Below are 57,671 nucleotides of genomic sequence, written 5' to 3' on the forward strand. Positions count from 1 at the left end.
GCTGATGGGCTACTCGCAGGGCGCGAACGTGGTCGGCGACGCCCTCGCCGGGCGCTCGGTGCGCGGCCGGGCGGCGGGGCAGCCCGCCATCCCGGCGAACCTCGCCGGCCGGATCGCGGCGGTGCTGCTCTTCGGTGACCCCACCTTCACGGCCGGGGAGGACTTCAACGTCACCGACGGCGCCCGCTCCGGCATCCTCAGCCGCGGCGCCGGCCGGCTCGACGCGTTCGCGGCCCGGACGCGGTCGTTCTGCAACCGCAACGACCGGTTCTGTCAGGGCGGGACCAGCCTCGCGGCGCACCTCGACTACGCGAAGTTCCGCGGCGACGCCACGGACTTCGTCGCCCGGCGAGTCGGGTAGGACGAGGGCCCGGGCGGGCCGAGGTGCCGGGCCGCCCGGGCGTGCGCCCGCCGACGTGCCGAAACTCTCACAACCGGCGTGCACCCGCCGATGGACAGCGCGTGCAACCCGCCGAGATCGACGACCACACCGCGGAATACTGGGCGCGCCAGCTCCGTATCGGCAGCGCCATCGCCGCCGGTGTGACGATGCTGGGCACCTTCCGCGTGGCAGTCGACTGGCCGGGCGACCGGCGCTGGTGGATCCTGCCGCTGCTGATCGCCGCCGCCGTGCAGCTGGTCGCGTTCCGGCTGCCCTGGAACCGGCTCGTGCGCAGCGCGCGCGTCCGGCGCTGGCTGGTCCTCTGGTGGGTCGCCGAGCTGCCCGTGGTGTTCCTCTTCGGCATCGCCGACGCCGACGGGAACATGGCCTATCTGCCGTGTGTCTCGCTGATCCTGGTGCTCGCCGGGGCCCTCTACGGGCCGGCGGTCGTGCTCGGCCTCGGGGTCGCTTCGCTCGCGGGCTACGCGGTGCTGCTGCCCCAGCAGACCAGCGCCAGCCCGCTGTCGATCGTCACCCTCATCGCGATCATGGCGAGCGTGGTGGCGGTGTGCGCGGTCAACGCGCAGAGCCGGCGCACCCTGGACGAGCGGCGGCGCTCCACGGACCGCCGGACGGCACTGCTGCTCGAGGCCTCCTCCGACGCGGTGTTCGCGATCGACGTGCACAACAAGGTCCGGTACGCCAGCAGCTCCGTGCGGACCATCCTCGGGCGCCGCCCCGAGGAGCTCACCGGCCCGCTGCTCGGCCAGATCATCCACCCCGACGAGATGTCCGGCGCCCGGGACTGGCTGCACGCGCTGTTCGCCGCCCCGGCGGGGCACACCTCGCGCACCGAGATCAGGATGCTCGCCGCCGACGGCACCTGGGTCTACGTCGACGTCATCGGCACCAACCGGGTCGAGGACCCGGACCTGCGCTCGGCGGTCATCAGCCTGCGCGACATGGGTACGCGGCGCGCCCTCGAGGAGCAGCTGCGCCACCAGGCCTTCACGGACCGCCTCACCGGCCTGCCCAACCGTACGCTCTTCCGCGACCGGCTGGAGAAGGCCGTCGCCGCGCTGCAGGGCACCGAGGTCGCCGTGCTGCTCATCGACCTCGACGACTTCAAGCTCGTCAACGACGACCTGGGGCACAGCCTCGGCGACGAGCTGCTCACCACCGTCGCCGACCGGCTGCGCCACGAGATGCGCCCCGGCGACACCCTCGCCCGCCTCGGCGGCGACGAGTTCGCCGTGCTGGTGGAGGACATCGACGAGCCGTCCGCGGTGGCGCTGGCCGAGCGGCTGCTGCGCGCCGTACGCGAACCGATCCGGCTGGCCAGCCGCGAGCTCACCTGCTCGCTGAGCATCGGCATCGCCGGCGGCACCCGCCCCGCCGAGCACCTGCTGCGCGACGCCGACCTCGCCATGTACGCGGCCAAGCGCGCCGGGCGCAACGCGTACGCGGTCTTCGACCCGTCCATGTCCCGGTCGGTGCTGGAGGAAGCGCAGCAGCGCGTCGACATGGAACGCGGCCTGGCCGAGGAGCAGTTCGTCGTCCACTACCAGCCCGTCGTCGACATGAACACCCAGCGGCTGACCGGCGTTGAGGCGCTGGTCCGCTGGCAGCACCCGCGGGAAGGGCTGCTCGGGCCGTACCGTTTCATCGCGAGCGCCGAGGCGAACGGCCTGATCGTGCCGCTCGGCCGGTGGGTCCTGCAGCAGGCGTGCCGGCAGCTGGCCGCCTGGCGCCGCGAGACGCCGGAGGCGGCGAACCTGCGGATGAACGTCAACCTGTCGGCCCGGCAGTTCCAGGACGACGGCCTGGTCGCCGACGTCGCCGCGGCCATCGCCGACGCCGGCATCCCGGCGGGATCGCTCACCCTCGAGATCACCGAGTCGATGCTGATGGAGGACGTCAGCACGGCGATCGAGACCCTCGGCGCGCTGCGCGGCCTCGGCGTCCGCCTCGCCATCGACGACTTCGGCACCGGCTACAGCTCGCTCAACTACCTCAAGCAGCTGCCCGTCGACATCATCAAGATCGACCGTACGTTCGTCGAGCAGGTCGACACCGACGCCGACGACGTGGCGCTGGTCGACGCGGTGGTGGGCCTCGGCCAGGCGCTGCGGCTGCAGACGGTCGCCGAGGGCATCGAGACCGACGAGCAGTGGCTGCGGCTCCGGCAGATCGGCTGCGACCAGGGCCAGGGCTACCTCTTCGGCCGCCCCGGCGCCCCGTCCGCGGTGACCGAGATGCTGGCGCGCCAAGCCGTCGCCGACGCCGCCGTACGGTAAGCCGGCCCGGCCGGTCGGTCGGTCGGGCCGCGCCAAGGCCGCCGCCGGCCGGCCCGTCGGCCTCGCTGTCGGCCGGCCTTGCTGTCGGCCGGCCTCGCTGTCGGCCGGCCTCGCTGTCGGCCGACCTTGCCGTCGGCCGGTCGCGTGGCCGGCATCTCAGGAAGGCAGCTTGGCCAGGGCGAAGATCTGGCTCTCCGGCGGGCCGCCCGCCGGGAGGAAGTCGACGGTCTCGATGCTCTCCACCTCGAAGCCGGCGCCGGCCAGCTTCTCCGCCAGCACGTCCTGCGGATAGCCGGAGACCGTGACCGGTACGCCGAGGAACTCGACCGGCAGACTGTCGGCGTCCAGGTCGACCATGCCGAGCCCGAACCGGCCGCCCGGCTCCAGCCAGCCCGGGATCCGGCCCAGCGTCGTCTCGATGTCGGCGCGGCTGAGCATGAGCAGCGAGAAGAACGCGGTCACCGCCCCGAACCGGCCCAGGTCGTCGGGGAGCTCGCGCACGTCGGCGTGGAGGAACTCGGCCGCCGGCACCTGCTCGCGGGCCAGCCGCAGCATGCCCTCCGAGACGTCCACGCCCACGACCCGGCGCCCGGACTCGGTGAAGACCCGGGCGGTGGGTACGCCGGTGCCGCACCCGAGGTCGAGGACCGGCGCCCCGCCCGGCACGAGTGAGTCGATCCTGGCGATGAGCGCGGCCTGGTGCGGGTTATGGCTGTGCTCGCCCTGGTAGAGCTCGGCGAGCTGATCGAATGCCTCCATGCGGCGCAACCTACCGGGTGGTGAGCGGGGCGGCCATTGTCCCTATGTCCTCATCGGACGCCCGTACGGCCGGTTGCGCGGGTGTCACGGCAAGACGCCGGCCCGGATCGATGACGACCCGGGCCGGCGTGTGGCGCGCGTACGTGTCAGTCCTGCTCCGCCTCGGCCCGCCGGCGCCGGGTCGCGCTGAGGACCAGCAGGCCCGCCAGCACCAGCACCGCGCCGCCGAGACCGATCGTCATGACGTTCGCACCGGTCAGCGCGAGGCGGTTGCCGCCGGTGGCCTGGACGTCGGCGACCTCGGTGTCCTGCGCCGCGGCCGGCTCGTCGGGGGCGCCGTCGTCGGTGTCCGCCGCCGCTGCCGCCTTCGTGGACTTGGCCGGCTTGGGCGTGGCCGTACGGCCGGTCACGTTCTGCGGCTCCTCGTCCGAGCCGGCGTCCGCCTTCTCGTCCTCGCGGTCGGGAGCGGCCGTGGTGCGTACCGGCTTCGCGGTGGCGGGGGTGTCGTCGTCCTGGCCGTTGCCGGCGCCCGCGCGGGGCGGGAGGGACACGGTCGGGGCCTTCGGCGGGGTGGTGCCGGTCTCGGTCTTCGGCGTCGCGGTGGCGCCGGGGTTCGCGCCGCCGTTGTCGCCGCCGCCGTTGTCGCCCTGGTCGCCGCCGCCGGCCTGGTCGCCGCCGTTGTCGCCCTGGTCGCCGTCGCCCTGGCCGCCGCCGGCCTGGTCGCCGTTGCCGCCCTGGTTGCCGCCGTTGTCGGCCGGGGGAGTGGTCGGCTGGTCCTGGTCGCCGCCGTTGTCGCCGCCCTGGTTCCCGCCGTTGTTGCCGTTGTCGCCCTGGTTCCCGCCGCCGTTGTCGCCGCCGCCGTTGTTCCCGCCGCCGTTGTCGCCGCCGCCGTCGCCGCCGCGGACGGTGACGCGCACGGCGTCGATCGCGGGGGTCTGGTTGGCGCGCTGCATCATCGGGACGCGGTGCGAGCCGTCGCCCGCCCACGACGCGCACTGGGCGGTGCCCGCCTGCGGCAGACCCGGCACCTGGATCGTCACCGTGTCGGGCTGGGCGCCGCCCTTGCGGTCCTCGGTGGCCACGAAGAACGCCGGGACCGGGGACGGGTCGACCGCCTCGTCGGTGCTCTCCAGCATCCGGCAGGCCGTGTGGAAGTGGCCGCGGACGAGGCCCTCGGCGGTGAGCACCGAGCTCTCCACGTAGTACCCGCCCTGTCCGGCCGCGAGGAACCGGTCGCGCACCAGGTTGCGGGTGCTGACCTTCAGCGTGAACGGCTGGCCGACCGTCACCTCGCGCGGGAAGTCCGTGATGAGCAGCGTCGGGTTCTTCGCCGCCTCGCCCACCTCACCGAACGCGGTGGAGACGCAGCGGTCGCCGTTCTGGAAGCCGTCGTGCGGCGTGAGCCTGCTGTCCTCGCACGTATCGGTGGTGATCTCCAGGCCGTTGACGGTCTTCTTGATCGTGTTGCCGTCCTTGCACTCGCCGGCCGGCTCGGGCTGCGCCGGCCGCTGGCCCTTCGCGAGCTGGCCGTCGCCCTTGTGCTGGACGTCGCCGTCCTTGTCGGTGTACGTGCCGACCCGCGGATCGGTGGCCGCCTTCGCGTTCGCCGGCGCCGAGGACGGGGCAGCCGGCGCGCAGGCCGCGACCTTGGTCTCGTCGGCGTTGGAGATCTGCGTGATGCCGACGACTGCGCCGCCCACGACCAGGGCCGCGACGACGGCGATGACACGACGGTCGGGACCCCGGCGGGTAGCGGCCCGGCGGTAAGACGACCTTCGCATGGGTGATACCTCTTCTGTAGTCTCGCGCTCATCGTCAGCAACCATTCGCAGGTCTGCCGACGCCGTTTCCGGCCCCCTTCTGAGCTGGCCTCCAGACGGTAAGAGCCAGGGGCGGGGAAAGCCATTTGACGCCAGATTCTTGAGGCATTCTTAGGCGCGAATTAAAGAAGAAATATGGGAGCGTCCCAGAACCGCGGGCATCATCCGAACGGATGATGCCGGAGGGTTCACCGTGGAGCCGGATTTCTTCCCGGGAGCAGACCGCGGTGGCGCGGGGAGATCAGCCGTAGCTGGCGTTCGGCGTACGCGCGGGGCAGGTCCGCGAGCTCCGGACGGAACCGGGCCGACTGCTCGACGAGGCCGTCGATCGTCCGCAGGGTCGCGGCGATGCCCGGGCCGCGGCGCAGCAGATCGGTGGCGGCGTCGCGCTCGTCCGGGGTCAGGCCGGGCCGCAGGAGCTCGCGCAGGCGGGGCTCGGCGGCGAGCGCGTGCACGGCGGGCAGGGTCACCGTTCCGGCGGCGAAATCGGCGGCCGTGGGTTTGCCGTACGTCTCGTCGTCGGTGAGCAGATCCAGCAGGTCGTCCAGCAATTGCAGGACCAGCCCGAAGGCCAGGCCGTACGCGCGCAGCCCGTCGCGGGAACCGCCGCCGGCCACGGCGCCCAGTTCGCACGCCGTGGCGATGAGCGTGCCGGTCTTCAACTCGGCGATGCGCAGCGCGGTGGTGACCGTGACGCCGGGATCGTGGCGGTGGGCGGCTTCGAGGGCCTGACCGGCGCACAGGTCGACCAGGGCGTCGCCCATGAGCTCCGATGCCTCGCTGCCCGCGCGGGCGGCGTACCGGCCGGCCAGTCCGATGAGGACGTCACCGGCGAGGATCGCGGTCGCCGGGCCCTCGGCGGCGTGCACCGTCGGCACCCCGCGGCGTTCCGGGGCGTCGTCGAGCAGGTCGTCGTGGACGAGGGTGGCCAGGTGCAGCAGCTCGACCGCGGCCGCCGCCGGGACCGCGGCCGCCGCGCCGCCGGCGACGGTCAGCACCAGCGAGGCCCGCAGCCGCTTGCCGCCGGCCAGCGCCAGCCGCCGGCACGGGCCGGCCAGCGGGCCCGGGAGGTCGTCGAACGCGCCGGCCAGCGTGCGTTCGACCGCCGCCATGCGGTTCCCGGTGGCGGCCACCGCATGCTCGGCGAGCGCGTGCCCGGCCGGGCCGGTCCCGGCACCGCTCATCCGGTCACCGCCGGGACCCGGTCCGGCTCCGCGGCGGTGCCGCGCGGGCGCAGCCGGGCCGGCCACCAGAAACGGTCGCCCAGCAGGGTGGCCAGGGCGGGCACGAGAACGGTACGCACGAGCAGCGTGTCCAGCAGCACCCCGAGCCCGACGATCACGCCGATCTGGGTGAGCGTGATGATCGGCAGCACGCCCAGCACGGCGAACACCGCCGCGAGCAGCACTCCGGCGCTGGTGATGACCGCGCCGGTGGCCGCCAGGGCGTGGATCATGCCGTCCCGCGTGCCGCGCTGCGCCGCCTCCTCGCGGGCCCGCGTGACCAGGAAGATGTTGTAGTCGACGCCGAGCGCGACGAGGAACAGGAACGAGAACAGCGGCACCTGGTTGTCCAGGCCGGGATAGCCGAGGACCTCGCGGAACAGGAAGGATCCGGCGCCGAGGGCGGCCGCGAAGCTGGCGATGACCGTCGCGATCAGCAGCAGCCCGGCGACGACCGCGCGCAGCAGCACGCCGAGCACGAGCAGCACGACGAGCAGGATGACGGGCACGATCACGCGCAGGTCGTCGCGGGAGGCGTCCCGGTTGTCCAGCGCGGTGGCGACGCTGCCGCCGACCAGGGCGTCGCCGCCCGGTACGGCGTGGACGGCGCTGCGCAGCGTACGGATGCTCTGATAGCTCTCCGGGGTGTCCGGCGCCGCCGTGAGCACCGCGTCGATCCGGACCACCGCCGGGGTCTGCTCGGCGATGCGGGCCTGGGCGACGCCCGGGGTCGCGGTGACCGCGGCCAGCACCTCCTGCGCCTTGGCCGGGGCGGCGATGACCACCGCGGGGTCCGCCGCGCCGGCCGGGAACGACCTGCTCAGCGTCTCGAGCCCGTCGACGGACTCGGCCTGCACCCGGAACTGCTCGGTCTGCGAAAGCCCCAGCCGCGTGCCCGGCAGGCCGGCCGCGCACACCGCGAGCACCACGATGGACAGCGCCGTGACCAGGCCCGGCCGGCGCGCCACACCGGTGCCGACCCGCGACCAGAAGCGGTACGTGAGCTCGTCGCCGACCCGTGGGACGAACGGCCAGAACAGACCGCGACCGCAGACCACCAGGGCCGGCGGGAGCACCACGAGCGCGAAGAGCGCGGCGATGCCGATGCCGAGCGCGGCGGTCACCCCGAGCGCGACCGTGTCGCCCAGGTTGGCGAGCAGAAGTGTGAGCAGGCTCAGCACGACGGTCGCCGCGCTGGCGACGACGGCCGGTCCGGCGCCGCGCAGCGCCCTGCGCATGGCCTCCCGCCGGTCCTCGTACCGGTGCAGCTCCTCCCGGTAGCGGGAGATGAGCAGCAGCGCGTAGTCGGTCCCGGCGCCGAACACCAGCACCGTGACGATGCCGACGGTGGAGTCTCCGATGGTCAGGTCGGTGTGCCGCGACAGCACCGCGACGAGCGAGCTCGCGACGCGGTCGGCCACGCCGACGACCGCCAGCGGTACGAGCCACAGCAGCGGGCTCCGGTACGTGATGAGCAGGAGCAACGCCACCACGACGACGGTCACGAGCAGCAGGTTGGTGTTGGCGCCGGTGAAGCTGTCCGCGATGTCGGCGGAGAACCCGGCGCCACCGGTGACCTGTGCGGTGAGCCCGTCCGGGAGGCCGGCCCGCGCCTGTTCGCGCAGCTCCTTCACCCGCGAGATCAGCTCGTCGGCGGGCAGGTTGGCACTCAGCGGCACCACCACGATCGCGGCGTCGCGCCGATCCGAGAACACCGGCGGCCCCGCGGCCTTCAGCGCCGACGCGTCCGCTGTGATCTTCGTCGTGTCCGCCGGCGTCAGCGGCTGCCCGCCACGGCTGTAGACGACGAGCGCCGGGTTGTCCTGCCCGGACGGCAGCTGCCGTTGCACGGCGGCGACCCGGGTGGACTCGGCGCCGTCGGGCAGGGTCGCCGTCGGGTCGTTCGAGGTGCGTACGGCCCCCGCGGTGCCGATCACCGCCCCGGCCGCGAGCAGGGCGGCCAGGAGCACGAGCCAGGCCGAGAGCCGTCCGGTGAGCGTACGCATCATTCCTCCGCCATAAAGTATCTCGACCATCAAGAGTCTTACCGACGGCGGCGCGATCTGCAAGACTGAGCACGTGTACCGGGCGCGTGAGTCGGAGCGGGATCGGCTCCGCGAGGAGATCGTCAACCTGCTGCGGTCGTACAGCGTCGAGGCGCAGCACGTCGGGCAGGCCTTCGCCCAGCGCCACGGGCTGCACACGACAGACCTGCAGGCGCTCATGGCGGTGATGCACGCCGAGGGGCGCGGCGACCCGCTCACCCCGGGCCGGCTGGGCGAGCAGCTCGGGCTCTCCTCCGGCGCCACCACGGCGGCCATCGACCGGCTCGAACGTGCCGGGCACCTGCGGCGGACCCGGGAGAGCGCCGACCGCCGGGTCGTGCACCTGCGCTACGGCGAGCCGGGCATGGCGCTGGCACTGCAGTTCTTCGGACCGCTCGGGGCGCGTTCGGACGCGGTCATGGCGGAGTTCGACGACGCGGAGCTCAGGACCGTGCACCGGTTCCTGGCGGGGATGACGCAGGCCCTGAGCGACCACCACCGCGAGGTGCGGTCGGCGGCCGAGTAGGGCCTCAGTCCAGGACGTCCTCCAGCGGGCGGCGCAGGGTCGGGCGGCCCGGCTGGCCGAAGCCGAGGCGCAGCGCGATCTGCGGCACCCCCGAGCGCCGCAGCGACCGCCGCAGGTGTTCCCGCGCGGCGGGAACCTCGATCGGCTGGGACATCATCGAGCTCGCCAGCCCGGCGTCGGTCGCCGTCAGCAGCACCCGCTGCAGCGCCTGCCCGGCCGCCAGCTGATCCACCGGCCGGTCCGCGGGCGTGCCGAGGACGGCCACGAGCGGCTCCGGCTCGAAGTCGCGGCCGGCCGCCCGGGAATGGTCGGTGAAGGAACGCTGGGGAAGCAGATCCTGCGGTTCCTCGACCGGGCCGCCCGCGGTCACCGGCACGCCGTCGCGCGCCGCGTCCGCGTGCGTCCAGCCGATCATCTCGGCCTGGTAGCCGGGGTTGCGGCGCAACACCCGGTCGGCGCTACGGGCGATCTCGGCGAACCCGGTCAGCGCGGTCATGCCCACCAGCAGGTCCAGCCAGCCACCCTCGGCCTGGGCCGCCTCGATCAGCCGTACCCGGGTCTGCGACGGCACCGGGTCCGGCCAGAACGGCTTCCGGTTGCTGAACCGGTGCGGGATCGCGGCCGCGAGGCTTGCCTCGGTGTAGGTCGCCGGGCGCGGCGGGCCGGGCGTGAGCCGCGCGACGAGGTCGCCGTACGGGCGCAGCTCCACCTCGGCCGGCCTGCCCAGCGCGGCCAGCGCCAGCCGCGCGTTGAGCGTCGCCGCGCCGCACGCGATGCGCACCGCCCAGCCGCTCGAGTCCGCGATGGGCAGCTGCCGCTCCCGGTCGGCCAGGATCTCGACGGCGCCGCCGCGGAGCCGGAACCGCCACGGTTGCGAGTTGTGCAGCGACGGCGCACGGATGCCCGCCGCGGCAGCGCTGCGCAGATCGTCCTCGGTGTAGCCGGCCATGCTCAGTCGCCGAACTCGATGATGTCGGCCGGGTCGCGGCGCGGCGCGGGTGGCAGCTCGGTGCTGTCGTCGGCGTACCCGACGCGCACCGCCACGTACGGCTCGCCGACGTCGGAGAGCAGCTGGCGCAGCAGGTGCCGGGGCCAGTCGACCTCCACGCTGTCGCTGAGCGGGGCGGTGGCCAGGCCGTCGGCGGTCGCGGCGAGCAGCAGCGCCGACAGCGCCTCGCCGCCGCGCAGCACGTCCGCCGGGCGGTCGCTGAGGCCGAACACGATCACGTACGCCGCGCCGGCGTCGTGCCCCGGTCCCGCGGTCAGGCCGGCGTCACCCTCGGGGGCGAAGTCACGCACCGGCACCCGCCGCAGCGCCGGCTCGACGGCCGTCGTCGCGGGCACGCCGTCGCCCGATCCGGCCGGCCGGCTGGTCCACTGCCGCAGCTCCTCGCGGTACGCCGGGTCGGTCCGCTCGGTCTCGCCGGCGACGTCCGTGGCCGCCGCGAACGCCGACACCTGGTCGGGGCGGACCACGTGCAGGTACGCGCCCTGCGCCTCGACGACCCGGCGCAGCGTGGTGAGCTGGGCGTCGGTCACCGGGCGCTCGCCGTACGCCCGCCGGTCGGTGCGCCGCCGCCCGGCCGCCTCGGCCATCCGCCGGGCCTCCGCGTCGGCGGGACGCTCACCGGTGAACGTGATGCGGGCGAGCAGGTCGGGCTCGCCGGGCTCGGGGAAGCGCTCCACGGCGGCGTGCGCCCCGGCGCCCGCCAGCGCGGCGCGCGCGTGGTGCAGGGCCCCGCCGCAGCTCAGCAGCAGGAGACGGCCGCCGGGGTCGGTGGCGGTCAGGGCGCGGGAACGGTCGGCGTACAGGCTCATCGTGTCGCCGGCGATCCGCCAGCGCCACGGCTGGGTGTTGAACACCGAGGGGGCGTGCAGCGACGTGCGGGCGGCTGCGGCCAGGATCTCGGTCGAACGGGTCATGCGGGGAACCTCCAGGTCGGTCACCCCTCAAAGGTGCCGTCGGAGGAGGCCGGTTGATCAGGGCCGAAGGTCCCGACATCAGCCGCCCAGTGGCGCCCGCCAGGTGACCACGGTGCCGCCGCCGGCCGCGGGCGTCACCTCGAAGACCCCGCCGAGGTCGCGGGCGCGCTCGCCCATGTTGACCAGGCCGCCCCGGGCCGCCGCCGGATCGGTGCCGACCCCGTCGTCCTCGACGCGGATGAGGACCTCGCCGCCGTCGGCGCGAACGGACACGCGGACGTTCTGCGCCTGGGCGTGCCGGGCGGCGTTGGACAGCGCTTCCCGGACGACCGCCAGCAGTTCGGGCACGACGTCGTCGGGCACCGCGCTGTCGACCGGGCCGCTCACGTCCAGGACGGGCCGGAAGCCGAGCGTCTCCTCGCCGGCCTCGACCACCGCGCGCAGCTCCTTGCGCAGCGACGAGCCGGCCGGCGCGGTCAGCTCGAAGATCGACCGGCGGATGTCGCGGATGGTGGCGTCCAGGTCGTCGACCGCCGCGTTGATCCGCTTGACCGCCTCCGGCCGCAGCGCGTGCGGCGCCGCGCCCTGCAGCTGCATGCCGGTCGCGAACAGCCGCTGGATCACCACGTCGTGCAGGTCCCGGGCGATCCGCTCGCGGTCCTCCAGGACGACGAGCTGCTCGCGCTCCTCCTGCGCCCGGGCCCGTTCGAGAGCCAGCGCCGCCTGCCCGGCGAAGCTCGACAGCAGCGTCGAGTCGTCCTCGTCGCCCATGGCGGCCCCGGCGACGATCAGCACGCCCTGGGGGAGGTCGGCGCCGGCCAGCGGGGCGGCCAGCGCGGGGCCGTCCGGAACGGGCACCGGCCAGTCGGCGACGTCGCGCAGGTCGGTGCCCTCGGTGCTCAGCGCGTCCACGTCCACGGAGAGCACCCGGCCGACCATCGTGTCCGCGCCGTCGGCGACCTCGATCGTGTACCGGGCGCCGGTCTCGTCGGCGAGCAGCACCAGCACCAGCTCCGCCTCGGAGATCTCGCGGGCGCGGCGGGCGATCAGCCGCAGCGCCTCCTGGCGGTTGACCGTGCCGAGCAGCACCGAGGTGATCTCCGCGGCCGCGGACAGCCACCGCTCGCGCCGGCGGGCCAGTGCGAACAGCCGGGCGTTGTCGATGGCGACGCCGGCCGCGGCGGCCAGCGCCACCACGATCTCCTCGTCGTCGTCGGTGAACTCGCCGCCGCCGTTCTTCTCGGCGAGGTAGAGGTTGCCGAAGATCTGGTCCCGGGTGCGCACCGGCACGCCCAGGAAGCTGTGCATCGGCGGGTGGTGCGGCGGGAAGCCGTACGAGCGGGGGTGCTGGGTGATGTCGCGCAGCCGTACCGGCTCCGGGTGGGTGATCAGCAGGCCCAGCACGCCCCGGCCGTGCGGCAGGTCGCCGATCTTCGCGCGCCCGGCGGGGTCGATGCCGTGCGTGATGAAGTCCGACAGGTCCTTGCGGTCCGGGCCGAGCACGCCCAGGGCGCCGTACTTCGCGCCGGCGAGGGAGCAGGCGGACACGACGATCCGCTCCAGCGTGCTGCGCAGGTCGAGGTCTCTGCTGATGCCGACGACGGCGTCCAGCAGCGCCCGCAGCCGCTCCCGGCTGGTCACCACCTCGCCGACGCGGTCGAGCATCTCCTGGAGCAGTTCGTCCAGCCGGACCCGCGACAGCGGCGAGAGTCCGAGCGAGGGCGGCTCGTTCATGCCCCGATGCTATCTAGATCGATCCGCGGACCACGAGGACGGGGCAGCCCGCGTGGTGCAGGAGCTGCAGGCCGGTCGAGCCGAGCAGGGTGTTGACGACCGTACCGTGGCCCCGGCTGCCGACCACCACCATGCGCGCGCTGTGCGACACCGCGACCAGCACGGCGGCCGGGCCGTCCGGTGACACCACGGCCTCGGCCTCGACCTCGGGGTACTTCTCGCGCCACGGCGCCACCTCGTGCTCCAGGCGTTCCAGCGCCTCGGCCTGCGCCCGGGGCACCGCGTTGTCGACGGCCGGGATGTCACCCACCCACAGCGGGACGGGAGACGTGTACGTCCGCACGATCGCCAGCGGCGCACCCCGGTTCGCGGCGGCCTCGAACGCGGCGCCGAGCACCCCGGAGGCGGCCGCGGAGTCGTCCACCCCGGCCACGACCGGTCCCGAGGCGGTCTCGGTACGGCCCCGGACGACCACCACGGGCACGGCGGCGTGCGTGGCGACCCGCTGGCTGACCGAGCCGAGCAGCAGGCTGGCGAACCCGCCGCGACCGCGGTTGCCGACGACGAGCAGCGCCGCGTCGCGCTGGTTGAGCAGCGCGGTGACCGCGTCGCCCGGCACGGCGTGCGCCTCGACCCGGATCCCGGACGCGGCGGCGGCGCGGGCCTGCACCACGGCGGCGTCGAGCACGGCGGTGGCGAGTCCCCGGTCGGTGTCCTTCGCGTCGAGCGCGGCCTCGTCCGGCCGGGACTCGTACGCGGCCACGATCCGCAGCGGCACGCCGCGGCGGGCGGCCTCCTTGGCGGCCCACCGGACTGCGGCCTCGCCAGGCGCGGCGCCGTCGGTGCCGACGACGATCGGGCGGGCGGTCGTGATGGCGGTCTCTTCCATGCCCTCATCGAACGCCGGCGCCCGGACATGCGGCAGGGACAGCGGTCATCGGGGCGGGGGCCGTTCGGCCCATCGACGACTTTTGTGCGTTGTCGGCGACACAGGACCTTAGACTCTTGGTGTCCAGGCCCCGGCCCAGGTAGGAAGTACACATGATCCGTGTCTTTCTGCTCGACGACCACGAGGTGGTCCGTCGCGGGCTCGCCGACCTGCTGCACGCCGCCGGGGACATCGAGGTGGTCGGTGAGTCGGGCTCCGCGCAGGAGGCGGCACGGCGCATCCCCGCGCTGCGGCCCGACGTGGCCGTGCTGGACGCGCGCCTGCCGGACGGCAACGGCATCGACGTGTGCCGCGACGTGCGGGCGGTGGACTCGTCGATCAAGGGCCTGATCCTCACCTCGTACGAGGACGACGAGGCGCTGTTCGCGGCGATCATGGCGGGCGCGTCGGGGTACGTGCTCAAGCAGATCCGCGGCACGGACCTGGTGGACGCGGTGCGCCGGGTGGCGTCCGGGCAGTCGCTGCTCGACCCGGCGGTGACCCAGCGGGTGCTGGAGCGGATCCGGCACGGCGTGGAGCAGCCCCGCGAGCTGGCCTCGCTGACCGACCAGGAGCGCCGCATCCTCGAGTACGTCGCGGAGGGGCTGACCAACCGCGAGATCGCCGGGAAGATGTTCCTCGCGGAGAAGACGGTGAAGAACTACGTCTCCAGCCTGCTGGCGAAGCTGGGCCTGGAGCGGCGCACCCAGGCCGCCGTGCTCGCCACCCGGCTGCTGGGCGAGCACCCGCACTGACGCGCCGCGGGCCTCAGCCGGCGGCGAGCACCAGCTCCCGGATCCTCGGCACGGTGTCGTCGGCGACGCCGAGCACCACGCGCGTCTGCCGTGCGGCGGAGGCGTCCTCCACGACCGCGCCACGACGGCCGTCGACCTCCACGCGCAGCCCGAGCATCGGGGCGTCGGAGACGTCGACGGCTCCCAGGAGCACCGCGGCGGCCAGGGGATCGTGCAGGGGCACGCGCCGTTCCCCGAGGACCGGCTCGTAGTAGTCGAAGTACCCGGTCAGCATGGCCGCCAGTGCCGTGCTCAGCGGCGTACCGTGTGCGCGCAGCGCCTCCTGGTCGGCGGCGCCGAACCGGTGCCGCATCGTCACGTCCAGCGGGACCAGGGTCACCGGCCAGGACGCCGCCAGCACCTCCGCGGCCGCCTCCGGGTCGACCGCGATGTTCGCCTCGCCGTGCCCGGTCACGTTGCCCGGCACCCGCACCGCGCCGCCCATGACGGTCACATCCCGGACCAGCTCGGGCAGGCGCGGTTCGCGCCGCAGCGCCATCGCCAGGTTCGTCAGCGGCCCGGTGGCCAGCACCCGCAGCTCACCCGGCCGGGCCCGAGCCAGCGCGAGCAACAGGTCAACGGCCGGCACGGGTACGGGGTCAGCCGCGGCGCGAGGCAGCTCGACCCCGCCGACGCCGTTGCCCCCGTGCACGACCGAGGCGTCGTGGGCCCCCGAGCCGTCGAGCGCGTGCCGGGCACCGACCGCCACGGGCACGCCGCCCCGCCCGCCCAGCGCGAGCAGGTCGAGCGTGTTGCGGGCGGCCTGGTCCGCGCCGGTGTTCCCGGTGACCGTCCCGGCGCCGAGCAGCTCGGCGTGCGGGGTGCCGAGCAGCAGCGCGATCGCCAGCGCGTCGTCCACGCCGGTGTCGCAGTCCAGGTAGATCGGGTCGCTCACACGGTCTCCCTCGGGTTGGGCGGCCGCGGCTGCGGGTAGGTACGCGGCCCATGACGGAGTACGGAATCCATTGTTCCCATGAGCAGATCCCGCCCGCCGATCTTCTCTCAGCCGTGATAGCCGCCGAACGGGCGGGGTTCGACGCGGCCATGTGCTCGGACCACTTCTCGCCGTGGAGCGCGCGGCAGGGACAGTCCGCCTTCGCCTGGTCGTGGCTCGGGGCAGCGCTGCAGGCCACGAACCTGTCGTTCGGCGTGGTGAACGCGCCGGGGCAGCGCTACCACCCGGCCATCATCGCGCAGGCGATCGGGACGCTCGGCGCGATGTACCCCGGCCGCTTCTGGGCGGCGCTGGGCACGGGCGAATACAGCAACGAGCACATCACCGGTGACCCGTGGCCGCGCAAGGAGGTCCGCAACGCCCGCCTGCGCGAGTGCGTCGACGTGATCCGTGACCTGCTGGCCGGCGAGGAGGTCACCCGCGACGGGCTGGTCACGGTGGACCGGGCGCGGCTGTGGACGCGCCCGCCGGAGCCGCCGCCGCTGATCGGCGCGGCGGTCAGCACCCAGACGGCCGCCTGGTGCGCCGAGTGGGCGGACGGGCTGGTCACGGTCAACGCGCCGGAGGAGAAGCTGCGCGCGATGATCTCGGCGTACCGCGACGCCGGCGGCCGCGGACCGGTCTGCCTGCAGGTGCATCTGAGCTGGGCGGCGACCGAGGCGGAGGCCGAGGAGATCGCGTACGACCAGTGGCGCAGCAACATCTTCCCGCCGCCGGTCTGCTGGGACCTGGAGACCGCCGAGCACTTCGACGTGGTGTCACAGAACGTCACGGCCGAGCAGGTGCGCTCGGTGGTCAACGTCTCCGCCGATCTCGACCGGCACACCGCCTGGCTGCGCGGGTACGCCGATCTCGGTTTCGACCGCATCTACCTGCACCATGTCGGCCAGGACCTGACCGGCTTCGTGGAGACGTTCGGCGCGAAGGTGCTGCCCGCGCTGCGCTGAGCCGCTATGCCGTCGTGGACAGCGGGTTGTAGCCGTCGGCGCGCTCCTGACCGGACAGGTCGCCGATCGCGGCCATGATCCGGTCGGTCGCGTCGCGGCGGGCCCGCCCCGCGCTGCCGGTGGGCGGTGGGAAGCACAGCGGCGTGCCGAAGCGCACCGTCACCCGGCGCGGCCGCGGCATCCGGGCGCCCACCGGCTGCACCTTGTCGGTGCCGATGACGGCCACCGGCACCACCGGAGCGCCGGTGGCCAGCGCCAGCCAGGCGACGCCGGTGCGGCCCCGGTACAGGCGTCCGTCGCGGGAGCGGCTGCCCTCCGGGTGGATGCCGAACGCCCGCCCCTGATCGAGCACCGTACGCGCGGTCTCGAGCGCCGCCTGCGCCGCGCGGTGGGCGCCCCGCGGCACCGCGATCGCGTCGACGCCGGTCAGGATCGTGCGGGTCAGCCGGCCCACCGGTCCCGGGCGGGTGAAGTACTCCTGCTTGGCCAGGAACGCCACCGGCCGCGGCGCGACCAGCGGGATCAGGAAGCTGTCGATGAAGGACAGATGGTTCGCGGCCAGGATCACCGCGCCGCGGCGGGGGACGTTGTCGCGGCCCTCGACGACCGGCCGGAACGCCAGGCGGCACACCGGGACCAGGGCGGGACGCACGACGTGGGGGAGCAGCATCAGTCCCCCACGTACGCGTCGACGGCCGCGCACAGCAGGGTGTCGGCGTCGCCGGAGTCGACGACCTCGAGGCTGCCCCACAGCGAGAGCTGTGCGATGCCGTGCAGGGTGGCCCAGAAGGCGCCGGAGCGGGCCGCCGCGCCGGGCCGGTCGGGCAGCAGGTCCACGAGGATGCCGAACAGCGGCTTGCTCGCGGCCCGCAGGCCCTCCTGGTTCCCGCGCAGCAGTTCGTGGCGGAACATCAGCTCGAACATGCCGCGCTCGGTGCGGGCGAAGTCCAGATACAGCCGTCCGAGGGCCAGCAGGTCGCGGTGCGGGTCGCCGTGCCGGTCGAGGCGGTCGATGCGGGCGCTGAGCCGTTCGTAGCCGATCCGCGCGACGGCGGCGAGCAGGTCGCGGTGGGTCGGGAAGTAGCGGCGGGGTGCCCCGTGGGAGACGCCGGCGCGGCGCGCGATCTCGCGCAGCGACAGGGCCGCGGTGCCCTGCTCGGCCACCAGGCCGACACCGGCCGCGACGAGGCGGGAGCGGAGGTCGTCGGGCATGGACAGTGTCTACCAGGTCCGCGTAGACACTGTCTACGCCGGGTCAGAGGTCGAGCTGGTAGAGCACCGACCAGTGGGTGGGCACGTAGCCCAGCACGTCGTTGACCCGCCGCATCGCGACGTTGCTGTCCGCCGTGTCGGTGAGCAGGCCCGCGACGTCCGGATGTGCCTGCCGCACGTGCAGGATCGCGGCCGCCTTCATCCACCGCGCGAGGCCACGGCCGCGATGCTCGGGAAGCACCCCGGTGCCGTAGTGCTGGGCATCGCCCGTGCCCTTGCCGGGCACGACCAGCTCGGTGAACCCGACGACGCTGCCGTCGTCCTCGCGGATCGCCGCCACGGTGCACAGGACGTCGCCCCGCCGGTCTATCGCGGCGGCGATGGCGCGTACCCGGTCGACGTCCCACGCCTCGGCGGCGACGTCGGTCTCGTCCATCGGCATGTCGTCCATCGCCCGCCGCGAGGCGGCGAACGACGGCGCCAGGTCGCCCGCGACCGTGCCCTCCCAGCTCTGCAGCCGGTAGCCGGGGTGCGGCTCGCCGGCGAGCCGCGCGAGCCGGGCCAGGTCGGCGTCGGTCATCGCGAGCCGGGCGAAGGTGAGGTTGAGGACCGGGCGCATCCCGCGGGCCGCCAGGAAAGGTGATCCGCCCGCGACCGGGCCGGCGGTGACCGAGCGCCGGCCCAGCTTCCGGGCGGCCGCGGCCGCCGCCTCGAACAGGGCCGTGCCGACGCCGTGGCCGCGCTCGGCCGGATGGACCGACACGTCGAGCTCGGCCCGGTGATCGGCCCCGGGGACCGTGGGGACCCGCAGATACGCCACCCCCAGCGGATGCCCCTCCGCCGCGGTGGCCAGCCAGGACAGCCGGTACGACGAGGAGCCGGGCTCGGTCTCACGCAACGCTGTGATGTGCACGCCCTATTGTCGCGCGCCCGGAGGCCGGGGAAGCGCTTCCCACGCGCAACCGGTTCCGGGCCGCCGAACTGACCACCGGTCAAGGGAAAGCGCTCTCTCGCCAGCGAACCTTTCGCCATCCTTAACTCCGTCGATGCGTGCTTGACCGCGTCCGCTTCGCCGCGATTGAGTACCCGACTGTTAAGTGCCTTTCCGGTTCCCCGCCCCCACCCGGAGTCCCCATGCGTAGCTCCCCCCGCCGCGCGGTGCTCGCCGCCGGCACCCTCGCCCTGGCCGTCCTCGCCACCGTCGGCGTGCGCTTCACCGCCGACGCCGCCACCGCGGCTGCCCCCGCCGCTTTCTCCCACCCCGGTGTGCTGGTCAGCCGGGCCCAGCTCGATTTCGTCAAGGGCCGGGTCGCCGCCGAGGCCCAGCCCTGGCTCGGCGCGTACGAGCAGATGAAGGCCAGCCGGTACGCGTCCCTGTCGCGGACGCCGAAGCCCCGCGCGACCGTCGAGTGCGGCTCGTACTCCAACCCGAACAACGGCTGCACCGACGAGCGCGAGGACGCCATCGCCGCGTACACCGACGCGCTGACCTGGTACATCACCGGCGACACCGCGTACGCGAAGAAGTCGATCGAATTGATGGACGCCTGGTCGGCGACCATCCGCAACCACACCGACAGCAACGCCCCGCTGCAGACCGCGTGGGCCGGATCGGTGTGGCCGCGCGCCGCCGAGATCATCAGGCACGCGTACGGCACCTGGCCGAACCAGGCCCGCTTCGCCACCATGCTGCGCGACGTCTACCTGCCCGTGGTCATCCCCGGCAGCCACAGCAACGGCAACTGGGAGCTGTCGATGATGGAGGCCGCCGTCGGCATCTCCGTCTTCCTCGACGACCGCTCCAGCTACGACCGGGCCGTCGCGCGGTTCAAGCTGCGTGCCGCCTCGTACATCTACATCGCCACGGACGGCGCCCAGCCGAAGTACCCGCCGGCCGGCGGCATCGACACCCCCGCCGAGCTCGTCGGCTACTGGCAGGGGCAGAGCACCTTCGTCGACGGGCTCGCCCAGGAGACCTGCCGCGACTTCACCCACACCGGGTACGGCATCTCGGCCATCGCGCACGTCGCTGAGACCAGCCGCATCCAGGGCGGCGACCTCTACCCCGAACTGCAGGACCGGCTGCGGCACGCGCTCGGCTTCCACACGAAGTACGAGAACGGTACGGCGGTGCCGTCGAGCATCTGCGGCGGCAGCGTCGACAAGGGCCTCGGGCCGGTCACGGAGGTCGCGTACAACGCCCTGCACAACCGGATGGGCATCGCGATGAGCAACACCGAGACGTACACGGTCGCCAAACGGCCGCAGGGCAGCAACAACCTGTTCGTCGCGTGGGAGACGCTCACCCACGCGAACAACCCCGCCTGATCCCCCTCTCCCGCAAAGGTTCCCCGCATGAATCCCCGTGGAAAACGGCGGCTGATCGCCGTCCTCGCCTCGGCGGCCGTTGCCGGCGGCCTCGGCGTCGCCGGCGTCACCACCGCGCTGGCCGCCACCACCGGCACGGTCGTCAGCTCGGCCAACGGCAAGTGCCTCGACGTGACCGACGGCTCCACCGCCAACGGCACGCTGCCCCAGATGTGGTCCTGCGCGAGCGGACCCAACCAGACCTGGACGTACGGCGACGACCAGTCGCTCAAGGGCCTCGGCAAGTGCCTCGACGTGGTGAACGGCGCCACGAACGACGGTGCGGCCGTGCACCTGTGGGACTGCTACGCCGGGCTCACCAGCCAGCAGTGGACGTACACAGCGAGCCACGACCTGGTGAACGTCAAGGCGAACAAGTGCCTGGACATCAAGGACAACAACCTCGCCGACGGCGCGAAACTGCAGATCTGGAGCTGCTCCGGCGGCGCCAACCAGAAGTGGACCGTCGACGGCGCCACCACGCCGCCGACCGTCCCGCCGGGCAGCGGCGACCCGGACCTCGGGCCGAACGTCACGATCTTCGACCCGTCGATGTCCGCGTCGACGATCCAGAACAAGCTCAATGCGGTGTTCAACCAGCAGGTGAGCAACCAGTTCGGCACCCAGCGGTACGCCCTGCTGTTCAAGCCGGGCAGCTACAACGTGGACGCGAACGTCGGCTTCTTCACCCAGGTCGCCGGTCTCGGTCTCAGCCCCGACCAGGTGACCGTCAACGGCCGGGTGCACGTCGAGGCCGACTGGTGGCCGGACGGCTCGCAGAACGCCACACAGAACTTCTGGCGCTCCGCCGAAGGGCTGTCGGTGAACCCGGCCGGCGGCCTCGACCGGTGGGCCGTCTCGCAGGCGGCGCCGTACCGGCGGATGCACGTGCGCGGCAACCTCGCGCTGTCCGACGGCGGCTGGTCGTCCGGCGGGTTCATGTCCGACACGAAGATCGACGGTCAGATCCAGTCCGGCTCGCAGCAGCAGTGGCTGACCCGCAACTCGCAGATGGGCAGCTGGTCCGGCTCCAACTGGAACCAGGTGTTCGTCGGCGCTCAGGGCGCCCCGGCGAACAGCTTCCCCTCGCCGCCGTACACGACCGTCGGGCAGACGCCGAAGGTCGCGGAGAAGCCGTACCTGTACGTCGACGCCGGCGGCACCTACCAGGTGTTCGTCCCGTCGGTGCGCAGCAACTCGTCCGGCACCACGTGGGCGAACGGCACCCCGGCGGGCACGTCGCTGCCGCTCAGCAGCTTCTACGTGGTCAAGCCCGGCGACACCGCGGCGAGCATCAACGCGGCCCTCGCGTCCGGCAGGAACCTGCTGGTCACGCCGGCCACGTACCACCTCAGCGCGCCGATCAACGTCACGCGGGCGAACACCGTGGTGCTGGGGCTGGGCCTGGCCACGTTCGTACCCGACAACGGCGTCACGGCGATGACCGTCGCGGACGTCGACGGCGTCCGCGTGGCGGGTCTGCTCTTCGACGCCGGCACCACCAACTCGCCGGTGCTCATGGAGGTGGGCCCGAGCGGCGCATCCGCCGACCACGCGGCGAACCCGACGGTGCTGTCCGACGTGTTCTTCCGCATCGGCGGGCAGATCGCCGGCAAGGCGTCGGTCTCGCTGCGGATCAACAGCGACGACGTCATCGGCGACCACGCCTGGATCTGGCGCGCCGACCACGGCAACGACCGCACGTACGGCTGGACGATCAACACGGCGGCCAACGGGCTGATCGTCAACGGCGACGACGTCACGTTCTACGGCCTCTTCGTCGAGCACTACCAGCAGTACCAGACGATCTGGAACGGTGAGAACGGGCGCACGTACTTCTACCAGAACGAGATGCCGTACGACCCGCCGAACCAGTCCGCGTACATGAACGGCTCGACCCAGGGCTGGGCGGCGTACAAGGTGGCCGATTCGGTCACCAACCACCAGGCGTGGGGTCTGGGCAGCTACTGCTTCTTCAACGTCGATCCGGCAGTGGCGAACGCCCGCGCCTTCGAGGTCCCGGCCAAGCCGGGCATCAAGTTCACGAACATGGTCACCGTGTCGCTCGGCGGCACCGGCACGATCTCGCACGTGATCAACACCAAGGGCGCCGCGGTCAACAGCGGCCACCAGGTCGAGAACCTGGTCAGCGGTCCCTGACGTCTCCTGCGCGCCGCGGTCCGCCCGGAACACCCGGGCGGGCCGCTGCCGTCTCTCCGCTGCCCGTCCGGGGCGCTTGGGCGGGCCGCTGCCGTCTCACCGCTGCCCGTCCGGGGCGCTTGGGCGGGCCGCTGCCGTCTCACCGCTGCCCGTCCGGGGCGCTTGGGCGGGTCGCCGCCGTCTCACCGCTGCCCGTCCGGGGCGCTTGGGCGGGCCGCTGCCGTCTCACCGCTGCCCGTCCGGGGCGCTTGGGCGGGTCGCTGCCGTCTCACCGCTGCTTGTTGTACTTGCGCTTCGCCCACACGTACGCGACGAGCGCGATGCCGGCGCACCAGGCCGCCGACGCCGCCAGGTCGGCGCCGACCGGGGTGCCGGCGAGCAGCCCGCGGACGGTCTCCATGACGGGTGGCCGCCGTGGCCGCCGTCGCCCTCAGCGCGAGGAACACGTCGTCGAGGTCCTGCGTGTGCATCCCCCCGCAAGCCGCCCGGCCCGGTGAAGGTGAGGCTGACGTGGCCGCCTGATCATGCCGCTTCGCGGCCGGGCGCGCGGACGATGGCGATGTTGCCGAACGACGTGCGGGCGCGCACCTCGACCTTGTCCTCGCCGGGCTCCGCCGCGCCACCCTCGGACAGCTGGTTGAGCACCTTGCCGAACGAGGTGTGCAGGTCGAGGTACGCCGCGGTGCCGCGGGCGACGCCGACCTGCAGCTCACCGACGGCGGTCTGCACGGAGACGGTGCCGCGGACGACCTCCTCCACGCGGACGCTGCCGTTGGCCGTGGAGGCGACGAGGTCTCCGTCGGCGTGGCCCACGATGATGTCGCCGTTGGCCGCCTTGACGTTGACGTCACCGGCGACCCAGTCGACGCGGCTGTCGCCGTTGGAGTTGCGCACCACCGCGGAGCCGCGGACGGCGCCGACGTGCAGACTGCCCGAGGCGGTGCTCGCGTGGGTGTCACCGTCGGCGCTCTGCACCACGATCGTGCCGCTGGCCGTGTCGAGGTGGAGCGGGCCGGTGTGCTCCAGCCGTACGTCGCCGGTCGCGGTCTTGATCCGGGTCTCGCCCAGCGTCCCGGTGCAGTGGAATGCGCCGACCGCGGCACCCGCGTGCAGCCGCGACCCGGTCGGGACGGCGATCTGCACGTCGATCGCGCCGGTCCTGCCGAACATGCCGAGGCTGCGCGGCTTGGGGGTCTTCACGAGCAGCGCGCCGTCGGCGTACTCGACGCGGGTCTGCTCGGCGGCGCGGACGTCGGAGTCGGAGGCGGGGTTGCTGGGGCGCACGTCGACGACGGTGTCCGGGCGGTCGCTCGCGGCGATCCGGACGTCGGCGGCGATCAATTCGAGCGTGGCGGTGATGGGCCGGGGGGTGTCGAAGGTAGGCATGGTGGTCCCTTCGGTGGCGGTGGCGGTGGCGGTGGCGGTCAGGAGGTGGAAGGGGAGTCAGCGGGCCCAGCCGGTGTACCGCTCCCCGCCGAAGGCTGCGCGCGAGGTGGCCGGCGGGGGCGTCTGCTGGACCGCCGAGTTGGCGGCGCGAACGAGCCAGGCGTTCACGGAGAGGCCGTCGCGTGCGGCGGCCTGCTCGATGCGCGCCTTGAGCTGATCGGAGAGGCGGAAGTTGATCCGGGAGACACCGCCCTCGTCGTCCGGGGGTGGCGGCGGTGGTGCCGCGGTGGCACCATATAGCGCCACGTGCGGGTGTGGCGCCTCCGCCGGGGCGGGGGAGACGACGAACGCGGGGTCGCCCGACCGCAGGTGCAGCTCCACCGACCCCGGAGCCAGATCCCGGGTGATCTCGTCCGCCGCTGCGGACAGGGCGTCCAGCAGTGCCAGCCGGAAGGCCGACTCCATCGGCGTGGTCAGGCGTTCGGCCAGCTCGCGGGCGTCGGGCCCGCCCAGCTCGGCGGCCGCCGCGAGTTCCTCCCGCAGCCGTGAGACGTACGTCGTCAGATCCATGGCACCACTATGGCATCATGTTGGCGTCATCGCAATGCCGAAGATGCTGTGGTCAGTGCCGCGGAGGCAGGGGTGCGCGGCCGCAAGGGCCACATCGAGCGCTACCGCCGCGACGACAACTACTCGTTCGCCCTGCCGGGCCACCGGTTCGGCCGGGGCGTCGACGAGCGCACGGCCGCCGTCTTCGGCCGTAGCACGTTCGAGGCCGACGTCATCCTGGCCGGGCAGGAGGTGTCGAAGGCCGAGGCGCTGCTGGCCGACGCCGTGGGCGGTCGCGAGGCCATCTTCACCGCGTTCGGCGGCGCATGGTTCAGGGAGGCCGCGAGCTGGTGGACTCCGCCCTCGATCGGGCCGGCACCTGAGCGCGCACCTCCGGGACAGGTCATGAACCCGCGGGACGCGTACTTCGCCGAGACCGAGCAGGTCGCCGACCCGGTCGGGCGGATCGCCGGGATGATCAGCCCGTACCCGCCCGGCATCCCGGCGATCCTGCCGGCGAACGGTTCGACGCCGCGGTGATCGACTACCTGCGTACGGGCCTCGCGGCCGGGATGACGCTGCCGGACGCCGCCGACCCGACGCTCGAGACCTTCCGCGTGGTCCGCTGAGGATCGTCACACCGCATCCGGCGCGGCCCAGGAAGTGTCGTACCGGGCTGCCATAGTGCCCGCCATGGATTGGGCAGCCTGGCACGACGACTACGACGACCCGGGAAGCGCACTCGCCCGCCGCCTGGCCTGGGTGCAGGCGGCGATCCGGACCTGGCTGGCCGCCGCGCCGCCGGGGCCGCTGACGGTGGTCAGCCTGTGCGCCGGGCAGGGAAGGGACCTGATCGGAGCCCTAACCGCGCACCCCCGCGCCGCGGACGTCCACGCCCGGCTCGTGGAGAAAGATCCGCGCAACATCGCGTACGCGAGGAAGGCCGCGCATGCCGCCGGGCTGACCGGGATCGAGGTGATCCAGGGCGACGCCGGCCTCACCGATCAGTGGGGTGACGTCGCGCCGGCGCACCTGGTGCTGGCATGCGGCGTATTCGGCAACATCTCCGACGCGGACGTCTCGGCCACGATCTCGGCGTGCGCCGCGCTGTGCCACGAGGGCGGCACCGTGGTGTGGACCCGGCACCGGCGGCCGCCGGATCTCGTACCCGTCATCTGCGAATGGTTCGAGACGCGGGGGTTCGATCGGGTGGCGGTGACGGGTGACGGTTTCGGGGCCGGGGTGCACCGGCGGGTGCTGCCCGCGGCCCGGCTGGCGCCCGGGGTGCGGATGTTCACGTTCCGGGACCGGCGCTGACGGCGTCCGCGAGGGGTCACCCGCCCGCGCACAAGACAAAGGCCCCCGTGCTGTCAGCCGTGGGCCTTTGCGAAATGACTCGATGGTCTTTTTGTGATGATGCTTTTCCTGCTTCGGACTATTCCGCACGCAATACTTCAACCTTAAGTACCTTCGAGTACCACGAGTCTAGGCAGCGCCGGAACCGGCGGGCAAGGATGACGAGGCTCCTGTCCGCAAGTAGACGAATCGGCTGGTCGCTCGCAGGGTGTTGAGGTAGGTGTACGGTCGCGCGGATTCGGCCGCCAGTTCCCTCGGTGTCAGCAGGTGCAGGTCGACCGCGATCGGGAAGTCGCGCAGTGCCTCGTGCAGCTCGCGGTCACGCAGCCACCGCGAGGCGGTGAACGGCCCGATCACCAGGAGGTCGATGTCGCTGTGCCGGTGGGCGGTGCCCTTGACCCACGAGCCGAAGAGGATTATCTCGTCCGGGTCGCAGTGGCTGACGATGACGTCGACCACGGTGGCCAGCGCCGGGGCCAGGGCGCCGGTCATGACGTGGTGAACGCGACGACCAGGTAGGCCTCCTTCAGGTCGTCGAGCGGGAGTGAGCGGAAGTCGGTCGCGCCGGCGCGCCGGACCTTGAGGGCCAGCGGTCCCAGGAGGTTCTGCGGTGGTGCCACCGGATCGACGATGAGGTGGTGTGCCGCGTCCGGCCCGCCGAGCCGGGGCATCACGTGGGAGGCGGGCTGGGCCGCACCGGCGTACGTCAGGTTCACCTCGTAGCTGTCCGGGTGTGCGCTGTCCACGATCAGGTCGAGCCTGGTGATCTTGACGGTGGTGGCGGTGCGGGCCCGGAACGGCAGGTGTCTGCGCTCCAGCGTGACCACGAGCTCCTGGTCCTCGCCGGCCCGAGGGGACAGGAAGCGCTGCCACTCGCCGGGGAACTCCCGGTTGAGCACGAACAGCCGGGTGCCCGCCTTGGGTACCACCGTCGCGAGGTTGGCCCGGGCCGCCTCGACCAGGGCGGTGCTGCCAGGTTCGGCGGTGTAGCGCACGTGCAGGACCACGTCCGAGACGGTGTCGAGGTCGAACTGGTTGTGCGCGGGCGGCAGGTCGATCGTCCACGTGCTCACCGCGCCGGCTCCCTCGAACGGCAGGAACCGGTCGTCGTGGAAGTCGAGCTCGAAGGTGCCGCTGTCGTTCTGGGCGTGGCTGGTGGCGATGGAGGTGATCGGCGCGTTCATGGCCGCGAACCGCTCGTCGGCCGGGGCGAGCGGGTCGCCGTAGCCACCGGTGACGCCGTCCTTGACCCGTACCCCGTCGCCGGTCAGCGACAGGGTGCAGTTGACGCTGGTGTACGGCCCGGCGACGCAGGGAATGCTGATCGAGATCGCAGTGATGCGCCGGCGCAGGTGGCCCGGGTAGTCCAGGTCGTACAACCATTCCGGCAGCGTCACCCGGCAGGTGCCGGTGGTCTTCAGGGTCAGCAGCGCGAGCGGGTCGACCTGGGCGAGCGAGACGTTCTTGCTGATCTCGAAGGTCCGGGTGTTGCGTTCGAACCACGCCGCCTCCATGCGGCGCAGGTCGTTGGCGAGCCGATCGCCGGCCAGCAACCCCTTCTTCAACCCGTCCCAGTATCCGAACTGGACGAACGTGAGGGTGTCGTCGCCCAGCTCGTACCGCATCGCCGTCTCGGCGCGCTTGGCCATGTCGAAGGCGAGCTGGTAGCCCTGGAAGTACACCGTGCTGATCTGTCGCAGCATCCAGTCGTAGAGCTGGCGGCTGGAGTACTTCGAGCGCAGATAGTCCTCGACCCCGCGCGCCTGCTCGATCTGCGTCTCCTGACCGGCCAGGTCGGCCTCGGCGATGGCCACCCGGACCTTGGCCGCCTCGATCTGCGCCAGCAATTGGTTGACCTCGAGCCCGGCCTGGTTCTTCTGGAACTCCCACTCCTCGGCGCGGCGCTGGTATCCGCCCATCGTGGTCGCCATGCCGGCCCACTTCTCGGCGGCGGCGGCGATCGCCGAGATCGTGGCCACCGCGCACTCGGCGGCCTTGGAGAACTTGACGCCGTCGGGCGTGTCGGCGGCCGCGACCGGTGAGCCGCCGAAGCCGGAGGCGCCGATGGTGAACTTGGGGATGAAGGTGAGGCCGCCCGCCAGCGTGTAGCCGAGCGCGATGGCCGTCTGGGCCAGGGTGGCGATGCCGCTGAGGGTCAGGGCGGTGCCTTCCCAGACGTTGATGTACTCGCGCCCGCCGTAGTACTCGATCCGCCCCTCGGCCGTCTCCCTGGTGCGTTCGAGCGCCGCCTGGTTGTGTTCGGCCTCCTTGACCTGCAGCCGCTTGATGTCGAGGCCGGCGTTCAGCAGCCGCACCTCGTTCGAGGCGCGGATGAGCTCCAGCGCCTCGGCGTCGCCCCGCTCGATCGCGGTGAGCAGCCGGTCCCCGAGGGTGCGCACGTCCTGCGTCAGCTCCAGGGCTTTCTGGATGAGGACCCGGGAGCGGTACTGGCTGGACGGGGTGCCGCCGGCGCCGAGCACCGTGTCCAGGTCGACGCCGGCCGCCGCGGCCTGAACCAGCACGGCGGGATCGATCGGCGGCTCGAACAGCGGCAGCTGCCGGACGATGCCGCGGATGTTCATACAGTTGCGGATCTTCCAGAGCCGGTCCGCGACCAGGTTCCAGTATTCGAGCAGGTCGTGATTCTGCGGGATGCCGAAGTACGAGACCGTCAGTAGCGGCATCGGCTCGGTGCCGTCGGTGCGGATGACCTGGACCGGGGAGTCGGCCAGGTTCTCCATGAGGATCTCGATCTTCTGGTTCCCGAACGGGTCCAGCGCGCCGTCGGCGGTCAGCTCGTTGTACGACCGGTCGGTGCGGTTCACGTCCGGGACGGTGACTGGCCGGGGGCCCAGGATCTCGGAGGCGAGCAGGTAGAGCGTGGTGGCCTCGTTGATGGACTCGATGGTGTCCTGCCGGAACAGCTGATCGCCCCACGCGATGAGGTTGTCGATGTACCGCATGACCACGGTCTTCTGGTACGCCACCGGGCGGTAGCGGGCGATCAGGTGCGGCTTGAACGGGTTGTTCTTCCACGCTCGCAGCTGGTCGAGGTTGGCGCCGACGTCCCGGAGCAGTTCCTCGATGCGCTGCCGGCGGTACTGTTCGCTGTTCTGTTCGTGGAAGGGACGCGTGACCCAGAAACGCTGGGGCGACTCGATGCCGTCGGTGCTGGTGGGGTCGAAGACGAAGTGGAACCAGCGTAGGGCCTCCTCGAAGCGCTGGTTCTGCATCAGCTTCGTGGCGATCAGCAACGGGGCGTGGAAGAAGATCTCCCAGTTGTACTGGCTGTAGGCGCCGTCGAGCTCGAAGTCCACCACGTCGCTCGCGGCCGTCGAGCGTGACTGTGCGGACGGTGTTGGCGCGTAGCCGGCGAAGCTGTAGCTGTTACCGGGAGAGTAGGACTGCGGCGAGACCTGGATCTTTCGGTTGAGCAGCCCGTCGAGCCCGGAACGCTTCAGCTCCCGCAGGAACAGCGCCGAGTACGGGTGGTAAAAGGGCGTGAAGTCGTACCGGAGTCGTTGCAGTGTCTTGTTGTAGCCCATCAGCACCGTGCGCCAGTGCGGCTTGATGAAGAACGACCGCTGCGGGTCCTGGTAGATCATCGGGGGTGGGAAGGCGACCGCCTCGTCGAACTGCAGGCCGTGCTGGGAGAAGACGAGTTCGAACGGAGCCCGAGCGGCACGCAGGAGCGGCACGCTGCCCGCGCCTTCCAGGACGTTGAGGACGTTCGGGTTGGCCACCCGGGTGTTGTTGCGCAGCCGGGTGTACTCGAAGTGCATCCCGGCCGGCAGCACCGTGCGCGGCATGGTCTCGCGGCCACCGACGGCGCGTCCGATCGCCGCGCCGTCCGGCCCGAACGTGGTGCTGACCCAGGTGTGCGAGTCGGTCGCGGTGAGGTCGTCGGAGACGATCCCGCCCGCGTTCTTGAGGTGGTACCGGCCGCTGAGGCCCTTCATGCGGGTGCCGGCCACCGCTCCGTCGAAAAGGAACGACGAGGAGTGCCACGGGCGGCCGGACTCGTCGTACGCCGTGGCGGTGAGGCGCTGTCTCAGACCGGTGTACGGGTCGGTGAACTGGGCGCCGTTGAACTCGGCCGAGGTCGAGATGTAAACGTCCAGCCACAGCATGTTCTCCCTGGAGCGGTACCGCGGTCGCAGGTTGTAGGAGTGCAGCGGTCGTTGCCACGGATGCAGCAACCGCTCACGCGACAGTTTCTTCGCGGTCCAGCCGTCCTCCTTGCGCATCGTCCAGGCGAGTTGCAGCTCCAGCTGGGTGGACGGGTCGGGGGTGTCCTGCGGTTTGGCGCTGGGCTGCGCGGCCGGCTGCTTGCGCGGCTTCTGCGGCTTCTCGGTGAACACGAGCCAGAAGACGTACAGGGTCCGGTTGTAGATCACCGGGATGGCGTGGTCGCCGCCGATCTCGACGTCGATGCGCTCCCACGGCGACCAGGTGCCGTAGTTGAGGTCGTGCTGCCGGTAGAAGTAGACGGCGGGGTCGGCCTTCGTCCGCCCGATGACGTGCAGCCGGTTGATGTTCGGTTGCAGGTTGTCGTACGGGTTGTCGTCGTCGACCTCGTAATAGACGCCGGTGACCTCCAGCCGGGCCACCTCGTGAACCTTCTCCAGGTAGTGCCGCAAGGCCGCCTCAGCCGCGGCGTCGGTGATCTCGGCCTGCAGCAGCTCGCTCTCCAACTCGTCGAAGAACGGGGTCTTGTCGTCGCGCAGCTCCGGCTGGATCCAGTTCTCCGGGTACAGGAAGACCTTGCGGTTGGCTTCCCAGACCCGGTAGTTCTTCATCCACCGCCATTGCTTCCAGCTGTCCAGCGAGACGGTGTCGGCGAGCGCGGCCCGCGACACCTGGACGAACGCCTGCTCTTGATTGAGGAAGCACCGCTGGACGAACATCTGGGTGGCGCTGATCGCCTGCTTGGTCCGGGAGGTGAGCTGGCAGGCGCTCATCTGCACGTCGATCAGCACCCAGGCGAGCAGGTCGTCGGCGTCCTTCCAGCGCCGCGGGTTGGGCCACTGCCTGCCGTTCACCGTGACCGCCTCGTCCTCGGTACGCAGCGAGTTCTCGACCAGCCAGGCGGTGAGCGCGTCGCGCTTGCGCTCGCGCAGGCCGTCGACCAGCGGTGTGACCGTGGTCAACCAGGCGCCGGTCGTGTAATGCGCCTTGGCGGCCTGGCGAACCTGCTGGGCGGTGGTGAACTGGGCGTCGCCGGTGTCCCGGTCGCGATCGGCCCAGGCCAGCAGCTGGGCGGCGGTGACACCGACGCGGCGGATCGCATGGAAGCAGTCCTCGAGGCGGCGGTACGTCTCCACCGACCGGTACGAGGAGGCGGGGCCGTGCGTGAAGCCGAGCCCGGTGTGCAGGTCCTCCAGGTCCGCCCGGTTCCAGCCGGTGAGGGCGCTGAGGCCGTCCAGCACGGCGGCGCCGGGCGAACCGGCGTCGCGGGCCAGGTCGAGCAGCGCGGTCAGGGACGTTCCCTCCGGTGCGGGGTGCGCGTCCCGGAAGCGCACGAAGTGGTGCAGGGCGAGCCAGCGGCCGTACAGCGGTGCCGCCGGTGCCGTGTCGACCGGCAGGTCGGCGGGGCTCAGGGCGCCGACCGCCGCGGCGTTGCCGAGGTACCAGACGACCTCGGCGGGGTCCGTGATCCGGTGCAGCGTGAGCAGGACGGCGGCCTTGTGCAGCCGGCGGTAGCTGCGGAACAGGGGCCCGAACGTGGCCTTGTCGATCGGGTTGGTGTGGGCGCCGTCGGGGCCGGTGGCGGTCAGGGCGGCGTCGAGGAAGCGGTCGAGGACCCGGCTCCCGCCGTCGTCGAGGCCGTCGAGCAGCGCTGCGGCCTGACCGTCGGTGAGGGCCAGCGCGGTGGCGACCGCCGCGATCACCTGACCGCGCGGCTCGGCGGCGGGATTGCTGCGCAGGCTTTCGCGGATCGTGCCGATCTGCTGGGCGACGACCTCGTCGCGCAGACCGTGGGCGGAGTCGGGCCGCGCGTTGAGCAGGTGGTCCAGCGCCCCGATCGCGATGCCGCCGGCGGCGATCGCGTCGGCCTGGCTGATCGTGTCGAGGGTCTGCGCGACGGTCGCGAACGGGTCGTCGATGCCGGCCAGGTCGAGCATCGTGACCAGGTCCGGCGCGCGCATCCCCAGCCCGCCGGCCAGGGCGGCGTAGCCGGCCAGCGTGGAGAGATTGGCGACGGTGAGCGCGCCGTCGGTGCGCGCCAGCAACGGGGTGAGGTCGACGTCGCTGACGCCGAGAGCGGCGACCAGGGCGGGCCGGTGATCGGCGAGCTGCGGGTCGCCGGCGATCGGCAGGTCGAATGCGGCGTCGGCCGGGTTGGCGATCGTCGGGTTCCGGAAGCGGCGGCTGTAGGCGGACCGGACCACCTTCTGCCGGTCCTCGGGGACCGGATGATCGGCGGTCGGCAGTTCGCCGTACATGGCCAGCACCGTCTCGACGTCGACGCGCAGGCGGGACTGGATCTCGCGGACCCGCATCAGGCGCACGAGGGTGTCGCCGTCCAGGTTGCCGCCGCCGATCTTCGCGGCGCGGATCAGCAGGTCCAGTTCCCCCATCTGCCACGGCGTGTGCCGCCAGAGCCGCAGGAAGCGGTGCATCCGGTCCAGCTTCGCCGCGGTGAGGCCGGTCAGTCGCTGTCGACGCAGGCTGTAGGTGTTCGCCGGCCGTTCGATCACGGTGCTGCCGGCGCCGGCCGGGTTGACGAACTCCACCTCGCACAGCCGGAGCAGGTCCGCGTACGTGATCTTGGAGCGCTCCAGGAAGTCGGAGACCGGCATCGTGTCCGTGACGGAGGCCAGTCCCCAGTACGTCTTCTGGTCCGCCTCGGTCGCCCGGGCAGTGGTGATGAGGCCGGTCTCGTGGCTGGAGATGCCGAGGAACTCCCCGGCGATGCTCACGTCGGACGGGTGCGTGCCGGCCGCCCCCTGGAAGCGGCCCATCAGCTCGTGCCGGGCGATGCCCAGATGGCCGAGGATCACCCGCGCCTCTTCCTGCCAGAGGTTGAAGGCGCTGTGCATCGGGAAGTCGGCTTCCTTCAGCATGTCGTACGCGGCCCTGCGCTCGTACTCGGGGAACGCGCGCAACTCCGGCGCGGTGCGCGTGGTCTGGTGGCCGGTGCCGGGGTCGTCCGGCGGCACGAGGGCCTCCAGCACCTCGTTGACGAGATCGATGTAGGGCAGCAGCACGTCGGTGTTGTCGCAGTTGAGCTTCAGGTCGCCCAGGTCGGGCCGACGCTTGAACAGCTGGTCGCGTACCGACTCGCCGGCGATCTCGGAGGGCTGCTCCTGCAGGAAACGCAACACGTCCGCGAGGTACGCCGGCGGGCCCAGCACGGACAGGCAGTCGGGGCAGTCGCAGACGTCCATCGAGCCGAACAGCGTCTCCAGGTCGGGCACGCCACCGGAGAACTCCTCCAGCTCGTCGGCGGTGTACGCGTACGACACGATCGCCTTCGGGGTGGCGCGGTTGAGCTCGGTGCGGAAGGCGACGAGCCGGTTGACGGCCTGGCCGTACTGGAACTCGGCCGTGCCGTAGACGGTGAGCGCCACCCGCTGGTCGACACCGGCGCCGGCCAGGGTCCGCACGACCCGCTCCTTGCCCATGGTCAGCACCTGGAAGGCGCTGTGGACGCCCTCGTCGAGCAGAATCCGGCCGACGGTGGCGTCGGGGGCGATGCGCCGCACCCGCTGGAGCACCTTGACCTCGCCGCGCACGGCGTCGTCGAGGACGATGCCGTTGGCCGCCGTGTACGCATCGACCCGGCTGGTACGCAGGTCGAACGCGGGTTGGGCGTCGACGAACCGCTGGACGTCGGCGACGTGGGCCAGCAGCGAGTGCTCGCCCCGGCCGGCCTCGGCGACGAAGGCGACGGTCGGATAGAGGCGCTCGGCCTGCGCGGACAGGGTGGCGGCGTAGGTGGCGATCCGGTCCGAGGCGGTCGCGCCGTCCGTGCCGGGCGGCACGGTTCCCCCGGCGTCGGTGACGAGCTGCACCCAGTCGGCGTGCGCGAGCTTGGCGAAGTCGCGCGGAGCGCTCGCGCGGGCGTCGGCCGGGTCGTCGATGACGGCCCGGAGGTGTCCGGCCATCGGGCCGAAGTTCTTGGTGACCTCGCCGAGGCTGACCGCGGTCTCCAGGTCGTCGATCGCGTCCGGGCCGCCGAAGTCCGCCGGCCGGCTGCGGGCGTCGGCGAAGAAGTCGTCGCCGAGCGTCTTGTGGGTGTAGAAGGCGTCGGCCACGGCCCCGTAGTGCGCCGGGCCGACCGACGAGGCGTCGAGCAACGTCTTGAGGGTGCCGTCACCGATGAGGATCGGCTTCTCCAGGAGGAACCGCTCGCGGGCCTCGGCCAGTCCGGCCAGCACGGCGTCGCGGCCGAGCCCGGTGCCGATCGGGAGGTAGTTCTCCCGCACCGCGTTGTCGAAGGCCTCGCCCAGCAGGCCCGCGTCCAGGAAGACCAGCCCGCTCGCCACCCGTTCGGTGACCTGATCGACGAGGGTCCACTGCTGGGTGCTCTGCAGGAGGTCACCGGGCAGCGAGGGCGGCAGGTTCTGCCGGAGGAACGCGTAGACGGCGGCGGCGCCGACCGGCGCTGCCGCGATCTCGGCGGCGACCCGGTCGGCGATGATCAGGCGCGTCACGTCGTTGACGCTCAGGCCGGTGTTGACGGCCACGTGGGTGACGTCCTGCGTGGTTTCGGTCTCCTCCAGGTCGCTCAGGCGAAGCGCGCCGGCCACGCGGGTCACGGCCGCCATCGACTGCTCGAACTCGGAGGTGCCGCGGTACGGCAGGCTGCCCTGGACGAAGTTGACCCAGGCGATGGCGGTCGGGTTGAACAGCGTCTTCTGGTCCAGCACGGTGCCCGCGGCGTCGGCCACCTTGATCACCAGGTGATACGGGGTACGCCACTGTTTCGTGGCCGGGTCCAGCGGCGGGGTGTACGGGATGTCGTAGAACCCGGTACTCGTCGTCGGGCGCTCGCCGAGGAGGGCGCCGGTGCCGCGGATCAGCTTCTCCCAGATCTGGACCCGTACGCCGGTACGGCCCCGCCACAGCTCGTCGCGCACGGAGCCACGCAGCCGGGCCGGCGCCGCCTCGGTGACCGCCTGCGGGTTGGCGCCGGCGATCTGCGCGTTGAGACGGCGCAGCGTCTCGCCGTCGACGTGTCCGGTGACCGGGAGGTGGTGGCGCTTCTGGAAGGCGAGCACCGCCTGGCGGGTGGAGGCGCCGAAGGTCGCGGTCCTGAACTCCTTCTTGTCGATCGGCAGGCCGAAGAAGGCCAGCGACCGCTGGAGATCGCCGACGTGCTTGTTGGTCATGTTGAGCCGGAGGTTGCGGGGGACCGTGGTGAGCTCGTCAGCCACCTCGACCTTCAGCTTCGCGACCGGCACCGGCCGGCTCGTGGCGACCGTCTCCATCCGGCGCAGGGTGAGCGGATCGAGCTCGCCGGTGGCCTCCAGCCGGTACTTGCGCTGGAAGGCGAGGATCGCCGCCCGGCTGGTCTCACCGAGCCGCTTCTCGCGCAGCTCGACAGGGTCGATCCGCGATTCCAGCTTGCCGATCCGGATGGCCGACAGCAGGGTGCGCTGGATCTTCCCCACCTGGGTGCGACTGTCCAGCCGGGAGGTGAGGGCGTCGCGTTCGAGACGGTCCACCACCTGAGGGGTCAGCGCGGTGTCCTCGGGCAGGCCCGCGCCGCGCAGGTACGCGACCCACGCGGCCTGGGTGCTCGGGCCGAATCGGCGCCCGGTGAGCTCCGCCGGATCGATCTGCCGGCCGGTACGGGCGAGCAGCTGCTGGATCTTTCCCACCCGCGTCTTGCTGCCGGTGAAGAAGCGGTGGCTGAGGTCGTGGTTGAGCCGCTCGACGGTCTCGGCGGTGAGCTCGCCGGACTCCGGCAGCCCGGCGGTCCGCTGGAACTCCCGGAGCGCCGCCCGGGTGGAGTCCCCGATGCGGCCGGCCGCCCGTTCGGCGGGGTCGACGGTGATGCGCAGCCGGCCCAGGCCCGCGTGCAGGTCGGCGACCCCGCGCCGGTCGGGTGCGGTGGCGGTGATGCGGATGGGCGGCATGGCGGCTCTCGCTTTCCAAGGTGCCCGGTGCCGGACCGCGCCCGGAGGTGGTCCGGCGGCGGATCACCTGATCTCGGTGACGTGGTGTTTGAGCGGCGGCGGTTTGGCGTGCTTCGCCGCGGCGGTCGACAGCCGCGACCGCAGCTCCTTGATGCCTTCGGTGAGCCGGGCCAGCGCGTCGGCGCTGAGGTTGAGGGCCTTGACCGCGTCGTGCGAACCGACGTCGCCGCTGCCGGCGACGAGCTCCCACAGCGCGTCGAACCCGAGCACCGCCGACTCCCGGATCACCGTGTTGATCTTGTCGGCGGCGCCGGTCTCGGCGTCGGTCGCCACCCGCAGCACCTCGGTGACCACCTTGCGGGCCGTCACCTTGTCGAGGCTGTACTGGTATTCGACCTTCTGGCGCAGGAACTCCGGGAGGGTGTTGCCGCCGGCGACGCGCACATCGCTGTTGCGGGTCACGTGGCCGACGTCGACGTGCGAGACGAACGTGTAGTTCGACAGGTCCGGGTCCGCCTGCAACGTGTCCGCCAGGCCGTTCTTCTTGCCGCAGGAGCACGCCTGCACCACGAAGATGATCTGCTGGCTCTGCTTGGCCTCCTTCAGCTCGCGCTTGAGCGTCGGCGCGCCGATCCACTCGCTGTCGCCGAACGACATCTGGTTGGAGATGCCGTGCCCGAACGTCATGATGACGTCCGGCTTCTCCTTGGCGACGACATCGCTCAGCTTGCTGGACTCGACGCTCTGCGCCTTGACGCCGTGGTCCTTGGCGGCCTGCTGCGCCTGCCGCTTGAACTCGTCGTCGCCCTTGTCGTACAGGATCAGGTATTTCTTCTTGTGCGCCTCGTCCCACAGCTTGCGGGCCATCTCATCGGTCTGCTTGGGTACGGCCTTGCGGTAGTCGTCGAAGGTCTTGAAGGTCCGGGGGTTCGGTTCGGCGTCGGGCCGGCCGGCGTCCACCGGATCCGTGCCGGCCGGGTCGCGGAACCGCACCGGGTTGTCCCGGCAGTAGCGGTAGAGGTTCGGCCCGTCGACGAGCAGCTCGGGGTCGGGCGAGCACCAGCGGCCCAGCCACGAGGCGTAGAAGCGGGCGCCGGCGTAGTCGAAGCCGGTCTCGTCGTCGCGTTCCCGGCTGATGTAGCGGTAACGCTTGAGGCTCACCTCGGCGGCACTCCGGCCGGCCTGGAAGGAACTCGCACCGTACGGGGTGAACTCCTCCAGGCTGATCAGGGCGCCTGCCTCATCGAGCTCCAGCGACGCCGTCCCCAGGTGGTCGCCGACCTGGAAACGCCGGATCCCGGCCGGGTCGTCGACGGCGGCGCCCCCGTCGACCACGAGCGTCTCGACCACGGCCACCTGCGCCTGGTCGTCCATCACCCGCAGCGACTCGCGGCTCAGCCGGACGTTCGTGCCGGTCGCGTCGTACTCCCGGAACACCTCGAAGGGGCCGAGGTAGATGCGCTCCTTGCGGCGGATGCCGTCCTGGGACTCGATCACCTTGCGCATCCGCCGGCCGCCGGCGTCGTAGGTGTACCAGGCGATCCCACCGCCGCCGAGATCGGCGCGATGCAGCCGATCCTTGTCGTCCCAGCGCAGCTCGGCGCCGTTGACGGCGGTGATGCCGCCGTTCCCGTCGACGCCCCGCGCATCGGTGTAGGAGTAGGTCTCCACCGGCAGCACCTGGCCGCCGACCGCCGTGCTGCTCAGGCGGTTGCCGGTACGCGCGGGCTCCAGCAGGCTCGCCTCGCCGTACGCGTACGTGCGGGTCCAGCCGCCGCCCGCGGCGACGTGCCGCATCCGCTCGAGGTTGCCGGCCAGGTCGTACCGGTACGTCTCGGTGTAGGTGCGCAGGGCCTGCAGGTCGTTCGGGCCGGCGCGGACGCCCACGAACGGGCGGTCCCGGCGGTCCCCGGCCGGGGCGGTGTCGAACGCGGTCTGCCCGATGTGCTCGCGGCCGCCGGCCTCCACCAGGCGGTAGAGCGCGTCGCAGGTGAACGACGCGACCGGCTCGACCCGCCGGCCGTCGTGGATCACCACCTTCTGCGCCGCGTCGCGGATCCGGGTCAGGTTGCCGACCGGGTCGTACGTGTAGGCCAGGTCCTGGACCACCGCCGGGTCGGCGAACAGCTGGGCGGCGGTGGAGTCGGCGCTCGGGGGGCGGGTGGTGCGCAGCCGGACCAGCCGGAAGGTGGCGGGGTCGTAGGTGCAGGTGGTCTCCGTGCCGTTGGCGTAGGCGATCCGCTGCCGCCGGCCCTTGGCGTCGTAGTCGATGTCCGTGACGAAGGCGGTCGCCGCCGCCGAGCCGCGCATCGCCACGTCGACGGTGTTCAGCAGGCCTGCCTCGTTCCAGCCCGGGCGGTACACGCTGCCGTCCGGCGTGGTGGCGGTGACGACGCGGTTGAGGGCGTCGTACGTGCCGGTGCTGGTGAAGCTGCCGTCGTCCACCGGCGGGCCGGCCGACCAGTCCACTGCCGAGTCGTAGTCGCGCAGCAGGTCGCGGCGGCTGGCCGTGAGATTGCCGGTGAAGTCGTACGACAGGTGCGTGACCCGGCCGACCGCGTCGAAGACCTCGAAGACCCTGGTGCGGTGGTTACCGGTGGCGCCCTGGGCTTCTCCGTACACGGTGCGCTCGGCCAGGCGTTCACCGCCGTCGTCGGTGAGGAACAGGTCGGTCGGGCGCCGTAGTGGGTCGTAGGCGACGCGCCTCATGTGGCCCCGGCCGTCCCATTCCCGTACCGGGGCCCCGGTGACGTCGGGCAGCGACCAGCGCTCGCCGGTGTCCATGCCGGCCTGGTGGAGGAGCCGCCCGAGCATGTCGTAGTCGGAGCGCATCGCCAACCGGTCCAGCGCGTCGTGCACCGTGCGCTGGTTGCCTTCGACGTCCCACCCCACCCGGGTGATCTCCGCCTGCTCCACCTCGGCGCCGTCGTCGACGACCCGGTTGACGGCCACCGTCGTGAACGGCCGGCCGAGCGGGTCGAGGTGCGCGGTCACCGGCGTGCCGGCGTGCAGCGCGGCGCGCTGGGCGGCCTCGGTCTCGTCGGCGCCCAGTGCGCCGCCGGCGCGCCGCACCAGCCAGGTCTCCCAGCCGGCGCCCTGCCCCTCGAAGTAGCCCCGCACGTGACCGCTGACGTCCGGGTCGGTGCGCGGGTCGCCGGTCTGTGCTCCCCGGGGCGCGACACAGTCGTTACGGTCGTGGTCGGCCCGGCTCCACGGCGAGTGGACGACCTTCTCGTACGTGTGGTCGGGGTGCAGGACGGCGACGATCCGATCGACGGGGTCGTAGAAGAGCTGCGGGCTCACGCCGGTGTCGGTCAGATCCGGCTCCGGCTCGTACAGGTGGGTGGCACTGAAGAACGGCTCGTACCGGCGGACCGGAAGGCCCTTGTTGTTGAAGACGGTCCGGCCGGTGCCGACCCATCGCGGCGCGGCATGTCCCAGGACCGGGCGGCCCTGAGCGTCACGCACGAGCGATCCGGGCACGGGGTCGCGGTCCGGCGCCGGTCCCGGCGAGGTCTGCCGCCGCGGCGCGTCGCCGGGCTCGGCCAGCCGCTTGGCCTGCACCGGGCGGCCGAAGCCGTCGGTGAACTCCACCTTCACCTGGATCCGCGGGTTCGACCCGCCCGGCTCGGACAGGTGCGTCTCCCGGGCCAGGATCACGGCGGCCGCCGGTTGCCCGCTACGGCGGAACAGGTCCAGGTCGTACACGATGCGGGTCGTCGCCGTGCCGAGCAGCGCGGCGGCCCGCGCGGGCGGGTCGGCCAACAGGGCCCGCCGGACCGGCAGGGACGGATGCGGATCCACCTGTCCGAGCAGGTCTCCGCGCTGCTCGGTGGCCTTGCCCATCAGCGCCGTGGCCACCACGAGGCCCAGCGCGTCGAACGCCGCGGCGGTGCGATTGCCGTTCGGGTCGGTGACCAGCCGGGGGAGCAGCACGCGGTAGTCGTGCTCGGCGGCCACCTCGTTCCCGACCGCGTCGACGGACCGGGTGACCAGCAGGTCGTACGGGGCGTCGTAGGTGACGACGGTGGCGTGGCCGAACGGGTCCACGACCTTGCGCGGCAGGTGGAAGTGCGCCCGCGCGGTCGCCAGTTCCTGCGCGGCCGTCGCCGCCGGATCGGCCGGGTCGGCTGCGGGGTCGAAGAAGCCGCGGCCGCCGGGGATCCACCAGCCGCCGTCCATCGGCACGTAACCGCCCTGGTCCGGACCCACGCCTTCGAGCAACACCCCGGGGGCGGGCAGCAGCTCCTCGTCGGGCCGGCCGGGGAGTCGGCGGACGAACGCGGCGGCGAGCAGCTGCGGCGTGAACGCGAGCCGGTACACCTGGTCGAGGACCGCCCGGGGCTGCACCGTCGCGAAGGGCAGCGTCGTGGTCAGGTCGTCCGCGCGGTAGAACGTCCTGGCCGCCTCGACCAGCCGCCGCTGCCGGCTGATGTGGTCCGGGGCCGTGTTGTAGGCGATCTCGGTGGCGTCGCCGAGCGCCGCGAAGCCGTCCGCGGCCCACTCCTCGAAGGTGAACCGGCCGGCCTCGCCGGCCGGGTGGAAGCCGGTCAGCTCGCTGGTGTGCTCGGCCGCCGGCGCGGGGATCCGGTGGTCGTCAGGGTGCGCGGGGCCGATCGCATTGGTGTACGTGCTCTCGACCAGCAGCACGACGGGCCGGGCCTGCACCTCGAGGTCGCGTGGGGCCAGGTCGGCCGGCGTGGCCCTGCGCCCGTACGCGATGCGCAGCTCCCGCAGCACGTTGCCGGAGCCGGGGTCGACCTGGAGCACGATCGTGTGCTTGACGCGGGGATCGGCCGGGACCCGGTCGTACTGCGACTCGACCGCCTGCCGCTGATGCGGGTAGAAGACGGCGTGCCGCTGTTCTTGCCGCGGCTGCACCAGGTGAACCGTGAATTCCTGCTCGGTCACCACGTACGGGTGGTCCTGCCCGGCACTTGCGTCGAGGCCGTAGACCTCGCGGCGCAGCACGACGCCCTTGAGCGCACGGCACGCCTCCCGCTGCTCGGCGATCGTCAGGCCGTCCGGCAGGGCCGCGCCGTCCGGGGACGTTCCGGTGTGGAACCACGTTCTGGTCAGCACCGGCGGCGTGTGGGAGGCGGCGTCCACATTGGTCGCGGCCGTCAGCGCGGCGAGGTGCTGGGTGTCCCACTGCTCCACCAGTCCGAAGCCGCGGAACTCCCGCTCACCGGCGTCGAAGTGTCCGTCGTGGTAGGCGTAGCGGGTCAGGAGCCGGTTGCCCGTGAGGTGGTCGGTGGTCTCCACCCGCTCCAGCACGTGCACCGCGAACGGCAGGCGGGTCGTCCAGGGCCGGCCGGCCATCCGGTCCGCCTGGCAGAACGCGGTCGACGACACATAGCTCAGCCGTGTCCCGGCGCCGAGGTTGTTGCGCAGGCCGACCAGCAGGTGCGGCTTGTGGCCGCCCATCAGGTCGACGTACCGCATGGGCCCGCCGTGGCCGGACCAGACCAGGCAGGCCGTACCGGCGCCGAGCAGGTCGACGACCTGCGCGTCCTCGGGCTGCTCGACGACCGGGCACTGGGGGAGGGTCACGCCGTCGCTCCAGCCGTTGCCGGCCAGGTTGCGGTAGAGCGTCGCGCCCGCGCCGCCGAGGTAGACGATGTCGGTGGTGCCGGAGCCGTCGACGTCGGCCAGATGCACCCGCGCCGGGTCGAACAACTCCGGCTCGCTGAACACCGGCGCGTTGTCCATCACGACCCGGGCGCCGAACCGCCCGTACCCCAGGTTGGGCCAGTAGCTGACCGCTCCGTTGCTGATCCGGACGAGGTCGGTGGTGCCGTCACCGCTCAGGTCGGCCACGAAGAAGCTGGTCACGGCGTCGCTGAGGACCAGCCGCGGTCCGCGGTCCGGGTCGTCGCCGAGCGCTTCGCGCATCGCCGGCCCGAACCCCGATCGGCCCAGCGACGGGTACCACGTGACGGAGTCCTGGTCGATCAGGGCGATCTCCGCGACGCCGTCGCCGTCGAGGTCGAGCATCCGTACGTGCGGGTCCTGGACGTCGAGGTTGGGGAACGCCTCGAACGGCCGGAACGGCGACCAGTCCTCGCCGTCCGTGCGTTCGTGGAACCCGCCGGTGCCCGGTCGCAGGGTGGCCAGGCCGACCCGGCCCTCGCCGGTCAGGTCGATCAGCGTGGCGGTCTCCGCATGCGTGGCCAGCGCGGGCCGGGCCGCCACCGGCCGGGGGGACTCGAACCGGGCGACGGGCGGCCCCCCGTCCGGTGGCGGGAGGGCGCCGGCGTTGCGGCGGTAGTACCAGGCGCCCTCGTGCTCGGTGAGGATGCCGGTGGCGCCGTCGCCGTCGAGGTCCACCCAGCGGGCGGCCGAGCCGACCGCGTCGAGGCCGGTGCCGCGCACCTCCCGCACCGGCAGCCCTGCCAGCGTCTGCGCGTCCGGCACCCGGCTGTACTCCAGCTCGACCGGCGGGAAGGAGCACACGAGGTACCGGTCGGGCTGTTGTGCGGTGGCGCGCAGCTCGTACCCGGATTCGACGACGGCCCTCAGGTATGTGGCGGCGGGATCGGGCTCGTACTCGAACCGGAGCGCGCGGGTCAGGTAGTCGGGGCGGCCCAGCTGCTCCGGGAAGCGGTGGAACATCAGCATCCGATGGCAGAGCCGGTACGTCCGTACCTCGAAGCCGGCGCGATAGGTCGAGAACGGATCCGGCCGGACCGGCAGGCGGGCGCCCGGCGCGCGGCCCGCGGTGGCGCTGGCGAACTCCAGCCCGTCCACGGCCGGCGCGTCGGCGTAGTGGCCGTCGCCGTAGTCGAAGACGACCTCGAACATCCAGTCCTCGAGGGACTCCGGGTCGACGGCCGCGCCGTCGGCGTCGCGGTTGGGGACCCGGTTGCCGTAACGGATCCGGGTGAGGTATCGGTTCGCGCCCCGGCCGGCGTCGGTCCTGTTCCGCTCGTGCGCCGGCGCCGTGTGCCCGCCCCGCGCGTCCTCGAAGACGCCCTCCGCGGTCTCCGGCTCGTAGTCGTAGCGGGTCGCGTTGCCCTTGTCGTCGTAGGTGGAGCAGATGAGCCAGCTGAACACCCGGGTCGGGTCGGCCGGGTCGGCGATCCTGCTCTGCGGGGTGCGCCCGTACCAGGTGGTCACGTTGTCCCGGCTGATCGTGCGCCAGCTGGTGTCCCCGTCGGACCGGCGGACCCACCGCTCGATCCGGGCGAACAGACCTTCGACCCGGGGGCGGTAGCGGTGCACGAGGAACTCGTCGCGGGGGACCGGCACGTGGCGCCAGCGGCCGCTCGCGTCCCGCTCCAGCAACGGGACCAGATCCTCGGAGCCGGACAGCACGAACGTGTCGGACTCCGTGGCGTCGTCGTACCGGGGGATCCGGCGGTCGGTGCGCCGGCTGATCGCGGGCTGGTCCAGGCTCCAGCCCAGGCCGAAGGGACCGTTGCCGGAGCCGCTGTCGTACGACAATGCCAGCCGCGGGCCGAACCCCGCCCGGCCCGGCGCGAGCGGCAGCGGGAACCGCATGGTGGCGGTGCCGGTCGCCGGGTTGGCAGTGAACGTCTCTCCCATGGTGCGGATCGCCCCGCCGCCCTTGGGCACCACCGGCGGGACGACGGCGGGCGCGCGGGCGTCCGCGCCGACCGGCCCGGCGGCCGGGTCTGCGGATGCCGCAGCGCTTCGCGTCATCGAATCCCTCCGAGTGCCCCGATGGTCGGCACGGGCGTCCCGGAAGACGAACCGCTGTCCAGCGTTGCCGGCTCCCATCCTCGTACCGCCCGATCGCCGGACCATCGGCCAGTCCCACATCCGACACGCATCACCCCCGTACGGGGGACCGGGGTGTCCCTTCCCGACCAGGCGTCCCGCTGTTTGGGAGCGCTCCCATACACTGACCAGGACATAGATGTTTATCGTTGTTTTTCGGTTCTTCCGCTCTCTACGGTGCGGGCATTCCCGTCGCTCCGCCCCGAAGGAGAGCCATGTTCCCCCACCGTTACGCCGCGCCGATGTGGTCACTGTTCCGGATCGTCGTCGGCTTCCTGTTCCTCTGCCACGGCCTCGCGTCGATCTTCGGCGTCCTCGGCGGTAACCGCGGAACCGGCCAGGCGATCGAGGCCGGGACCTGGCCCGGCTGGTACGCCGCCGTGATCCAGCTGGTCTGCGGCGCGCTCGTGCTCGCGGGCCTCGCCACCCGGCCCGCCGCGGTCCTGGCCTCCGGGTCGATGGCGTACGCGTACTTCACGGTGCACCAGCCCGAGGCGCTCATGCCCATCCAGAACGGCGGCGTCACGCCGGCGCTCTACGCGTGGTCGTTCCTCATGATCGCCGTGCTGGGGGCTGGCCCGTGGTCCCTCGACGCCCTCATCGCCCGTCGCCGCGGCGCGGCCGAGCCCGTGCCCACCACCGGCAAGGGCGAGCTGGCTGCGACCCGCCGCTGAAGAACCGAGCCCGAGCCCGGCGGCCGGCTACCGCTGGGGGTGGTCGCCGCCGAGCCGGCCGGCTCCGCATCGGGGTGGCCGGCTCGGCGGGCTGTCCTGCGTGGAGCCCGGCGGCGTCAGGAGGCTGGCCGACCGGCTTGCGGAAGTACACCCGCCGGAAGCAGCGCCAGGCCGACGATCTCGTCCGCCTCGACGGCGACCCACACCCGCCCCGCGCTGACCGCTGCGGCGTAGTCGTTGTGCATCGGCGCGGGGTCGCAGCCGGGTGCGAGGGCGGAGATCGCGGCGGTTCGGTCAGACGCGGACGACCAGCGTCTTGGCGGCCATGTCGCCGAGGCGGCGGCGGTTCTTGGAGTTGACCACGACGATCAGCGCGACGAGGTAGCCGGCGATGCCGTCGATGAGCCGCAGCAGCGTGCGGACGACGCCGGACAGCAGCCCGGGGTGTGCGCCGGTCTGCGCGTCCACCACGCGGATGCCGGTGATCAGCTTGCCGGCCGTACGGCCGGTGAGGCCCTCCAGCACGATGTAGTAGAGCGCCGCGACGACGAAAAGCCACTGGTTCTGGCTGGTGGAGAGCGAGGTCAGATCGAATTCCCACCACGCCTCGCCGCTGCCGGTGACCCACGCGAGGAGACCGTTGAAGACCCCGAAGACGACGCCGTCGATGAGGGTGGCGACGATCCGCCGGCCGGTCACGCGGACATCCGGTGTGGTCGATGGGGAGGTCATGGCTAGATCATGACGGACGCCCGCAAGCCGGACCCGCGGATCCGGCCGGCCACCGCGGGGAGGGTCACCACGCGACCGGGGCGTAGTCCTTGAGGAAGCAGCCGTACACGTCCTCACCCAGCTGGCCGCGCACGATCGGGTCGTAGACGCGGGCCGCGCCGTCGACGAGGTCGAGCGGGGCGTGGAAGCCTTCGTCGGCGAGGCGCATCTTGGTCGGGTGGGGCCGTTCGTCGGTGATCCAGCCGGTGTCGACGCTGGTCATGAGGATGCCGTCGGCGAACATGTCCTCCGCGCTCGTACGCGTGAGCATGTTCAGCGACGCCTTCGCCATGTTGGTGTGCGGGTGGCCCGCGCCCTTGTAGCCGCGGCTGAAGACGCCCTCCATCGCCGACACGTTGACGACGTAGCGCCGCGGGAACGGCGATCGTGTCATCGCCTGGCGCAGACGGCTGACCAGGATGAACGGCGCGGTGACGTTGCAGAGCTGGACCTCGAGGAGTTCGAGGGCGCCGACCTCGTGGACGCGGTCGCTCCAGCTGTTGGTGGGCGCCAGGTCCGGGACGAGGCCACCGGCGTCGACCGCGGTGGCCGCCGCGATCCGTTCGGGGCTCGCCGAGCCGGCGGTGAGCGCCAGCGCCGTCAGCGCGTGCGGACTGAAGACGGCCCCCGCGTCGAGCCCGGCACCACCGGGCGCGGCGCCGTCCGGGCCGGTCAGCGCGGCCGGGTGGGCGGTGGCGTGGCCGCCCACGTACTCGACCTCCGGCACGGGGCCGCCGGGCAGCGGCGCGGACTCCGCCGCGATCAGGGAGGCGTACGAGCCGGGCGAGCGGCGTACGGTCTGGGCCGCGTTGTTGATCAGGATGTCCAGCGGGCCGCGCGCCGCGACCGAGTCGGCGAGGGCGACCACCTGGGCGGGGTCGCGCAGGTCGATGCCGACGACGCGGAGGCGGTGCAGCCAGTCGGCGCTGTCCGGCATCGCCGCGAAGCGCCGCACCGCGTCGTGCGGGAAGCGGGTCGTGATTGTGGTGTGGGCGCCGTCGCGCAGCAGCCGCAGCGCGATGTACATGCCGATCTTGGCCCGTCCGCCGGTGAGCAGCGCCCGCCGGCCGGTCAGGTCCGTACGGGCGTCGCGGCGGGCGTGGTTCAGCTCCGCGCACGCCGGGCAGAGCTGGTGGTAGAACGCGTCGACCTGCACGTACCGCTGCTTGCAGATGTAGCAGCCGCGCGGCTGCTTGAGGACGCCCGCGGTGCGCGTGGCCGTGGGCGTGCTGAGCGGGATGCCCGCGGTCTCGTCGTCGATGCGGCTCGGCGCGCCGGTCGCGGTCGCCGCCGTGACCGCGCGGTCGTGCTCGAGGATCGCCTCGCGGCGGTCCCGGCGGCGGCGCAGCTTCACCGTCTTGAACAGGCCGGCGGTCGCGCGGCGTACGGCGACCGCGTCCGGGTGTTCCGGGTCCAGGGCCTCCGCCTCGGCGATCACCTCGAGGCAGAGCGCGAGGCGGCCGGGGTCGATCCCCGGTGCCTGCGGCGCACGGCGGGCGTGGCCGCCGGAGGTGGCGGTCTCGTCGGCTGTCGCGGTCATCCTCTTCCGTCCCGGTAGCTGGTCACTCCGGGGCACTGTACTTTCCGCGCGGCCCGCAGCCCAGTTCGGCCACCGGTCGCGGCTCACCCGTCGGCGGTCCGGTCGGTCTCGATCACGGCGGTCGTCTCGGCCTCCGGTGCGGGCGCGGCACGCCGGGCCAGGTCCACCGTACGGCCGAGGTCGCCCAGGTCACGGGGGCGTCCGGCGATGCGGTCCGGCGGCGCGGGCTGCTCGCCGGCGGGCCGCCACGGTGACGGCGGGGGCCCGGCGGGGACGTTCTCGAGCGTGATGCGCGACGGCGACGGCCCGGGGGCCGAGCCGGCCACCGGCAATCCGGCCGCGGGACCCCATCCGGCGGTAGCCACGTCGGCCGGCGGGGGAGACGTGACGGGCACGGAAGCGCCCCAGACGACGGGGCGGGGATCCGCAGGCTCGGGCGCGGCGTGGCGCCCCACCGAGACGGTGGGGAAGAGCTCCTCGTCCTCGTACTCCGCGAGGCCGGCCCGTTCCTGCAGGCGGCGCAGGGGACCGGGAGCCCACCAGGCCGCCGGGCCCATGAGGCGCAGGACCGCGGGGACCAGCAGCATGCGGACGACGGTCGCGTCGAGGACCAGCGCGATGATCATGCCGACGCCGACGAAGCGCATCGTGGTCACCGAGGACAGGGCGAAGGCGCCCGTGACCACGATGAGCAGGATCGCCGCCGCGCTGATCACCCGGCCGGTGCGGGCCAGCCCGGTGGTCACCGCCTCGGCCGTGGAGGCGCCGCGGGTGCGGGCCTCCACCATGCGTGACAGCAGGAAGACCTCGTAGTCGGTGGAGAGGCCGAACACGACGGCCGCCATGAGCACCACGATGCCGGCCTCGAGCGGGGCCGGGGTGACGTCCAGCAGGCCCGCGCCGTGGCCGTCCTGGAAGATCCAGACCAGGATGCCGAAGGTCGCGCTCAGGCTCAGCGCGCTCATCACCACCGCCTTGACCGGCAGCAGCACCGAGCCGAAGGCCAGGAACATCAGCAGGAGCGTGGCGCCGACCAGCAGGCCGATCATCAGGGGCAGCCGGTCGGCGGTGGCCGCCAGGCTGTCCACGTTGCGGGCCGTGGTGCCGCCGACCAGCAGTTCCGTGCCGGCCGGCGGGCGCAGCGCGCGGATGTCGTCGACGGCCGTACGGGCCTGCGCGCTGAACGGGTCCTTGCCGGCGAGCGTGGCGGTGTACGTGACGACCGTGCCACCCGATCCGGCCGGGGTGACCGCCGCGACGCCCGGCACCTTCGCGACCGCCGCCGCGAACTCCTCCGTCGCGCCGGGCGGCCCGTCCTTCGTGCCGCGCAGCACGACCTGGATGCCGGCGCTGCTGAACGCGGGGAAGTCGGCCTTGAGCATCTCGACCGCCTGGCGGGCCGGGTCGCCGGCGGGCAGGACCCGTTCGTCGTTCTCGCCGAAGTGCACGCCACGGATCGGCGCGGCCAGCACGAGCAGGCCCGCGAGGATCGGCAGCACGACGAGCACCGGGCGGCGCAGCACCACGTCGGCGAGGGCGGCCCAGCCCGCTCCGGCCGGTCGCGGGTTCGCGCGCTGCGGCAGGCGTACCGGAAGCTTGTCGACGCGGTGACCCAGCACGGCCAGCAACGCGGGCAGCAGGGTGAGCGACAGCAGCGCGGCCAGGCCGACCGCGGCCAGGCCGCCGTAGGCCAGCGACTTGAGGAAGCCCTGGGGGAACAGCAGCAGGCCGGCCAGCGCGGTCATCAGCAGCGTCGCGGAGAAGACCACGGTGCGTCCGGCGGTCGCGACCGTCCGGGAGACGGCCTCGGCGGGCGTACGCCCGAAGCTCTGCTCCTCCCGGAATCGCCCGACCATGAACAGCCCGTAGTCGATGGCCATGCCGAGCCCGAGCAGGCTGGCCACGTTGACGGCGAACGAGTTGACGTCGTGGCCGTACGCGACGGCGTGCAGCACGGCCAGCGAGCCGAGCACCGCGCACCCGCCGACCAGCACGGGCAGCGACGCGGCGACCAGCGAGCCGAAGATGAACAGCAGCAGGATCAGCACGATCGGCAGCGAGACGGCCTCGGCGAAGGCCAGGTCCTTGGTCGAGCGGCCGGCGGAGGCGTCCCCGAGCGGCGAGGCGCCGGCCAGGTGCACGGTGGCGCCGGCGACGGCCAGCTTGTCGTCGATCTGCCGGTACGCCTCGAGCTTCTCGCCGTCGTCCTGCCCGGCGAGCGTGAGCACGGCTACGGCGCTCTTCTTGTCCTCGGCGGCGTACTGCGCGGTCCTGCCGGGCCAGTATCCGGTGACCGCGGTGACCGCCGACTCCGGCAGCGCGTCGAGCCGGGCCTGGATGCGACGGCCGAGGTCGGCGTCGTCGACCGTGCCCTGCGCCGGCCGGTAGATGGCGACGACGTCCCCGCCCTGCGCGCCCAGCTCCTGCCGGACCACCTCGGCTGCGCGGGTGGACTCGCTGCCCGGGTCGGTGTAACCGCCCTCGGACAGCTGGCCGAACACCCCGATGCCCCACACCCCGGCGGCCGTGACGGCCACGACCGCGGCCGTGAGCACGAGCCAGCGGAAGCGGGCCACCCATGAACCCCACCCGGCGAACAACGATCCCCCTCCTCAGCGCAGGGTCGCCGCCTGCAGGGCGACGCCGCCGCAGTCGGAGTTGAACGAGTCCTCGGTGACCCAGCTCAGGTTGATCTTCGCGTCCTTCGGCGCCCGGTACGTCACCACGAAGGCGACCGTGTCCAGGTTGGTGCCGCGTTCCTCGAAGCTGCTCGTCGCGGACGGTCCGCCGGTGGACAGCTTCGCGGTGAGCCGGCCGCGGCCCGCGAGGGCGCCGACGTACAGCTTCAGCGTGCGCGAAGACGTGCCCGCCGGGGCGGAGATCGTGAAACCGTTGCCCTTGCCGCAGGTGCGGATGCCGGTCGGCGTGCCGTCGGAGTGGTCGACGGGTGAGCCGCCCCGCCAGGCGAAACGCTGCGGGCTGAACCCGTGCCGGAACCGGGGCGCGGTCGGCGGGCCCTCCAGGATCGCGAAACCGCCGCCGTCCTTGCGTTCGAGGGAGAACGTGCTCTGCTCGCCCCAGTGCACCCAGTCGCGGGTGCCCTCGGCGGTGAGGTCGACGGTGCCCGGGATGCCGGTACGGGCGATGGAGACCGACCCGCGGAACGGCGGGGGGCTCGACTTGCGCGGCGGCGCGGAGCTGCTCCGGCCGGGTGTCGGCGACGGCGAGTCCGTCGGTGACGGGCTGTCGGAGGCGCTCGGGAGCGGGATCGGGAACTGCTGGTCGGGCGGGTTGAGCGGCACGTCGCCCAGGGCCGGCGGCTGGACCGGCGGGATGGCCGCCTTGTCGTCGTCGCGGACGGCGCGGCTGACGATGAAGCCGAAGGCGATCACCACGAGCACCCCGGCGAGGATGACGGCGGCGGGCATCAGGAACTCGCTGAGCCGGCGGCTGCGGCCCTCCAGCAGCTCCGGGGGCACGGCCGCGCCGCGGCGGCCGGCCGTGCGGTAGCCGTATCCGGGGCGCAGGCCGCCAGCCGGGGCGGGCCGGCGCGGTCCCCGGTCGGACGGGCGCCCCCCGGGCTGTGGCTGGCGACCTGTCGTACGGTCGTCGTCCGGCAACCGACCCTCCCCGGTCGTTCGCGGGCGCACGCGCCGCGCCGCCGGTGGCGGCCGGGCGGGTTGTCCCTGGTCATGGTGCTGTGGTGAGTCGATGTCGGCGGTGCTCGCCGCTGCGTTCGTGCTGTGGGCGATCCACGTTCTCACCTTGCGTGAGTGACGGAGAAGAGCGAATTGAGTAACCATCCGTTTTGTTGATCACGTGGATCGGCGGTTCGGTGGAGGTTCGCGCGGGGCCGGCGGGCGCCGACGAGTACGGTGTCCGAAGTTTCCCGCGTGTCCGATGCGGCGGGCGAGGTCGATCCGAACCGAGGTCGATCCGAACGGAGTAGGAGAAGTCAGAACTGATGAGTGTCCAGGACAAGACCGCCGGCAAGCGCCGCGGCCAGGCGCTCACGGGCGCGCTCGCGGGTGTCGCGGTCATCGCCGTGCTGGTCGCGGTCTTCATCGGCATCCAGGTGTCGGGCGACGACGAGCCGAAGAACACCGCCGCCGCGGCCTCGCAGCCCGCCCAGACCGAGCCGAGCGCGCCGGCCGCCGAGCCCAGCGCCCCGGCCGCGGAGCCGAGCGAGCCGGCCGCCCAGACCCCGCTCGACCCCGCGCTGAAGGAGAAGCCGGTGGTCAAGGCGGGCAAGGGCAAGGTCACCAAGCTGGTCGTCAAGCAGCTCATCGCCGGCAAGGGCCCCAAGCTGACCGCGGGGCAGACCATCCAGGCCAACTACGTGGGCGTGACGTACAAGGACGGCAAGCAGTTCGACTCCTCCTGGGACCGCGGCCAGCCCGCGCAGTTCCCGGTCGGCGTCGGCCAGCTCATCGAGGGCTGGGACAAGGGCCTGGTCGGCGTGCCGGTCGGCAGCCGGGTGCAGCTCGACATCCCGGCGGCCCAGGCGTACGGCGAGAACGCCACCGGCGGCCGTCCCGCCGGCGACCTGCGCTTCGTCGTGGACGTCCTGGCCGCCCAGTAGCGGCCGCGGCTACAACTCGCGGACGATCACGTCCGCCTGACGGGAGCGGCCCGCCGCGGCGGGCCGCTCCTCGACCGCGTACTTGAGGTCGCGCAGGGCGGTGAGCAGGTCGTCCACCGACGCCGGCGTCACCCCCGCGGTCGCCAGGGCGCGCACGAGGCGGCCCTTGGTGGCCTTGTTGAAGTGGCTCACCACCGAGCGGCGCGGCTCGCCGTCCACGATCCGCTCGTGCAGCACACGCAGCGCCACGGCCTGCGGCCCCGGCGCCCACATCGCCGCGTAGGCCCCCGACCGCAGGTCCAGCACCGGTGAGTCGTCCGGCATCGCCCGGGTCAGGGCCGTCTTCCAGTACGGCGTCAGCCCGCCGATCCCGGGCAGCGTGACCCCGGCCGAGCACCGGTACGCGGGGATGCGGTCGGTGAGCCGTACGACGCCCCACAGCCCGGAGAAGACGACGGCCCGCTCGTCGACCCAGGCGCGCGCGTCCGGGGCGAGGGTGGCCACGTCGAGCGCCTCGTACAGCACGCCGGTGTAGACCTCGGCGGCCGGCGCCGCGGGCGCGGTGGCCAGCACGGCGTTGCGCTCGAGCTCGCCGCGCTGCCCCTCGCTCAGGCCCAGCGTCGCCAGCGACTCCGCGACCGCCCGGGCGCTCGTGCGCCGGCTCATCGCGGCCAGCCGGCCCAGCACCCGCTTGCGCGCCGGGGCGAGCTTCGGCAGCCAGAGCGCGCCGGGGTCGGCCGGGTCGCCGGCGGCCGGTGCGGTCTTGCCCTCGGACGGCGGCAGCAGAATCAGCACGCCGCGAGGTTACAAGCCCGGGTCGGACAGGGCGTCGGCGACGCTCGGGTAGACGCCGAGCGCGGGTGTCAGGCCCACCGTCTGCAGCAGGCCGTGCAGCCAGGCGCTGGGCGCGGCGAGCCGGACCCAGCCGCCGGCGGCGGTGGCCCGCTTGTGTCCCACCACGAACGCGCTGAGCCCGGTCGAGTCACAGAACTCCACTCCGGAGAGGTCGACGACGATCCGCGGGTGCGGGCGGTCCAGCACCTGGTCGAGCGTGGTGCCGAGCGCCGGGGTGGCGTCCATGTCGAGGTTGCCGCGGACGGTCACGACCACCGAGTCGGTGTTGCCGATGACGGACACGTGCACGGGAAGCCTCCTGTCATCGACGGAGCCTTCTCTCTGCCCACTCAGGGTCGCTGCGGAACCTGCGGAACCGTGATCGTCGTGCGGACCGTCGCCTGGTCGATCTCGGTGGTGCGGACGGTGAACGTGAGCTCGTACGTGCCGGGCACCGGGAACGTCAGCGCGCCCACGGCGTCGTTGCGCGGGGGCAGCGGCAACATCGGCGTGGAGACCGGTTCGAGGCCCTGCCCCTGCAGCCGGGCGGTCACCGTCCACTCCGGCGCGGCCAGCGGCTTGCCCTCGGGCGTGTACGTGAACCCGTGCACCGTGTTGTACTCGCCCAGCTCGACGGGATAGACGTAGTACTGCAGCGTGAACAGCCCGGACGTCAGGGTCTGCGACACGCCCTTCTGCGCCGGCGCGGCCCGCTCGGCGGTGACGTTGCGTCCCGGCGTGGTCTGCACCAGGACGGCGCTGAGCCCGAGCACCACGACCGTCGCCGCGACCTCGATGCCGACCGTGCGCCGCAGCCGTCCCGGTCCCGCCGTCACCACCTGCGAGCGTTGCACGAAGCGCCGGGCGAGCGCGGCCGCGCCCAGCACCGCGGCCAGGAGGGCGACCTTGGCCAGCAGGATCCGGCCGTACCCGGTGCCCCACAGCGCGGCCGGCGAGCCGACCTGCACCACGGCCTGCACGACGCCGGCGCCGGCCAGCCAGACCACCGCCAGCGCCGCCCACCGCGACCAGGCGGGCAGGATCCGGACGAGCACCCGCGGATGCGCCTGGCGCAGCAGGAACACGCTCAGCGCGACGAGGCCGCCCAGCCACACCGCCATGGCGGCCAGGTGCACCACGTCCGCGGCGATGATCGCGGGACGCAGCGGGGAGTCGGCGGCGTGCCCGGTCAGGGGCCAGGTCGTCAGGCCGGCCGCGGCCAGCGCGAGCAGGGTGGCCGTCCGCCAGCGGGCGTGCCGGCCGTGCAGCACCGGCGGCAGCAGCGCCGCGACCGCGCCGAGCACCGCCAGGCGCGCCAGCAGGGTGAGGCCGTACGGGCCGGCCAGCACGTCGGCCAGCTCGGTGACCGACACGTCCCAGATCGGCGCCCCGCTGACGTCCGGCGCGCGGGTCCACAGGGCGCCCAGCGTCGCGGCGGCCGTGCCGATCAGGCCCGTACGCACCAGCAGGATCGGGCCGCGCCGGGAGAGCCGCCGGGGCCACAGCAGCGCGAGCAGCAGCGCCGGGCCCGCGATGAGCGTGAGGCCGGCGTACCCGAGGAAGGTGAGCGCGGGACGCACCGCCGCGACCGACGGATGCACGCCGGTGGGGTCGCCCTCGGCGGGCCGCGCGGACGGCGCGCCGACCGAGAACGTCATGGCGCCGCCCACCGGGTGGCTGTCGGCGGAGATGATCCGATAGCTGACCAGGTACGTGCCCAGCGGCTGGCCCGCACGGCGCACCTGGATGCGCAGCGCGGGACCGTCCGCGGTGACCGAGCCGGTGATCCGTTTGCCGTCCGGGGCGAGCACCTGGGTGCGTCCCTCGACCGGGGTGACCGCCTCGCTGAAGCGGATCACGATCTCCTCCGGCGCGGTGCCGACCACGCTGCCCGGCTCGGGGCTCGCGGTCTGCAGCGCGGCGTGCGCTGCGGCCGGAGCCGCCGGGACGAGCACGGCAGCGAGCCCGATCACGAACATGACCAGCACACGAACCACCCGCGGCCCCCCGACCGCACACACCCCTGTCACGACAGGTAGTTCGGATGTTTCGCGGGAAAGGTTCAATCCCCGCGCGGCGGCTTACCGAGCCCGCCCGGCGGGTACGCCACGACGATACGATCCCGGGCAGGTCCACGCCCTCAAGGAGGCCCCTCGATGTCCGTGCATCCCCGCGCCGGCACGCCCGCCGATTCCCGCGACACCATCGACGTGCCCCGGGTGGTCCTGAGCTACTACACCGGCCACCCCGACCCGGAGGCGGCCGAGCAGCGCGTCGCGTTCGGCACGTCCGGTCACCGCGGCTCCAGCCTGAAGACGGCGTTCAACGAGGACCACATCCTGGCCACCAGCCAGGCCATCGTCGAGTACCGCAGGGCGCAGGGCACCGACGGGCCGCTCTTCCTGGGACGGGACACGCACGCGCTCTCCGAGCCGGCCATGGTGTCGGCCCTGGAGGTCCTCGCCGCCAACGACGTGAAGGTGCTGATCGACAGCCGCGACGGCTACACGCCGACGCCCGCGCTGTCGCACGCCATCCTCACGTACAACCGGGGGCGCTCGAGCGGGCTCGCCGACGGCGTCGTCGTCACCCCGTCGCACAACCCGCCGGACGACGGCGGCTTCAAGTACAACCCGCCGAACGGCGGGCCGGCCGACACCGACGCCACCAAGTGGATCCAGGACCGGGCCAACGCGCTCATCGCGGGCGGGCTCAAGGAGGTACGCCGCGTCGGCGCCGCCCGCGCCCGCGCGTCCGAGCTGGTCTCCGGCTACGACTACCTGTCCGCGTACGTGGACGATCTGTCCTCGGTCATCGACATGGAGGCGATCCGGTCGGCCGGCGTGCGGATCGGCGCGGACCCGCTGGGCGGCGCCTCCGTGGCGTACTGGGGCGAGATCGGCGAGCGGTACGGGCTCGACCTGACCGTGGTGAACCCGGACGTGGACCCGACGTTCAAATTCATGACGCTGGACTGGGACGGCAAGATCCGGATGGACTGCTCGTCGCCGTACGCGATGGCCTCGCTGATCGAGCAGAAGGACCGCTTCCAGCTGGCCACCGGCAACGACGCCGACGCCGACCGGCACGGCATCGTCACGCCCGACGCCGGGCTGATGAACCCCAACCACTACCTGACCGTGGCGATCTCGTACCTGTTCCGGGTGCGCGCGGACTGGCCCGCTCAGGCGGCCATCGGCAAGACCCTCGTCTCCTCGTCGATGATCGACCGGGTCGCCGCGGACCTGGGCCGCAAGCTCGTCGAGGTGCCCGTGGGCTTCAAGTGGTTCGTGCCGGGGCTGCTCGACGGCTCGGTCGGCTTCGGCGGCGAGGAGAGCGCCGGGGCGTCGTTCCTGCGCCGCGACGGCAGCACGTGGAGCACCGACAAGGACGGCATCCTGCTCGACCTGCTCGCCTCCGAGATCCTCGCGACCACCGGCCGGACCCCGAGCGAGCACTACACCGACCTGACGGCGAAGTTCGGCGCGCCCGCGTACGCCCGCATCGACGCCCCCGCGACCCGCGACGAGAAGGCCGTCCTGGCCAAGCTCTCGCCGTCGCAGGTCAGCGCCAAGGAGCTGGACGGCGAGCCGATCACGGCGGTGCTGACCACGGCGCCGGGCAACTCCGCGCCGATCGGCGGGCTCAAGGTGGCCACCGAGTCGGGCTGGTTCGCCGCGCGGCCCTCGGGCACGGAGGACGTCTACAAGATCTACGCCGAGTCGTTCAAGGGCCCGGAGTCGCTGGCCCGCATCCAGGAGGAGGCACGCGCGGTGGTGTCGGCGGCCCTCAAGGGGTAGCGCCGGGACGGACCAGACCGAGGTCGTAGGCGGCGATCGTCGCCTGCACCCGGTCCCGCACGCCCAGCTTCGCCAGCAGCGCGTTGACGTGCGCCTTCACCGTGCCCGTCGTGATGCCCAGGGCCGCGCCGATCTCGGCGTTGGACAGGCCCCGCGCGATGCTGACCAGCACCTCGCGCTCGCGCGGGGTGAGCCCGGCGAGGCGGGCGTCGTCGGGCACGGTCGCGGTGATCCCGCCGCCGGCGAACGCGTCGATGAGCCGCCGGGTGACCGCGGGGCTGAGCATGGCCTCGCCGCCGGCGACCACCCGGATCGCGGCGAGCAGGTCGGCCGGCTCGGTGTCCTTGAGCACGAAGCCGGAGGCGCCCGCGCGCAGCGCCTCGAACACGTACGCGTCCTGGTGGAACGTGGTGAGCACGAGCACCCGCGGCGGCTGCGGCCCGGCGGTCAGCCGCGCGGTCGCGGTCAGCCCGTCCATGCCCGGCATGCGGATGTCCATCAGCACCACGTCGGGGCGCAGCCGGGCGGCGGCCTCCAGCGCGGCCGCGCCGTCCGCGGCCTCGCCGACGACGGCCAGGTCGGCCTCCGCGTCGACGATCGCGGCGATGCCGGCCCGGACCATCAGCTGGTCGTCGACGACCATCACGCGCGTGGCGATGACGCCACCTCCTCGTCCTCGTCGCGGCGCCGCGCGGGCGCCGGACCGTCGTGCGCCGGACCGTCGTGCGCCGGGTCCGGCGCGGGCAGCCGGATCTCGGTGGTCCCGTCCGCGGCGGCCGCCAGGCTCCCACCGACCGCGGCGAGCCGGGCCCGCAGCCCCGCGGTCACCTCGCCACCGGGATCCTCCGGCATCGGGCTCACCACGAGGCGCACCGGGTCACCCGAGAGATCCACCCGGACCCGGACCGGGCCGGTGTCGCCGGCCAGGAGCAGCTCCACGATCCGGTACGCCGAGACGTCCAGGTCGGTGCTGAGCCGGCGCCCGTGACCGGTGACGTCCAGGTCGACCGTACGGCCGCCGGCCCGCCACCGGTCCACGAGCGCCGGCAGCGCGGCCAGCGTGGGCTGCGGCGCGCGGGCCTGCCCGGCGCTGTCGCCGGGCGGGGCGTCACGCAGGTCCTTGAGCAGGCCGCGCATGCCGTCCAGCGCGGTCCGCGCCGCGCTGACGACCGCCTCGAGGTCCCCGCGGTCCGCCGCCTCGGGCACCCGGGCGGTGTCGCGCAGCACCGCCTCCCGCAGCCCGGCCGCCACCCGGGCCCGTTCCGCGCCGGCCTCGGCGAGCGCCCAGGCCGTGGCGGCCGCGACCGCGTGGTCCTCGCGGGCCCGTACGCGCTCGCGCCGTCGCCGGGTCAGGAACCCGGCGAGCCACGCCCCGAACACCGGGAACGACAGGGGGATGCCGCCGACGATCGCCGTGATCAGCACTGTCGCCGGTACGGACGCCGCGGTGCCGTCCGGCGGGTCCAGCACCAGCATCACGCTGACCGCGGCGACCACGCAGCCCAGCACCGCCGGCATCGACAGCCAGGTCAGCGCCGGCCGGCGGCCGTAACGGGCGACCGCGTGCACCGCCAGCACCTCCACGCCGGTGCCGGTGACGGCGAGCCAGCCGTGGGTGATGGCCAGCAGCCCGGCGGCGATCAGCAGCGGCCACACCCAGCCGGTGGCGAGCACGGCGGCCAGCACGGTCCAGGGCCGGGCGCGGCGCCAGGCCAGGGGCAGGGTGTGCCCGATCAGCGTCAGGGCCGCCAGGGACGCCGTACCGGCCGGCAGGTGGTCCTCCAGCGCGACGAGCAGGCCGGCGGCGGGGACGCCGAGGGCCAGCATGAGCACGGCGGCGTCGATGATCGTGTCGGTGCCCGGCCGACGGCCGCTCGCGACGGGTGCCGCGCCGGCGGGCAGCACCGCGCTCACCTGCCAACCGCCCCCGGGCCGCAGACCCGCCTCCAGCGTGCCGCCGAGGGCCGCCGCGCGCTCCCGCATCCCGGCGATCCCGCGACCGGAGCCGAGGCGCGCGGCGGACCCGTCCGCCGCGGCGCCGGCCGGGCCGTCGTCGGCGACGGTCAGCCGTACCCCGTCGGGCGTGCCGGTGACCCGGACGGTCACCGACGCGCCGGGCGCGTACCGCAGCGTGTTGGTGAGGGCTTCGCGGGCGATGCCGTACGCCGCCTCCGCCACGGCCGGTCCCATCGGCTCGGCGCCCTCCACCGTGACGCGCTGCCCGAGGCGCCGGAACCCGTCCGCCAGCTCGGTTAGGCGTTCGCCGCCGGGCGCGG

At 73.0% G+C, this 57,671-nt stretch carries 39 protein-coding genes (2 of these 39 cut by a window edge); 12 read left to right on the forward strand and 27 right to left on the reverse strand.

The features are described from left to right. Nucleotides 1-361 carry the 3' portion of a cutinase family protein gene (locus AB0K03_RS13935; RefSeq protein ID WP_364684144.1) on the forward strand. It extends 338 nt beyond the left edge of the window, so 361 of the gene's 699 nt are visible here — the last part of the coding sequence; its start codon lies off the left edge, out of view; the stop codon is at nt 359-361. 101 nt (nt 362-462) lie between these two features. Further along, the gene (locus AB0K03_RS13940) at nt 463-2,679 is read left to right on the forward strand and encodes an EAL domain-containing protein (RefSeq protein WP_364684146.1); all 2,217 of its coding nucleotides are present in this window, start codon (nt 463-465) and stop codon (nt 2,677-2,679) included. Nucleotides 2,680-2,835: 156 nt separating this feature from the next. On the opposite strand, the gene AB0K03_RS13945 is transcribed toward AB0K03_RS13940, so the two are convergent. From AB0K03_RS13945 to AB0K03_RS13960, 4 genes are all read right to left on the reverse strand, one after another. Further along, a complete protein-coding gene (locus AB0K03_RS13945) occupies nt 2,836-3,438 on the reverse strand; it encodes a methyltransferase domain-containing protein (RefSeq protein ID WP_364684148.1) in 603 nt (200 codons plus the stop codon). Nucleotides 3,439-3,584: 146 nt separating this feature from the next. Beyond that, a complete protein-coding gene (locus AB0K03_RS13950) occupies nt 3,585-5,219 on the reverse strand; it encodes a hypothetical protein (RefSeq protein ID WP_364684150.1) in 1,635 nt (544 codons plus the stop codon). A 227-nt stretch (nt 5,220-5,446) separates the two neighbouring features. Then, nucleotides 5,447-6,442, reverse strand: a complete 996-nt coding sequence (locus AB0K03_RS13955) for a polyprenyl synthetase family protein (protein ID WP_364684152.1) — start codon at nt 6,440-6,442, stop codon at nt 5,447-5,449. After that, entirely contained in the window at nt 6,439-8,487 is a 2,049-nt protein-coding gene (locus tag AB0K03_RS13960; protein ID WP_364684154.1) for an efflux RND transporter permease subunit, read from the reverse strand. The genes AB0K03_RS13955 and AB0K03_RS13960 overlap by 4 nt, the downstream gene beginning before the upstream one ends. Nucleotides 8,488-8,560: 73 nt before the next feature. On the opposite strand from AB0K03_RS13960, the gene AB0K03_RS13965 reads away from it, so the two are divergent. Continuing rightward, complete coding sequence (locus AB0K03_RS13965) at nt 8,561-9,052, forward strand: MarR family transcriptional regulator (protein ID WP_364684156.1); 492 nt, start codon at nt 8,561-8,563, stop codon at nt 9,050-9,052. A 4-nt stretch (nt 9,053-9,056) separates the two neighbouring features. Here the strand turns inward: AB0K03_RS13965 and AB0K03_RS13970 are convergent, their stop codons facing one another. The 4 genes from AB0K03_RS13970 to AB0K03_RS13985 all read right to left on the reverse strand — a co-directional run bounded on the left by AB0K03_RS13970 (nt 9,057) and on the right by AB0K03_RS13985 (nt 13,598). After that, nucleotides 9,057-10,001 (reverse strand): Acg family FMN-binding oxidoreductase, encoded by a 945-nt coding sequence (locus tag AB0K03_RS13970; protein ID WP_364684158.1) that lies wholly within the window; start codon nt 9,999-10,001, stop codon nt 9,057-9,059. A 2-nt stretch (nt 10,002-10,003) separates the two neighbouring features. Continuing rightward, the gene (locus AB0K03_RS13975; protein WP_364684160.1) at nt 10,004-10,975 is read right to left on the reverse strand and encodes an Acg family FMN-binding oxidoreductase; all 972 of its coding nucleotides are present in this window, start codon (nt 10,973-10,975) and stop codon (nt 10,004-10,006) included. Nucleotides 10,976-11,053: 78 nt separating this feature from the next. After that, a complete protein-coding gene (locus AB0K03_RS13980; protein ID WP_364684162.1) occupies nt 11,054-12,709 on the reverse strand; it encodes a GAF domain-containing sensor histidine kinase in 1,656 nt (551 codons plus the stop codon). 13 nt (nt 12,710-12,722) lie between these two features. Next, on the reverse strand, nt 12,723-13,598 hold the full coding sequence (locus tag AB0K03_RS13985; protein ID WP_364684164.1) for a universal stress protein: 876 nt from the start codon (nt 13,596-13,598) through the stop codon (nt 12,723-12,725). Nucleotides 13,599-13,750: 152 nt separating this feature from the next. Here AB0K03_RS13985 and AB0K03_RS13990 point away from each other — a divergent pair, with 152 nt between their 5' ends. Continuing rightward, entirely contained in the window at nt 13,751-14,392 is a 642-nt protein-coding gene (locus tag AB0K03_RS13990; RefSeq protein WP_199509353.1) for a response regulator, read from the forward strand. A 13-nt stretch (nt 14,393-14,405) separates the two neighbouring features. Here AB0K03_RS13990 and AB0K03_RS13995 read toward each other — a convergent pair whose 3' ends face one another. Next, on the reverse strand, nt 14,406-15,326 hold the full coding sequence (locus AB0K03_RS13995; RefSeq protein ID WP_364684166.1) for a nucleoside hydrolase: 921 nt from the start codon (nt 15,324-15,326) through the stop codon (nt 14,406-14,408). A gap of 50 nt (nt 15,327-15,376) precedes the next feature. Between AB0K03_RS13995 and AB0K03_RS14000 the strand changes: the two genes are divergently transcribed. Beyond that, a complete protein-coding gene (locus AB0K03_RS14000) occupies nt 15,377-16,333 on the forward strand; it encodes a TIGR03885 family FMN-dependent LLM class oxidoreductase (protein WP_364684168.1) in 957 nt (318 codons plus the stop codon). Nucleotides 16,334-16,337: 4 nt separating this feature from the next. Here AB0K03_RS14000 and AB0K03_RS14005 read toward each other — a convergent pair whose 3' ends face one another. The 3 genes from AB0K03_RS14005 to AB0K03_RS14015 are packed head-to-tail and all read right to left on the reverse strand — an operon-like array spanning nt 16,338 to nt 18,458. After that, nucleotides 16,338-17,003, reverse strand: coding sequence for a lysophospholipid acyltransferase family protein (locus tag AB0K03_RS14005; protein ID WP_364684170.1), 666 nt, complete (start codon nt 17,001-17,003; stop codon nt 16,338-16,340). Further along, nucleotides 17,003-17,545, reverse strand: coding sequence for a TetR/AcrR family transcriptional regulator (locus AB0K03_RS14010; protein WP_364684172.1), 543 nt, complete (start codon nt 17,543-17,545; stop codon nt 17,003-17,005). Before AB0K03_RS14010 ends, AB0K03_RS14005 begins: the two co-directional genes overlap by 1 nt. 43 nt (nt 17,546-17,588) lie before the next feature. Next, the gene (locus AB0K03_RS14015; RefSeq protein WP_364684174.1) at nt 17,589-18,458 is read right to left on the reverse strand and encodes a GNAT family N-acetyltransferase; all 870 of its coding nucleotides are present in this window, start codon (nt 18,456-18,458) and stop codon (nt 17,589-17,591) included. Nucleotides 18,459-18,679: 221 nt separating this feature from the next. Between AB0K03_RS14015 and AB0K03_RS14020 the strand changes: the two genes are divergently transcribed. Both AB0K03_RS14020 and AB0K03_RS14025 read left to right on the forward strand, forming a co-directional pair. After that, the gene (locus AB0K03_RS14020; RefSeq protein WP_364684176.1) at nt 18,680-19,873 is read left to right on the forward strand and encodes an alginate lyase family protein; all 1,194 of its coding nucleotides are present in this window, start codon (nt 18,680-18,682) and stop codon (nt 19,871-19,873) included. A 27-nt stretch (nt 19,874-19,900) separates the two neighbouring features. Then, nucleotides 19,901-22,072: an RICIN domain-containing protein gene (locus tag AB0K03_RS14025; RefSeq protein WP_364684178.1), complete on the forward strand. Its 2,172-nt coding sequence runs from the start codon at nt 19,901-19,903 to the stop codon at nt 22,070-22,072. A 268-nt stretch (nt 22,073-22,340) separates the two neighbouring features. Here AB0K03_RS14025 and AB0K03_RS14030 read toward each other — a convergent pair whose 3' ends face one another. The 3 genes from AB0K03_RS14030 to AB0K03_RS14040 form a co-directional block, all read right to left on the reverse strand. Further along, nucleotides 22,341-22,472 (reverse strand): hypothetical protein, encoded by a 132-nt coding sequence (locus tag AB0K03_RS14030; protein ID WP_364684180.1) that lies wholly within the window; start codon nt 22,470-22,472, stop codon nt 22,341-22,343. A gap of 122 nt (nt 22,473-22,594) precedes the next feature. Continuing rightward, nucleotides 22,595-23,458, reverse strand: coding sequence for a DUF4097 family beta strand repeat-containing protein (locus AB0K03_RS14035; RefSeq protein ID WP_364684182.1), 864 nt, complete (start codon nt 23,456-23,458; stop codon nt 22,595-22,597). Nucleotides 23,459-23,515: 57 nt separating this feature from the next. Beyond that, nucleotides 23,516-24,028: a DUF1778 domain-containing protein gene (locus tag AB0K03_RS14040; RefSeq protein WP_364684184.1), complete on the reverse strand. Its 513-nt coding sequence runs from the start codon at nt 24,026-24,028 to the stop codon at nt 23,516-23,518. A gap of 72 nt (nt 24,029-24,100) precedes the next feature. On the opposite strand from AB0K03_RS14040, the gene AB0K03_RS14045 reads away from it, so the two are divergent. Both AB0K03_RS14045 and AB0K03_RS14050 read left to right on the forward strand, forming a co-directional pair. After that, nucleotides 24,101-24,547, forward strand: a complete 447-nt coding sequence (locus tag AB0K03_RS14045; RefSeq protein ID WP_364684186.1) for a hypothetical protein — start codon at nt 24,101-24,103, stop codon at nt 24,545-24,547. Nucleotides 24,548-24,700: 153 nt separating this feature from the next. Further along, on the forward strand, nt 24,701-25,324 hold the full coding sequence (locus AB0K03_RS14050; RefSeq protein WP_364684188.1) for a class I SAM-dependent methyltransferase family protein: 624 nt from the start codon (nt 24,701-24,703) through the stop codon (nt 25,322-25,324). A gap of 168 nt (nt 25,325-25,492) precedes the next feature. On the opposite strand, the gene AB0K03_RS14055 is transcribed toward AB0K03_RS14050, so the two are convergent. The 3 genes from AB0K03_RS14055 to AB0K03_RS14065 form a co-directional block, all read right to left on the reverse strand. Continuing rightward, complete coding sequence (locus tag AB0K03_RS14055) at nt 25,493-25,855, reverse strand: nucleotidyltransferase domain-containing protein (protein WP_364684190.1); 363 nt, start codon at nt 25,853-25,855, stop codon at nt 25,493-25,495. Beyond that, a complete protein-coding gene (locus tag AB0K03_RS14060) occupies nt 25,852-35,451 on the reverse strand; it encodes a neuraminidase-like domain-containing protein (protein WP_364684192.1) in 9,600 nt (3,199 codons plus the stop codon). Before AB0K03_RS14060 ends, AB0K03_RS14055 begins: the two co-directional genes overlap by 4 nt. Nucleotides 35,452-35,514: 63 nt before the next feature. Then, nucleotides 35,515-43,116, reverse strand: a complete 7,602-nt coding sequence (locus AB0K03_RS14065; RefSeq protein ID WP_364684194.1) for a SpvB/TcaC N-terminal domain-containing protein — start codon at nt 43,114-43,116, stop codon at nt 35,515-35,517. Nucleotides 43,117-43,409: 293 nt separating this feature from the next. Here AB0K03_RS14065 and AB0K03_RS14070 point away from each other — a divergent pair, with 293 nt between their 5' ends. Further along, nucleotides 43,410-43,868 carry a DoxX family protein gene (locus AB0K03_RS14070; RefSeq protein WP_364684196.1) on the forward strand — a complete coding sequence of 153 codons (459 nt, stop codon included), beginning with the start codon at nt 43,410-43,412 and terminating at the stop codon, nt 43,866-43,868. Nucleotides 43,869-44,162: 294 nt separating this feature from the next. Here the strand turns inward: AB0K03_RS14070 and AB0K03_RS14075 are convergent, their stop codons facing one another. The 4 genes from AB0K03_RS14075 to AB0K03_RS14090 all read right to left on the reverse strand — a co-directional run bounded on the left by AB0K03_RS14075 (nt 44,163) and on the right by AB0K03_RS14090 (nt 49,799). After that, on the reverse strand, nt 44,163-44,600 hold the full coding sequence (locus AB0K03_RS14075; protein WP_364684198.1) for an RDD family protein: 438 nt from the start codon (nt 44,598-44,600) through the stop codon (nt 44,163-44,165). Nucleotides 44,601-44,664: 64 nt separating this feature from the next. Then, entirely contained in the window at nt 44,665-46,179 is a 1,515-nt protein-coding gene (locus tag AB0K03_RS14080) for an SDR family NAD(P)-dependent oxidoreductase (protein ID WP_364684200.1), read from the reverse strand. 83 nt (nt 46,180-46,262) lie between these two features. Further along, nucleotides 46,263-48,755 (reverse strand): MMPL family transporter, encoded by a 2,493-nt coding sequence (locus AB0K03_RS14085; protein WP_364684202.1) that lies wholly within the window; start codon nt 48,753-48,755, stop codon nt 46,263-46,265. Nucleotides 48,756-48,791: 36 nt separating this feature from the next. Next, complete coding sequence (locus tag AB0K03_RS14090; RefSeq protein ID WP_364684204.1) at nt 48,792-49,799, reverse strand: hypothetical protein; 1,008 nt, start codon at nt 49,797-49,799, stop codon at nt 48,792-48,794. Between the two features lie 344 nt (nt 49,800-50,143). On the opposite strand from AB0K03_RS14090, the gene AB0K03_RS14095 reads away from it, so the two are divergent. Further along, entirely contained in the window at nt 50,144-50,761 is a 618-nt protein-coding gene (locus AB0K03_RS14095; protein ID WP_364684206.1) for an FKBP-type peptidyl-prolyl cis-trans isomerase, read from the forward strand. A 9-nt stretch (nt 50,762-50,770) separates the two neighbouring features. On the opposite strand, the gene yaaA is transcribed toward AB0K03_RS14095, so the two are convergent. Genes yaaA through AB0K03_RS14110 form a run of 3 tightly spaced genes read right to left on the reverse strand, consistent with a single transcriptional unit; the run spans nt 50,771 to nt 53,592 of the window. Next, nucleotides 50,771-51,556 carry a peroxide stress protein YaaA gene (yaaA, locus tag AB0K03_RS14100; protein WP_364684208.1) on the reverse strand — a complete coding sequence of 262 codons (786 nt, stop codon included), beginning with the start codon at nt 51,554-51,556 and terminating at the stop codon, nt 50,771-50,773. Nucleotides 51,557-51,565: 9 nt separating this feature from the next. Then, nucleotides 51,566-51,904, reverse strand: coding sequence for an STAS domain-containing protein (locus AB0K03_RS14105; protein ID WP_364684210.1), 339 nt, complete (start codon nt 51,902-51,904; stop codon nt 51,566-51,568). A 41-nt stretch (nt 51,905-51,945) separates the two neighbouring features. Beyond that, complete coding sequence (locus tag AB0K03_RS14110) at nt 51,946-53,592, reverse strand: copper resistance protein CopC (protein ID WP_364684212.1); 1,647 nt, start codon at nt 53,590-53,592, stop codon at nt 51,946-51,948. A 159-nt stretch (nt 53,593-53,751) separates the two neighbouring features. Between AB0K03_RS14110 and pgm the strand changes: the two genes are divergently transcribed. Further along, on the forward strand, nt 53,752-55,395 hold the full coding sequence (gene pgm, locus AB0K03_RS14115; RefSeq protein ID WP_364684214.1) for a phosphoglucomutase (alpha-D-glucose-1,6-bisphosphate-dependent): 1,644 nt from the start codon (nt 53,752-53,754) through the stop codon (nt 55,393-55,395). On the opposite strand, the gene AB0K03_RS14120 is transcribed toward pgm, so the two are convergent. Then, nucleotides 55,385-56,038, reverse strand: a complete 654-nt coding sequence (locus tag AB0K03_RS14120) for a response regulator transcription factor (RefSeq protein WP_364684336.1) — start codon at nt 56,036-56,038, stop codon at nt 55,385-55,387. The genes pgm and AB0K03_RS14120 overlap by 11 nt on opposite strands. After that, nucleotides 56,038-57,671, reverse strand: partial view of a histidine kinase gene (locus AB0K03_RS14125; RefSeq protein WP_364684216.1) — the 3' portion only. 736 nt of this gene lie beyond the right edge of the window; the window shows 1,634 of its 2,370 coding nt (coding positions 737-2,370); its start codon lies off the right edge, out of view; it ends in the stop codon at nt 56,038-56,040. The genes AB0K03_RS14120 and AB0K03_RS14125 overlap by 1 nt, the downstream gene beginning before the upstream one ends.

The organism is Actinoplanes sp. NPDC049316 (assembly GCF_040677315.1).
In the GTDB taxonomy this organism is placed as follows: domain Bacteria; phylum Actinomycetota; class Actinomycetes; order Mycobacteriales; family Micromonosporaceae; genus Actinoplanes.

Excerpts from the sequence above, each read along its gene's own strand:
- AB0K03_RS13945 (WP_364684148.1), bottom strand. The coding sequence starts at position 3,438 with ATGGAGGCATTCGATCAGCTCGCCGAGCTCTACCAGGGCGAGCACAGC.
- AB0K03_RS13950 (WP_364684150.1), bottom strand. The coding sequence starts at position 5,219 with ATGCGAAGGTCGTCTTACCGCCGGGCCGCTACCCGCCGGGGTCCCGAC.
- AB0K03_RS13955 (WP_364684152.1), bottom strand. The coding sequence starts at position 6,442 with ATGAGCGGTGCCGGGACCGGCCCGGCCGGGCACGCGCTCGCCGAGCAT.
- AB0K03_RS13960 (WP_364684154.1), bottom strand. The coding sequence starts at position 8,487 with ATGCGTACGCTCACCGGACGGCTCTCGGCCTGGCTCGTGCTCCTGGCC.
- AB0K03_RS13970 (WP_364684158.1), bottom strand. The coding sequence starts at position 10,001 with ATGGCCGGCTACACCGAGGACGATCTGCGCAGCGCTGCCGCGGCGGGC.
- AB0K03_RS13975 (WP_364684160.1), bottom strand. The coding sequence starts at position 10,975 with ATGACCCGTTCGACCGAGATCCTGGCCGCAGCCGCCCGCACGTCGCTG.
- AB0K03_RS13980 (WP_364684162.1), bottom strand. The coding sequence starts at position 12,709 with ATGAACGAGCCGCCCTCGCTCGGACTCTCGCCGCTGTCGCGGGTCCGG.
- AB0K03_RS13985 (WP_364684164.1), bottom strand. The coding sequence starts at position 13,598 with ATGGAAGAGACCGCCATCACGACCGCCCGCCCGATCGTCGTCGGCACC.
- AB0K03_RS13990 (WP_199509353.1), top strand. The coding sequence starts at position 13,751 with ATGATCCGTGTCTTTCTGCTCGACGACCACGAGGTGGTCCGTCGCGGG.
- AB0K03_RS14000 (WP_364684168.1), top strand. The coding sequence starts at position 15,377 with ATGACGGAGTACGGAATCCATTGTTCCCATGAGCAGATCCCGCCCGCC.
- AB0K03_RS14005 (WP_364684170.1), bottom strand. The coding sequence starts at position 17,003 with ATGCTGCTCCCCCACGTCGTGCGTCCCGCCCTGGTCCCGGTGTGCCGC.
- AB0K03_RS14010 (WP_364684172.1), bottom strand. The coding sequence starts at position 17,545 with ATGCCCGACGACCTCCGCTCCCGCCTCGTCGCGGCCGGTGTCGGCCTG.
- AB0K03_RS14020 (WP_364684176.1), top strand. The coding sequence starts at position 18,680 with ATGCGTAGCTCCCCCCGCCGCGCGGTGCTCGCCGCCGGCACCCTCGCC.
- AB0K03_RS14025 (WP_364684178.1), top strand. The coding sequence starts at position 19,901 with ATGAATCCCCGTGGAAAACGGCGGCTGATCGCCGTCCTCGCCTCGGCG.
- AB0K03_RS14030 (WP_364684180.1), bottom strand. The coding sequence starts at position 22,472 with ATGGAGACCGTCCGCGGGCTGCTCGCCGGCACCCCGGTCGGCGCCGAC.
- AB0K03_RS14035 (WP_364684182.1), bottom strand. The coding sequence starts at position 23,458 with ATGCCTACCTTCGACACCCCCCGGCCCATCACCGCCACGCTCGAATTG.
- AB0K03_RS14040 (WP_364684184.1), bottom strand. The coding sequence starts at position 24,028 with ATGGATCTGACGACGTACGTCTCACGGCTGCGGGAGGAACTCGCGGCG.
- AB0K03_RS14050 (WP_364684188.1), top strand. The coding sequence starts at position 24,701 with ATGGATTGGGCAGCCTGGCACGACGACTACGACGACCCGGGAAGCGCA.
- AB0K03_RS14055 (WP_364684190.1), bottom strand. The coding sequence starts at position 25,855 with ATGACCGGCGCCCTGGCCCCGGCGCTGGCCACCGTGGTCGACGTCATC.
- AB0K03_RS14060 (WP_364684192.1), bottom strand. The coding sequence starts at position 35,451 with ATGCCGCCCATCCGCATCACCGCCACCGCACCCGACCGGCGCGGGGTC.
- AB0K03_RS14065 (WP_364684194.1), bottom strand. The coding sequence starts at position 43,116 with ATGACGCGAAGCGCTGCGGCATCCGCAGACCCGGCCGCCGGGCCGGTC.
- AB0K03_RS14070 (WP_364684196.1), top strand. The coding sequence starts at position 43,410 with ATGTTCCCCCACCGTTACGCCGCGCCGATGTGGTCACTGTTCCGGATC.
- AB0K03_RS14075 (WP_364684198.1), bottom strand. The coding sequence starts at position 44,600 with ATGACCTCCCCATCGACCACACCGGATGTCCGCGTGACCGGCCGGCGG.
- AB0K03_RS14080 (WP_364684200.1), bottom strand. The coding sequence starts at position 46,179 with ATGACCGCGACAGCCGACGAGACCGCCACCTCCGGCGGCCACGCCCGC.
- AB0K03_RS14095 (WP_364684206.1), top strand. The coding sequence starts at position 50,144 with ATGAGTGTCCAGGACAAGACCGCCGGCAAGCGCCGCGGCCAGGCGCTC.
- pgm (WP_364684214.1), top strand. The coding sequence starts at position 53,752 with ATGTCCGTGCATCCCCGCGCCGGCACGCCCGCCGATTCCCGCGACACC.
- AB0K03_RS14120 (WP_364684336.1), bottom strand. The coding sequence starts at position 56,038 with ATGGTCGTCGACGACCAGCTGATGGTCCGGGCCGGCATCGCCGCGATC.